This window comes from Palleronia caenipelagi, assembly GCF_007004065.1.
Taxonomy (GTDB): domain Bacteria; phylum Pseudomonadota; class Alphaproteobacteria; order Rhodobacterales; family Rhodobacteraceae; genus Palleronia; species Palleronia caenipelagi.
The window spans coordinates 110,830-166,445 of record NZ_VFSV01000003.1 but is presented as its reverse complement, the minus strand read 5'-3'; the positions used below and the strand labels follow the sequence as shown (position 1 = coordinate 166,445).

Sequence of the window (55,616 nt, the reverse complement as noted above, 5' to 3'; positions counted from 1 at the left end):
GGCGCTGGGGGACTCGCTGACTCAAGGCTACGGCTTGCCGCCGGATCAGGGCTTTGTCCCGCAACTGGAGGAGTGGCTCACCGCGCAGGGCGCCGAGGTCTCACTGACCAATGGCGGTGTGTCGGGAGACACAACCGCGGGCGGGCTAAGCCGCGTGGCCTGGAGTCTGACGCCAGGCACAGACGTGATGCTCGTGGCGCTGGGTGGTAACGACCTTTTGCGCGGGATCGATCCGGACGTCGCACGCGCCAATCTCGATGGCATCCTCGCGACGGCAGATGCCGAGGGCGTTGCGGTCCTGCTGATCGGCATGAGCGCGCCGGGGAATTACGGCGCGGATTATAAAGTCCGGTTTGACAGGATGTATCCCGATCTGGCGGAGAAGTGGGGAGTGCCTCTGGTGACCGATTTCCTCGGGGCCTTGCGGGACGCTGGCGCGACCGACGACAGCTTACGCGATTATGTGCAGCCGGACGGAATTCATCCCAGCGCGGTCGGGGTGGAGCTGATTGTTAACGCTGTGGGACCGGAGGTGTTGGCGCTGGTTGAGGCGACGGGAAACGTAAACCCGGACTGAGCCTCAGGAAAAGAGCGCCCCTGCGAGAGGAGCGCTCTTGATGTTTCTGTGCGCTTTGCCGGATCAGGCGAGACGCGCGTCCATGGTGATTTCTGCGCCTGCAAGCACTTTGGAAATCGGGCAGCCTTCCTTGGCAGCGTTGGCTGCGGTGGCAAAGGTTTCCGCATCCGCGCCGGGAATCGAAGCGGTGACGTCCAGATGGATCGTCGTGATGGCAAAGCCACCCTCAACCTGTTGCAGTTTTGCGGATGCCTTCGTGTCGATGCTGTCGGCTGTCAGACCGTGTTCTCCGAGAATCATCGAAAGAGCCATGGAAAAGCACGACGCATGAGCGGCGGCGATCAGCTCTTCGGGGGTGGTCTCGGCACCATCCTCGAACCGGGCTTTGAAATTATAGGGCTGATCCTTCAGAACGCCGGTTTCCGTCGAGACTGTGCCTTTGCCGGTCTGAAGATCGCCTTCCCAGTGAGCGGAGCCTTTATGTGCGGGCATGATGCCTCCTTTGCCTGACGACCGCGGGATGCGTGTCGTTTTGTGAACAGTTAGAGACAGATGCTCTGAGGTCAAACCCGTTGGGCCACATTGTTGCGACCACGTCAGACCAGCAGCTTCATGCCTTGCGTGAGACCTTCGAGGGTCATGGGCACCATGCGCTCGGGGCCAAAAATCTCGCGGATCATCTGGGTAGACTGGGTATAGCTCCAGTATTGCTGCGGCACCGGGTTGATCCAGAGATGCGCGGGCCACTGGTCTCGTGCGCGCTCCAGCCAGACATGGCCAGCCTCCGGGTTCCAGTGCTCATTTGCCCCACCGGGCATGGCAATTTCATAGGGACTCATGGCCGCATCGCCGACGAAAATACAGCGCCATTCCGGACCATAGGTGTGCAGCACATCCATGGTCGGGATCTGCTCGGTCCATCGTCGCGCATTGTCGCGCCAGACACCCTCGTAGAGGCAGTTGTGAAAATAGTAGAACTCCAGATGGCGGAATTCTGACCGCGCGGCAGAAAACAGTTCCGAGACGACCTTGACGTGGTCATCCATTGAACCGCCCACATCAAGGAACAGCAGTACCCGCGCAGCGTTGCGCCGCTCGGGCCGGGTTTTGACGTCGAGATAACCCTGATTGGCGGTGGAACGGATCGTTTCCGGCAGGTCCAGCTCTTCGACCGCCCCATCCCGGGCCCAGCGCCGCAGGCGTTTCAGGGCGACCTTGATGTTGCGGGTGCCGATCTCCCGGTCATCATCGAAATTGCGGAACTCGCGTTTGTCCCAGACTTTGACCGCGCGGCGGTGGCGGCTCTCGTGCTGGCCAATCCGCACGCCTTCGGGGTTATAACCATAGGCGCCAAAGGGTGACGTCCCGGCCGTGCCGATCCATTTATTCCCGCCCTGATGGCGACCTTGCTGCTCCTTCAGGCGTTCGCGCAGAGTCTCCATGAGCTTTTCAAAGCCGCCCAGCGCTTCGATCTCGGCACGCTCCTCCGGGGAGAGGTGCTTCTCCGCCATCTTGCGCAGCCAGTCCTCGGGCAGATCCATCGCCTCGACGACGGCCTCCACCGAAATCGCCTCGATCCCGTTGAAGCTGGCAGCAAAGGCCTGATCGAAGCGGTCAAAATGGCGTTCATCCTTGACCAGCGCGGCGCGGGCGAAATGGTAAAAGCCGTCCACATCGTAGCGCACCAGCCCGGCCTGAAGCCCGCCGAGGAAGTCGAGGAACTCCCTGAGCGAGGTCGGCACCCGGTGCTGGCGCAACTGTTCGAAGAACGGCAGGAACATCAGGCGACGAGCCGCTCAACCACGATCGTGAGCACCAGCCCGATCAGCGATCCGGCAATGGCGCAGGCGATGGCGTATTGCGCCTTGTCGGCGGGCTTGCCCCCGTGGCGGCTGGCGAGGCGAAAGCCAAAAATGGCGCCGAGAATGAGGCCGGCAATGACGATCATGGGGTTGGTTCCTTGGTCAGCTGGGCGGGATCGTGGCGATCTCTTCGGCGTGACGCCTTACAATGTCCGCATCGCCGAAGCCATAGCGGGCATAGCCGAGCGCTTCGCGGCGGATCGTCCGGGCCTCTGTGTCGCGCCCCAGCTCCCGGAGAGCTTCAGCCTTCAGAAGCAGGAGCGACGCCAGCAGAGATGCGTTTTCACCCATCCGTGCGGCGGGGGCATGCGCATCGACGAGGCGCACCGCATCCTCCGGCACTCCGGCGGAAAGTGCAAACGCGGTCATTTGGAGCGCCACATGGGCGGCATGTAGTCGGGTCAGGGGATCGGCTCCGTAGATCCGACCTGCGCGCAGAAAGGATTCCAAGGCGGCCTCGGGGTCTTCGTTCAGCACCACGCGGCCAAGGGCAAAGTGGGAAAAGGCCAGCCGGTTGTCGGCCCAGCCATTGCGCCGGGCAATGGTGATCGCGCGCCGGGCGGCCCGGACGCGCGGAGACTGGCGACCCGACAAGCTCAGGGCACGCTGGATCTGGTTGATCCAGTCAGGGTCGGTCGCTGCGCGCTGCTTGGACTGGATGGTATCCCCCACGGGGTTGAGCCGCGACAGGAGCGCAGGCAAGCGTGCGGCCACGTCATCGCGTCCCATCCCGGATCGCAATTCCGGGGCATAGGTTGCGCGCAGGACCAGCATGTCGAACCCTGTGAGAACGTTGACGAAATTGTCGTCGTTAAAGACCGAGTCGGTGAGCCGGAACAGGTCGTTCAGCGGTCCCAGCGCCTGCGCCATTTCCTCGTGCAGGCAATCGCGCTGATCCTGCGGGGCAACATCGCCGGGCAGGAATACCGTGACGCGGTCACGTCTCGGCAGGGTGGCCCAGTCGAGCCGGTTACCGCTCCGGGCGGCCTCGAACTCGGTCCAGCTCTGAACCCGCGGAACCACGAAACAGGCGGCCTGCGGGACCGCGTTTTGCAACGCACGGCTGGGGATCACCTGCACTGTGATGGAGGCGGCCTGCGCGGCAGGCACACGGGTGATGCTGATCCCTGCTTCGCGTCGGAGACGGGTCAACAAATCGGTGAGATCCCGTTCAAGGGTTGGACTAGTTGGCCCGACGACTCTTACGGAGATCGGTCCCTCGAACCGTGTGAAGGCGGGCAAGTTGCGTCCCGATTCGAGTTGAAAGAACAGATCGAGGAAATCCGCGGCCATATCCGCGTTGGCCCGCTGAGGCGGGGCGGCACGTCGTACCGGAAACCGTCGCATGGGGGGCAGAGGTTCTGCCGATGCACGGGTGTTTGGCGCCGGGCCCGGAGCAGCAGGAGGCGGGACCTCGGGTGCGGCACAGGCGGCCAGGAGGAACAGTCCAGTCAGAAATACGCGCGATACAAACATCCATTTGACCGTCCCTCATGTGCGCGTGATTGCCAAGCACAACTCAGCAGAGCGTTGCTTGTGCGTGGCGCGGAGGGCGCACATTCAGCCCCGCTTGCTCCGTGCCATAAAGGCCAGACGCTCGAAGAGATGCACGTCCTGTTCGGTTTTCAGGAGCGCACCATGCAGCTTGGGAAGCGCGTTCGCCCCGTCCCGGCGCAGGTCCTCGGCATTGAGATCTTCTGCCAGCAGGAGTTTGAGCCAGTCGATAACCTCGGAGGTGGAGGGCTTTTTTTTCAGGCCCGGTTGCTCGCGGATCTCGTAGAAGCTGGTGAGCGCGGCGGTCAGCAGGCTCTCCTTGATGCCCGGATGATGGACCTCGACGATCGCGCGCAGGGTCTCAATGTCCGGGAACGAGATATAATGGAAAAAACACCTGCGCAGAAAGGCATCGGGCAGCTCTTTTTCATTATTCGACGTGATAATCACGATGGGCCGCTGGCGGGCGCGAATGGTCTGGCCCGTCTCGTAGACATGGAATTCCATGCGGTCGAGTTCCTGCAACAGGTCGTTGGGGAATTCGATATCCGCCTTGTCGACCTCGTCGATCAGCAGAACCACGCGCTCGTCGGCCTCGAACGCCTCCCAGAGCTTGCCCTTACGGATGTAGTTGGCCACGTCATGCACGCGCTCATCACCAAGCTGGCTGTCGCGCAGGCGGCTCACCGCGTCGTATTCGTAAAGCCCCTGCTGAGCGCGGGTGGTGGATTTGACATGCCATTCAATGAGCCGCAGCCCCATCGATGCGCTAACCTGCCGTGCCAGCTCGGTTTTACCCGTGCCTGGCTCGCCTTTAACGAGAAGGGGCCGCTCCAGCGTGACCGCTGCATTCACGGCGAGCGCCAAGGCGTCTGTGGCGATATAACTGTCTGTGGATGCGAAATTCATGGGGGTATTTCCTTCTGGCCAGGGCGCCGGGACCGTAGAAAAAAAGGGGGATGGCGACAACACGGAAAAGAACTGACGTGACAACCCGCCGGCCTTTAGATAAAGCGCCCCCAAGACCCCTGAGGTTGCGTTGCGACACCGGGCAATAAGGGAGCGAGATGTGGTAAAAGTTGAAGTTTTTCTGCCGGAGGACTATCGGCCGGCCGAGGACGAGCCATTCATGAACGAGCGCCAGACGGAGTATTTCCGGCGTAAGTTGCAGGCCTGGCGGGAGGAGCTGCTGGACGAGGGCCGCAGCACCATCATGGGCCTTCAGGACAGCAGCCGCAACATTCCCGACATCGCCGACCGCGCCAGCGAAGAGACTGACCGTGCCCTTGAACTGCGCACCCGGGACCGCCAGCGTAAGCTTGTGGCGAAGATTGATCAGGCTCTGCGTCGCATCGACAATGGCGAGTATGGCTATTGCGAAGTGACGGGGGAGCCGATTTCGCTGAAGCGTCTGGACGCGCGACCGATTGCCACACTGAGTCTCGAAGCGCAGGAGCGCCACGAACGTAGCGAAAAGGTCCATCGGGACGACTGATGCGATGATCTGCACTAGTACAATCTACAAAAACGCCGGGGGCAATCCTCGGCGTTTTTTGTGACACAGGCTTGTAAGCGGGGGTGGACATGCGCAAGGTGACGGTGATCGGAGCGGGTATCGGCGGGCTCGCCGCGGCCACGGCACTGGCGCAGCGGGGCGCTGAGGTCACTGTGCTCGAGCGTGCGCCGGAGCTGACTGAGGTCGGTGCAGGGTTGCAGATCTCGCCCAACGGTTTGGCCGTGCTGGATGCGCTGGGGCTCGGTGAAGACATCCGCGCGGTGGGCGTGCGGAACCGCTCGATTCATCTGGTGGACGGTCTGCGCGACCGGACTATCGCGCGGCTGCCTCTTGGCGACCGATCCTACCTGCTCCTGCACCGCTTCGATCTGGTCGATGTTCTGGCGCGCGGGGCGAAGCGCGCAGGCGTGACGCTGCGTTTTGGGCAAGACGTCGATGCAGTGGCCGATGGCCCGGAGCCGCAAATTGATGGTGTCGCACAGGAGTTCGTGCTGGGCGCGGATGGCCTGCGCTCGATTGCCCGGCCCGTTTTGAACGGCGCAGCCAGCCCGGTGTTTTCCGGTCAGGTGGCGTGGCGGGCTGTGGTGACGGGCGACATGCCGTCTGAGGCGCGGGTGGATATGGGGCCTGGCAAGCATCTGGTGCGCTACCCGCTGCGAGACGGGCGGATCAACCTGGTGGGTGTGGTCGAGGACGCGCACTGGCGGGCCGAAGGGTGGCACCATGCGGGGGATCCGGACACCTTTCGCGCCACATTTGCCGATCTGCCCGGCGCCCGGGAGGATCTTGCTCGGGTGAGCGAAGTGGGCGTCTGGGGACTGTTTCTGCATCCTGTCGCACAGGTCTGGGCGGGACAAAATGTGGCGATCCTTGGGGACGCGGCCCATCCTACGCTGCCCTTCCTCGCGCAGGGGGCCAATCTGGCGCTGGAGGATGCGTGGAGCTTTGCGGCTGCCTTCGAGCGGGGCGATCTTCCGGCATGGCAGGCGGTGCGGCAGCCTCGCGTGCAGCGGGCCCTCGATGCCGCCCGGTCCAATGCGCGGAACTATCATCTGACCGGCCCGGCCCGGATGGTGGCGCATCTGGGACTGCGGGGGCTGTCGCGGCTCTCGCCCGATGCGCTGACCCGCCGGTTCGACTGGCTCTATGGATACGACGTGACGCGCGAGCGCTGACCCCTTCCGATGCAGGGGCGGCTCGGCTAGGGAAGATGCAACATCAGGAGGATCGGATGACCGACAGACGCAAACTTGCCGCTGGCAACTGGAAAATGAACGGGCTGGGTGCGGAGCTTAGCGAGATCGAGGCGCTGATCGCGTCGCACGGGGCGGCCAGCTCCGAGCTGTTGATCTGCCCGCCCGCGACCCTGATCGAGCGTATGGCACGGGTTGCCGAAGGCAGCGCTTTGCAGATCGGCGGACAGGACTGCCACGCGGCGGCGAGCGGGGCGCATACGGGCGATACCTCGGCGGCAATGCTGCGCGATGCGGGGGCGAGCCACGTCATCCTCGGCCATTCCGAGCGCCGCGCCGGTCATCGGGAAAGCGATGCAGCGGTTCGCGCCAAGACCGAGGCCGCGCTGGCCGAAGGTCTTGTGGCCGTGGTCTGTGTCGGCGAGACGCTCGAAGAGCGCGAAGCGGGCCGGACCCTAGAGGTCATCGCGAGCCAGCTCGACGGGTCTGTTCCGGATGCTGCGACCGCCGAGACCGTCGTGATCGCCTATGAGCCTGTCTGGGCTATCGGTACAGGCAAAGTCGCCACGACCACAGAAATCACCGAGGTCCATGACGATATTCGCGCCCGTCTGGTCGCTCGCTTCGGAGACGAGGTCGGCAACGGGATGCGCGTTCTTTACGGCGGCTCGGTCAAGCCCGGAAACGCCGCCGAGATCTTTGCGGTGGAAAACGTGGACGGCGCTCTGGTCGGCGGCGCGTCCCTGAAAGCCGCCGATTTTGGCGGGATCATCGCGGCTCTGGACGCCTCCTGAGCCGCGACCTGTGGGAGATCAGCCGCGTTCGCCGGCCACGATCTCCCGCATTCCTTCGAGGGGGACATAGCCGCGCACCAGCTCATCCCCTATGACAAAGGACGGCGTGCCCTGAATGCTCATCTTGCCCGCGAGTTGATGAGATGCCGCGATCCGCGCATCTACTTCAGGGGCGCTCATCTCCGCGGTGATGGCCTCGTGATCGAGCTCAAGCAGTTCCGAGAGCTCTGCGAGGCTGTCTTCGGTAACCTCTTCGGACATGGCCATCAGTGCGTCATGGACATCGCCATAGGCTTCGTCTCCGGCAATCCGGTGGGTCGCAATGGCGTAGCGGCTGGCCATGAGAGACTGCTCGCCGAGGATCGGGAATTCTTTGACGATAAAGCGGATATTCCCGTCGCTTTCGATCAGCTCGGCGACCTCCGGAAACGCGCGTTTGCAATAGCCGCAGCGATAGTCGAGGAATTCGACCACGGTCACGTCGCCCTCGGGATTGCCGCCGACCCAGGACATGCCGTCATTGATCAACGCGTCCATATTGTCAGCCACAAGGGCCGCGTCGCCTGCGGCTTTTTCTTCAGCCTGACGCTGCTCCAGCACGCCAATAGCCTCCATGAGAACTTCTGGGTTTTCTAGCAGATAGGTACGGATTTCCGCATGCAGCGCGGTGCGCTCGGCGTCGCTCATGGACGCGGCGTCCTGCGCAAGCGCCGGCAGGGTGGTCAGAGCGGCGAGGGAAAGGGCAGTAAAAAAGGTCTTCATGGGGATCCCTGTTGGTGGTCCATTCGGTTGCGACAACAGTCCCCCAAGGGCGACGGGCGCGCAAGGGCCATGAGCGTGCAACCGCGCCTTTCACGGGATGGTGACCGGCTTTGAGGGAGTTGACCTGCGCGCGGTGCGGGGGCAAGCCCTGCCACGGATCGAGAGGGAGTGCCCATGAAACTGTCAGAGCGCGGGGCGGTGGCGCCGTTTATCGTCATGGATGTGATGGAGCGGGCCCGTCGGGCCGAGGCGGCCGGGCGGCACATCATTCATATGGAGGTCGGCCAGCCCGGCACGCCCGCGCCACGCACCGCCCGCGAGGCGCTGGCCCGCGCCATGGAGGCGGGCCCTTTGGGTTACACGGTGGCTCTGGGTCTGCCCGAGCTACGCGCGCGCATCGCCCGGCACTACCGTGACCGCTACGGCGTCGATCTGAACCCGGAGCGCGTCGTCATCACCTCGGGCGCCTCCGCAGGCTTCATCCTCGCCTTTACCGCCTTGTTTGACGCGGGCGACCGGGTCGGGATGGGGATTCCGGGCTATCCCTCCTACAGACATATCCTCCGAGCCCTGAGCCTCGACGCTGTAGGGATCGAAACGGCGATGGCAGACGGATTTCAGCCGCTCCCCGACCAGATCGGCGGGGATCTCGACGGGCTGATCGTCGCAAGCCCGGGCAACCCCGCAGGCACCATGCTGGACCGCGCCGCGCTGGCGGCGTTGGTGTCTCGTTGCAGTGAGGCGGACGTCGCGCTGGTCTCGGACGAGATTTACCACGGGATAGAATACGAGCAGCGCGCCGTCTCAGCGCTGGAGTTGAGCGACGATGTCTTCATTATAAACTCGTTCTCCAAATATTTTTCCATGACCGGCTGGCGTGTGGGCTGGATGGTGGTCCCGGAGAGCCATATCCGGCAGGTCGAGCGGTTGGCGCAGAACCTCTTTATCTGCCCGTCCCACGCAAGCCAGGTGGCCGCTCTGGCCGCGTTTGAGGGCATGGCGGAGCTCGACGCAAATCTCGCGGTCTACGCGGCAAATCGGCAAATGATGCTCGACCGGCTGCCCGGCGCGGGCTTTCCGCGCTTTGCCGCGCCGGACGGGGCGTTCTACGTCTACGCGGATGTAACGCAGTTCGGTCATGATGCTCTGATCCTGTCGCAACGCATCCTCGACGAAGCCGGCGTGGCGGTGACTCCGGGTCTCGATTTCGACCCGGAGCGGGGTGGCGGAATGCTGCGCTTTTCCTATGCGCGGTCAACGGAGGATGTCGCGGAGGGCTTGTCGCGGCTGCGGGCGTGGAGTGAAAAAGCAGGTGTTTCGGCTTCACGCTAGGCCGCGTGCCTGCTACGCTTCGCCACAAGTGACGGCACAAGACCGTCCGCAAAGAGTGCAGAGGCAGACCCTATGATTTTTCGGACCGCGGCGCTGGGCTTGGTCCTCGCTGGCTTGACGGTGGCACCCGTGCGGGCTGCGACTGAACCGGTGATGTCGACCTTCATGGCCGAGACCAGTCTGATCGAGGATTTTGGGTCGGATCTTCATTTGCGGCTGCATGTGTCGCGCCCTGTCCCGTGGCGCGTGTTTACTCTGACCGACCCCTTGCGGCTTGTTCTGGATTTTGCCGAAGTGGATTTCAGCACGTTCGACCCGGCAACGCAGATCCGATCTGACGCCGTGACAGCGGTGCGCGTCGGACGGTTCCAGCCCGGATGGTCGCGGATGGTTCTGACCCTGGCGGAGCCGATGAAGGTTGAAACCGCTGGGCTCAGCACGACCACAGTCGACGGCGCGATGCTGAAGATCCAGTTGGCAAAGACGACAGAGGCGCGCTTTGAGGAAACTGCCGGTGCACCGCCCAATGATGTATTCCGGCTCAAAAGCCCTGAGCCGCCGGCGATCCTGCCCGAGCGCGACCGGTTGCTGGTGGCGATCGATCCTGGACATGGGGGATTCGATCCGGGGGCGCAGGCGGGCGGGATGACCGAAGCCAACCTCATGCTCATGGCGGCGCGCGACTTAAAAACGTCGCTGGAAGCAGTCGGCATCGATGTTCTCCTGACGCGGGATGAGGATACTTTCCTGCCGCTGACCACTCGGGTGGGGATAGCGCGGGCGGCGGGGGCTCACCTGTTCGTTTCGCTGCATGCTGACGCGCTGCCGACCGGCTCAGCCTCGGGCGCGGCCGTGTATACTCTGTCCGAGACCGCTTCGGATGCAGCGTCGCGCAAGCTGGCCGAGCGTTTGTCACAGGATGATCTGATCGCCGGAGTCGATCTCGGTGGCGCGGACGACGACCTGTCGGTCGCCCTCATGGATATGGTGCGCCGGGACACGCGCCCCCGCTCCGACGCGCTGGCTGCCCATATCGTCCGCAGTCTGGACCGTCGCGATGCAAACCTGCATAAGCGTCCGAGATTGCAGGCGGATTTCGCTGTCCTCAGGGCGGCGGATATCCCTTCGGTGCTGGTGGAACTGGGCTTCCTGTCGGACCCCCAGGACCGCATTCGCCTGATGGATGCCGAAGCGCGGGCGCGCACGGTCGCCGGGATCCGCGATGGTATTCTGGCCTGGGCGCGCACCGATGATGCAGCGTCACGGCTGATGAGCCCCTGAGCCCCTTTCGCAACCTTCACATTAAGTTGTCGGAAAAGCCGTCAAAATGCACGGATGGCTTTTGAATTGTAGCCGCAAAGGGAGTAAAGACAGGCGATCTGAACTGTTCGAGGCGAGGCGTCCGTGATCCGCAGCATTCTGGCTTTCTTTGGGGGCATCTTTACCACCCTGACCCTTGGCGCGATTGTCGTCGGGCTCAGCATTGGCGCCGTGTTCTGGATCTATGGCCGGGATTTACCGGATACGGAGTCGCTGGCGAATTACACACCGCCGACGATCAGCCGGATTTACTCGCGTGAAGGGCGGATCATCGACGAGTTCGCCCAGGAGCGCCGACTGTTCACCCCGTCCGAGGAAATCCCGGATCTGGTCAAGCAGGCCTTCATCTCTGCTGAGGATAAGAACTTCTACAGCCATCAGGGCTATGACCTCCGGGGCATCGCGTCGGCGGCCTATGATGCGGCGACGGGCGGGGGGGTGCGTGGCGCCTCGACGATCACGCAGCAGGTGATGAAGAACTTCCTCCTCGACGGCACACGCAGCGCCGAGCGCAAGGTTAAGGAAATCATCCTTGCCGCGCGCATGGAGGATACGCTGTCGAAGGAGCAGATCCTCGAACTTTACATGAACGAGATTTTCCTCGGGCAGAACAGCTACGGCGTGACTGCGGCCGCGCAGACCTACTTCAACAAGCCGCTGGTGGATCTCACCCCCGAAGAAGCCGCCTATCTCGCGGCCTTGCCCAAGGCTCCGTCGACCTACCATCCCGTGCGGGCCAAGGAACGCGCCGTGGAACGGCGGGATTTTGTGCTGCGCGAGATGCGGGAGAACGGGTTCCTGACCCCGGAGCAATACCAGACCGCCAAGGCCACGCCGCTGCGGACCGTGCAGGGGGGCGATATCGAGGGCTTCCGCTCGGAGATCCCGCCGCGCGACTATTTCACGGATGAGATCCGCCGCCAGCTCAGCGAGGATTTTGGCGAAGAGCGTTTCTTTACAGGTGGCTACAGCGTCCGCGCAACTGTTGACCCTGAGTTGCAAAAAGTCGCTTCGCTCGCCTTGCAACAGGCCTTGGAGCAGTACGACCGGGGCATCGGGCGCTGGCGGGGCACCGGCAAAGAGATCCCGGTCGAAGAGTTAGGCGATTGGGAAACCGCACTGGCAAATGTCACCGTCGCCCGCGATATCGAACTCGGGAACACATGGTATCCGGCGGTCGTGCTGTCTATCGGCGATCAGGCCATGGAGGTCGGCGTCGAGACACAGGGCGTGCAGTCGGTCCCGCGCGATGACATCTCGTGGATCCGGGGCGGGTTTTCGGATAATTTCACCGTGGGCGATGTCGTTCACGTGCGCCGCATGACCAATGATGCCGACGGGTCTCTGATCCGCTGGACGCTTCGGCAGGTTCCGCAGGTCGAGGGCGCCTTTATGGCGATGGACGTGAACACGGGCCGGGTTCTGGCGATGCAGGGCGGCTTCTCTTACCAGCATTCGGTATTCAACCGCGCCACACAGGCCACCCGCCAGCCGGGATCGTCCTTTAAGCCCTTCGTGTATGCTGCCGCCCTCGACAGCGGGTTTACCCCCGCGACGATCGTGGTCGACGCGCCAATCGAGATCAACACACCGCAGGGCCTCTGGCGGCCCAAGAACTACTCGAATCGCTTCTACGGGCCGACGCCCTTGCGCACCGGTATCGAGCAGTCGCGGAACCTGATGACTGTCCGTCTGGCTCAGGAAGTTGGCATGGATGTGGTTGCGGATTACGCGGAGCGCTTCGGAGTTTACGATAACATGCGCCGCTTCCTCGCCAACTCGCTCGGGTCCGAAGAGACGACCCTCTATAAGATGGTCGCGGCCTACTCGATGTTTGCAAATGGTGGTGAACGCGTGGAGCCGACGCTGGTAGACCGGGTGCAGGACCGCTACGGGCGCACTGTCTACAAGCACGACCGGCGGGAATGCCGTGACTGTCAGGTGGCTTCGCTAACACCCGGAGTCGCGCCCACCATTGTCTCGAACCGTGGGCGCGTGATGGATGCGATCACCGCCTACCAGATCACCTCAATGATGAAGGGCGTGGTGGATCGCGGTACGGCCAAGGGCAAGGTGAACCTGCCCGTTCCAGCCGCGGGCAAGACCGGCACCACGAATGACGCCAAGGATGTGTGGTTCGTGGGCTTCACGTCGAACATTGCCGCAGGGTGTTATATCGGCTTTGATCAGCCCCGCTCGCTCGGGCGAAATGCCAGCGGTGGCGGGATGTGTGCGCCGGTGTTCAACCGCTTCATGCAGCAGGCTGTACAGAAATATGGGGGCGGGCCGTTTGCTGTGCCGCCTGGCGGCAGATTCATGAAGATCGACCGCCTGACCGGTGCGCGCCTGCCCGACAACGCGAGCGGTCCGAACGTCATATCCGAGTACTTCCGTCTGGGTCAGGAACCCGTCTTCGGAGTGGCCATCGATGGTGGCTTCAAGATGGGTGCCAACCTCCCGTTGGTCGATGAGATGGCGCGTCGTCGGGGCGGTCGGCAGAAGGTGAAGAACGCCGCAGGCAAGACTGTTGTCATTCCGAAAAAGAAGGCCAGCTTCGGCACGCTCAGCTCGGGCGGTCTCTACTGAGCACAGAGGCTCTTGCCCGTGCACACGGCTGTTGATAGGTCCTCCGACTGAACCCGGAGGACCTTTTCCATGCGTGCTGAGACCCAATCCACTATCGAAGCGATCGAGAAGTCGCTGGAGCTTTTGCGCCAACGCATGGATTACGAGACAGCAGCCTATCGGATGGAAGAGTTCAATGCGCGTGTCGAGGATCCGACCCTCTGGGACGACCCGGAGAACGCGCAGAAGCTGATGCGCGAACGTCAGGCTTTGTTGGATGCGGTGGGGCGTCATGACGGGATGCAGCAGGACCTCAGCGACAATCGTGAGCTGATCGAGCTGGGCGAGATGGAAGGCGATGACGAGGTCGTGAAGGACGCCGAAGCTGCGCTGTCGGCTCTCAGGGCCAAGGCCGGGGCGGCCGAGATCGAGGCACTTCTAAACGGGGAAGCGGACGCCAATGACACCTTCCTCGAGGTGAACTCTGGCGCGGGTGGCACCGAGAGCTGCGACTGGGCGTCGATGTTGGCGCGCATGTATGTACGCTGGGCCGAGAAGAAGGGCTATAAGGTCGAGCTGCAATCCGAGAGCGCAGGTGAAGAGGCCGGAATCAAGTCGGCTTCATATAAGATCACCGGCCATAACGCCTATGGCTGGCTGAAATCGGAATCTGGCGTGCACCGTCTGGTCCGTATTTCGCCCTATGACAGCGCAGCCCGCCGCCATACGTCCTTTTCCTCAGTCTGGGTGTATCCCGTGGTCGATGACAATATCGAGATCGAGGTGAGCCCGTCCGACATCCGCATCGACACCTATCGGTCCTCAGGTGCTGGAGGACAGCACGTCAACACCACGGATTCTGCTGTACGGATCACCCATATTCCAACGGGTATTGTGGTGACGTCGTCCGAGAAATCCCAGCACCAGAACCGCGACATCGCCATGAAGGCGCTGAAATCCCGCCTGTATCAGCAGGAGTTGGACCGTCGGAACGCGGCGATCAACGAAGCTCATGAGGCCAAGGGTGAAGCGGGCTGGGGCAACCAGATCCGCTCTTACGTGCTGCAGCCCTACCAGATGGTGAAGGATCTGCGCACGGGCCACGAAACCAGTGACACCCAAGGTGTTCTGAATGGCGATCTTGATGCCTTTATGGCAGCCACGCTGGCTATGGACGTGGCGGGCAAGTCCCGCGCCGACGCCAACGCCGAGGAGTGAAGTCGAGCGGCGACTATCATTGTCGGCCCGCGTCAAATTCTTATCGGATCCGGGACTTGTTGCCTGATATGAAACGAAAAAAGGCGCCGCGTGTTATCGTGGCGCCTTTTGAACTGCTGGGGGGGATGAAGATCAGCCCTTCGTCTCTTCGGCGGGCTGAGAGACGTTCGGGCGGGCCTGTGCACCGGTCGTGTTCAGCGGATCATCCCGGCGAGATACTGAGCCCTCAAAATGCGCGCCGGATTCGATCGCGATCGTCTTGTGAATGATGTCACCCTCGACTCGGGCGGTGGAGGTCAAACGCACCTTCAGACCACGGACCCGGCCGATCACACGACCGTTCACAACCACATCATCGGCGAGAACTTCACCCTTGACCACAGCACCTTCGCCGATGGTCAGCAGATGTGCCCGGATGTCGCCTTCGACATTCCCCTCGATCTGGATGTCGCCCGTTGTTTTCAGGTTTCCCTTGATCACCAGATCCGATGACAAAACGGACGCCGGGGGCTTTGCCTTTGGTGCAGGTGCTGGCTCCGCAGCGGGGCGCTGAACGTTCACGCTTTTTTCTCCTGCGGGCTTTTTCGTGTCTTCGGCGCCCTGCTTGGGCGCCGGTTCGTTGATCTTGGACTTAGAAAACATTTCGCGCTGCCTTGATGAACGTCATCGGATTGACCGCCCGACCATTCACGCGCACTTCGTAGTGGAGGTGCGTGCCGGTGGAGCGACCCGTGTTGCCCATATCACCAATGCGATCCCCGCGCGAGACCCTTTGACCGACCTTTACGCGAATGCGTGACAAGTGGGCGTAGCGCGTCTCGATGCCGAACTCATGCTGGATTTTCACGATGTTGCCGTAGCCGGACTGGCGGCCGGCGAAGGTAATCACTCCATCCGCGGTAGAGTAGATCGGCGTGCCATGGGCCCCGGCGAAGTCAGTGCCGTTATGCATGCGACCCCAGCGCGGACCGAAGCCCGACGTAAACCGGAAGCTGTCCTTGACCGGAAGGGCGAAGGGAGCACGCTCGGCTGCGATCCGATACAGGTTCATGCGGTCGAGCTTTTCGAGGATCCCGTTTGCGCGTACACCCTCATCGGTCGGACCAACACCCTTGGTGCTGAAGTTAATCGGCGTTAGCGGGCCGCCCTGGCCAGAATAGCCCCGACGGACGGCGCTGAGCAGATTTTCGGTGTTCAGGCCAGCGTTACGAAACATCTTGTCGAGCGGGCTGACGGAGATCGACAGCGCTTCTTCAAGCTGACTGAAGATCCTGTCGTTGCGGTCCTCTGCCAGACGCGCCTCCAGGATCATCTCTTCGGCAAATTGTTCAGCCTCAATGGCGTCGCTTTCGCGCAGATCGCGTTCTTCGGCAGTTGCGCCGAGAGCGGACGAAAGCATCGCGATTGTGGTCCGGTAGTCAGAGAGGCGCGCAGCATCCAGATCCACCGCTTCGCCGCCATCAAGCTTCGCGACCATCTTATCGATTTCAGAGCGCACCTCATCGCGCTCGACGATGGCCTGCTTCAGCTTGGACTGGGCGATTTCCATGCCGAGCTCAAGTTCTTCACGACTGCTCTCAGACGTCAGGAGCTCAGACTGCATATCACTGACTTGCGCGAGTGCTGCCTCGAACCGATCGCGCGCGGCACGCGCTTCGGCAAGTGCAGCGTCACGCTGGCCGCTCATCTCGTTGAGGCGTTCCTCATACAGTCGCTGCTCTCGGGCCGCCTGATCGCGGACGTTGCCAGAGCCAATGGAGTCCATCAAGACGACGGCCGATGCGACGATCGTCCATCCTACGAATAGCGCAGTCCCTGAAACGGCCAGCAACTGCGAGACCGGTGAGAGGCGAACGAACCGTGTCTCTGAGTCAGAGCGAAGGAACATCCTGCGTTCGGGGAAAGCGCGCTCGATAGCGGCGCTCAACACATTGCGTCGTGCGTTATTCACTGCGTTTGCTCCATCTGTGCGACCGGTTTTCAGGGCTTTTTTCAGCCCTCGTGGCCTGCTGCTTTATCGTGCTTATCGGCCAGATTTGTTGCAGGCAAGCTGCACCACGGCCTTAAGCATATTGCCCGATGGAACTGCCTCGTTTTGGGCGGGATCTTGCCCATTTGGGGGCGCATATCGGTGAAATACCGCCTAATTCTTTTGGGTATGTTCAGAAAGCGGCCAATAAAAGTCAGGCGGCAGCCCCGCTTCGGCGCGCTTTTCTTCGTTGAACGGAGGTTTTGTGCCACCGGGAAAATATTTCCGGACCAGTTTATGAAAAGTTGGTTTCGGATCAATGTTTTGCCGACCGCAAAGAAAATGAAACCATTTTGAGCCATAGGCCACGTGAGACACTTCTTCGGCGTAGATGGTCTCCAGCGCGGCAACGGCACTATCCGCGCCTGCTTTCTCAAACAGAGCGATCATTCCGGGGGTTACGTCCAGCCCGCGTGCCTCCAGAACCATCGGGACGACCGCGAGCCGTCCCATGAGATCATCCGCGGTGTCCTCAGCCGCCCGCCACATGCCCGCGTGGGCCGGTAGCGCACCGTAGTGCGCGCCCAGCTTCTCGAGCTCGTCAGACACCAGATTGAAATGCTTCGATTCATCGTCAGCGGCCCGCACCCAATCATCATAGAAACCGGCGGGCATGTCATGTTGAGCGAATCTTGCGATCACGTCCCAGTGGAGATCGACCGCGTTCAGCTCGATATGGGCGACCGCGTGGAGGATTGCGATTCGGCCTGCCTCGGTGCCCGGCTTACGCTTTGGAACATCGCGAGGATCAACCAGCTGGGGCTCCGCCGGGCGGGCTGGCCGGTCCGGGGGCGAGGCATGCCCGACCGCGGGCAGGGACCCGTCGGCGCGCGCAGCGAACCATGAGGCCGCGTGTTGCCGGGAGAGCGTGGTCTTGTCGCGCGCATCGGCGGTCGTCAGGACCTCGGTTGCCATTTCTGCCAGTGGTTTCAGAGTCATGTGTCGCCTTCTGTCTCGATGTAGACGATGCTGCCGCAATGCTTGCAGTGGCTCGCATCATTGTCATGCAGCCGCAAGCCGCATTCTTCGCAGGGGGCTTCGATCTTGTTGGGGCGATAGAGGGCCTGTACGAGGTTCAGGAAGAACCCCACACCGAACACCATGATGACGATGTTGATCACCCGCCCGAATTGATCTGACAACGTGATGTCGCCGTAGCCGGTGGTGGTGAGGGTGGCGATGGTGAAATAGAGCGCGTCGAGGTAGCTCATTCCGATCGAGCCGTGGTCACGCTCCCACACCCAGACCACTGATGTTACAACGAAGATAAAGATGATCAGGTTTGCAGCGGCGACGGAGACCTGCGAATTCAACCGGAACTCGCCCGCCAGCCGGTCCAGCTCCCACACCATCTGGAAACTGCGCACGATCCGCAAGACCCTGAGGATGCGGAGAAATCCGAGGTTGGTCCCGGTGATCAGCGGAGCAAACATCGAGGCGATCACGACAATGTCGGCGAGGGCCATCCAAGAAAACAGGAACCGCTTTTTGTTCCGCGCGACCCAGAGGCGGACGACAAAATCGGCCAGGATCACCGCACCGATGGCGACGTCGATGGCAATCAGCCGTTCATCGAGGCGCTTGGTTGCGGTAAACAGGAAGTACGCCACCGTGGCCAGATCGAAGATCAGTGTGGCAAATTGAAATATCCGGGATCGTCGGCTGGACCCCAGATAGAGTTGGCGTATTTCGGACTTCATCCGGCGGCTTGTACCGCTTCGAGGACCGCCTCCACGTGTCCGGGTACGCGGACCTTGCGCCATTCGCGCTGCACGGTTCCGTCGGCACCGATCAGAAAGGTCGAGCGCTCGATCCCCATGGAGGTGCGGCCATACATCGTTTTCTCCACCCAGGTGCCGTAGCGCTCGCAGACATCGCCTTCGGCGTCGGACAGAAGCGCCACGCCCAGCCCGTGCTTGTCGCGGAATTTCTCTTGTTTGGCGACCGGATCCTTGGAGATCCCGAGCAGCGTTACACCTGCCTTGGCGAACTCCTGAGCCGCTTCGGTAAAGCCGATGGCTTCCTTAGTGCAGCCCGGGGTGTCGGCACGCGGGTAGAAGAACAGCACCACTGGCCCGTCAATCGTCGAGAGCGTCACGGTTTCGCCACCATCGCGGGGCAGGGTAAAGTCGGGGGCAGTCTGGCCGGTGAGGTCCATATGAAGGCTCCTTGGCGAAGGGTTTCGCGGGTAAATTGGGGTATTTGCGGCAGATGGCAACTCCTCCGGGGTCTTTGCGTGCCGCAGATCGGAAGCTAAGGGGGGCGTGGGAGAGGCGACGCGCAGGGGAATGGTGCTCAGATGAGCCACGCCGAAAGGACATCACCGGGACGACATGTGTGGCGGGGCACGAAATGGGTGCTGCGCCTTTTGGTGCTGTTTGTCCTGCTGGCCGCGCTCGGCGTCGGGGTGATGATGCTCACTGGCGCTCGACTGGCCCTGCCGGACGCTCTCGTGACCCGCATCGCCAGCAATATCGACAGGCGTGTCGACGATCTGGACATCGCCCTCGGACGAATCGTTCTGACCATTGACCGGAACGCCCGCCCACGCCTGTTCTTCGAAGATATCGTCGTGCGGACCCCTGATCGCGCGCCTGTGCTGGAACTGGGGGCTGCTGGTGTTGTGCTGGACCCGGTGGCGCTGCTGTCGGGGAGGGTTGCCCCCAAGGTGTTAAGGGTGGACGATCCGCAACTGACACTGCGCCGCGATCGGGATGGACGGTTTGCGCTCCGTTTCGGCGGCGGGGGCGGACCTATCGATTTTGACACGCCCGGCGCCCTGATCGACGCGATCGAAGACCGGTTCGGGCTTGCGCCGCTCGATCAGGTCGAGCGGGTGGAGATGAACCGTGCGCTGGTGGTTCTCGATGACGCCCGCAGCGCGCGGGTCTGGCAGCTGGTGGACGGGTCGGCGGTGCTCACACGGGTCGGCGGTGGTTTGTCACTCTCCCTGGACGCGGAGATTTTCGACGGCACCGATAATTTCGGGTCGTTCGAAGGCCGTCTCGATTCGGCGGGGGACAGCTCGTCTGCGTCTCTGAGCGCCCGGGCCGAGCGGGTCAGGGCCGCCGATATCGCGCTGCAATCCCCCGCTTTGTCGGCGTTGCAGATGATCGACGCGCCGGTGTCGGCCTTTCTGCGTGGACGGCTTGGGTCTGACGGGCGGGTCGATCGCCTGGATGCTGAGCTGACCGTGGCCGCCGGGGCGTTTGCGCCGGTCACTGGCGGGTTGCGACTGCCCTTTGACGCCATGCATCTGGATTTGTCCTACGACCCGTCCCGGCAGCTTGTCGAACTGACCGAACTCTCGGTAGCTGCGCCGAAGGCGGCGGGCCGGTTGCAGGGCACGGGGCAATTGCTCGATGTGAGCACGTCGGGAATTCCGGGCGCCATCGTCATGCAGATCGAGGCCAGTGATCTGCGCCTCTCGGATGAGGTGCTGTTCAGCGACACGGTCGAGATTGCCAAAGGCCGTGCGGATTTGCGGCTGCGGCTCAATCCGTTCTCGCTGGAGGTCGGCGAGTGGAGCATTCCCGACCCTGATGGCGGTGTGGTCCCGGTGGTCTCGGGCCGGGGCCTTGTCGCGGTCGAGGAGGCGGGGTGGCGCGCCGGTTTTGACCTCCACGCGGCGCGGCTGTCTAAGGACTTGCTGCTGACCTTCTGGCCGCAGGTTGTGGGAAAGGGGCCGCGACGCTGGGTGGAAAACCGGCTCTTGGGCGGCGAAGCCTATGACGCGTCACTGGCGATCCGAAAGAGCCCGGAGGATCAAAGACCATTTACGGAGGTAAGTTTCGGATTTCGCGAGGCCAGCACACAGGCAGTGGATTTCCTGCCGCCGGTGACGGACGCTTCGGGCTATGTAACGCTTCATGATAATCGGTTCGTCGTGCGGGTGGATACCGGCGTCATGGAGCAGGAGGGGCAAGCGCCGCTGAATCTCTCAGGGAGCACCTTTACCATCCTCGACACTGCCAAACGACCCTCCGATGCTGTGCTGGAGCTGGCGGGGGCGGGGGACCTGGCCTCGCTGCTAACCCTGCTCGACCGGCCACCCCTACGACTTATGGAACGGATCAAGCGGACGCCCGATCTGCTCACCGGCAGCTTCGACGGGGGGCTGACGCTGAAATTCCCGGTGCAGCGTGGCAATACATTTGAGGACATGGAATTGGCGGTCCAGGGCACCGTCCGCGACATGCGGTCGGATCGGATCGTGCCCGGGCGGGTGCTGACTGCCACGGGCATGCGCGTCGAGGTCGATAAGCAGTCCATTTCTGCGACCGGGCAGGCGGCGCTGGATGGGATCCCCTTTGACGGGCGCTGGCAGCAGCGCTTTGGTGCCGGCGGGGCAGGCCGGGTCGATGGCGTCGTGCAACTCACGCCAGCCGCGCTTGCCGAACTGGGCGTAACGCTCCCCGACGGGCTCGTTTCAGGACAGGGCCGGGCACAGGTCGGCATCGATCTGGGGCAGGGCCAGCCCCCGCGTCTGGCGTTGTCGTCCGATCTGAAAGGCGTCGGTCTGAGCATCGGCGCACTGGGCTGGTCGAAGCCCGCCGCCACGCCGGGCCGGTTCGAACTGGCCGCCGTGCTGAGCCGGGTGCCCGAGATCCAACGCATGGCCCTCGACGTGCCGGGACTGGACGCGGAGGGGCGAGTAACGCTGGGCTCAAATGGTGGCTTTGAGGCCCTGACGCTCGACCGGGTCGCTCTGGGTGGCTGGTTCAATGGAGCGGTGCGGATCGCTTCGCGGGGAAAGGGCGTACCTCCGGCAATCACGGTGACGGATGGCTCGGTCGATATGCGTCGGGCTAATCTCGGCGGGTCCGGGGAAGCAGGCGAAAGCGGCGCAGCGCGGGGGCCGATCAGTCTGTCCCTCGACCGGCTCGTGCTCACGGATACGGTGTCCCTAAGGCAGACCCGGGTCGATTTGGCTGCGGGGCGCGCGCTCAAGGGGGCTTTCTCCGGGCGGGTGAATGGAGGCGTGCAAGTACAGGGCCAGCTCGACGGCGAAGCACGCGGCACGGCGGTGCGGCTCAGCACCAACGATGCCGGTGCGCTTTTGCGAGATGCCGGGCTGGTGCGGCAGGTTCAGGGAGGACAACTGAGCCTTGTTCTGCGTCCGACAGGACAGGCGGGCACATGGGATGGGGCTCTGACAGTGAAGAACCCCGTTTTGCGTGACGCCCCCGCGATCGCGGAACTTTTGTCAGCGATCTCTGTGGTGGGGCTGCTTGAGCAGCTCAATGCCAATGGAATCCCATTTGAGGATGTGAGCGCCGAATTTCGAATCGCGCCAGACCGGGTGACGTTGTACCGGTCTTCCGCAGTCGGTGCTTCTCTGGGTTTGTCGGTGGACGGGCTCTATTATCCGCAGAGCCAGCAAATGGATCTGCAAGGCGTCGTCTCGCCCATCTATCTGTTGAACCGGATCGGATCGATCTTTACCCGGCGGGGTGAGGGGCTGTTTGGGGTGAATTTCACCCTGTCCGGTCCGGTGTCAAAGCCCCGGGTGGGTGCCAACCCGCTCTCGATCCTCACTCCCGGCATGTTCCGGGAGATTTTTCGCCGCCCGCCGCCTCAGCGGTAATAGAAGCCCGCCGCCGTTGCGGTCATGACAGGAGCCCCGCCTTGCGTCTTTCGGATTTCGATTTTGACCTGCCGGATGATCTGATTGCGACGCGCCCCGCACGGCCCCGATCCTCGGCTCGGATGCTGGTGTCGGAGGGGGGGCGCCTCACGGATGCGTCGGTCATCGATCTGCCCCGGTGGCTGCAGCCGGGGGACCGCCTGGTGCTCAACGACACGAAGGTTATTCCTGCCCGGCTGTCTGGCCTCCGCCACCGCGAAGGTGGCAGCGGTGCCCGGATCGAGGCGACGCTGCTGGAACCGCGGGCGGATGGCACTTGGCAGGCATTGATCAAGCCGCTGAAGCGGGTGCGCGACGGTGAAGAGATCGTTTTCTCTCACCAGCTTTCGGCCCGGCTGGAAGGGCGCGGTGACGGAGCGGCATTTCTGCGGTTCAATCTGGTGGGCGATGATTTCGATGCGGCGCTGGCGGAGGCCGGGGCCATGCCCTTGCCGCCCTATATCGCGGCCAAGCGACCGGCCGATACGCAAGACAAGGAAGACTATCAGACCGTCTGGGCGCGCGCGCCCGGTGCAGTGGCGGCCCCGACGGCCTCGTTGCATTTCGACGACGCGCTGTTAGCGGCGCTGGCTCAGCGGGGTGTCGCGTTCACTCATGTGACGCTGCATGTGGGGGCGGGAACGTTCCTGCCGGTGAAGGTGGACGACATCTCCGAGCACAAGATGCACGCCGAATGGGGAGAGGTCACCGAGGCCGCTGCTGCCGAGATCATGGCTACCCGCGCGGCAGGGGGACGGATTATCCCCGTAGGCACCACCGCGCTGCGCCTGATCGAGAGCGCGGCGACCAGTCCTGGCGCGATCAAGGCCTGGCGGGGAGATACAGATATCTTCATCACCCCCGGGTTTCGATTTCAGCTGGCTGATGGGCTGATGACCAATTTTCACCTCCCAAAATCCACGCTGATGATGCTCGTCTCGGCCCTGATGGGGGTCGAGGAGATCCGGGCGCTCTACGCCCATGCCATCGAAAGCCGATATCGCTTTTTCAGCTATGGCGACGCGTCGCTGCTATTGCCGGCAGGATCCCGCTGAGTGCATCCGAGCTATGCGTCTTGCGCAATGTAAAATGCTATCGGCTTGGAGGGCTTGCTGCTACTGCGCGGGCGCGACATGACGGGTGTCGCGTTTTGACCTGCGGTGGACGTGGTTGTCCGGTACGACCCGGGGATCATTGGGAGATAAGAGATGTTCGCGGTTCTGGCCAGCGCGTGGGCGCTTTTCCTCGGGATCGGCCTGCTGATGGTCGGCAACGGGATGCAAGGCACATTGCTTGGTGTCCGTGGTGAACTCGAAGGCTTCGGGACCTTTGAGCTGTCGATCATTATGTCCGCCTATTTCGTCGGTTTCCTCGGTGGCTCGCGGCTCGCGCCCGAAATGATCCGTCGGGTGGGCCATGTGCGGGTCTTTGCGGCGCTGGCGTCCTTTATCTCAGCGATCCTGATCCTGTTTCCCTCAATCACTGAGCCGTGGGCCTGGACGCTGCTCCGCCTTGGGATCGGATTCTGCTTCTCAGGCGTGTACGTGACCGCCGAAAGCTGGCTCAACAATGCCACCACCAGCGACAATCGAGGTCAGGCGCTGTCGCTCTACATGATCGTCCAAATGGGCGGTATCGTCGCAGCCCAGGCGCTTCTGGTCCTCGGCGACCCGTCAGGGTTCATCCTGTTCGTTATCCCGTCAGTGCTGGTGTCTCTGTCTTTTGGCCCGATTCTCCTGTCGATTAGTCCGACTCCGCCTTTCGAGACGACAAAGCCCATGGGGCTAAAGGATCTCTACAAAGCTTCGCCGCTGGGTTGCATGGGGATGTTCATTACCGGCGGAATGTTCGCTGCGCAGTTCGGGATGGCCTCGGTCTATGCAACGCAAGCTGGTCTGGGCGTCGCTGAGGTGGGGACGTTTATCGGTGCGATCTTCACCGGCGGGCTGCTTTTACAGTACCCGATTGGTTGGCTCTCCGATAAGTTTGATCGCCGCCTGCTGATCGTCTTTTGTGCTCTCTTTGGAGGCGTGGTGAGCGCTGCTGCGGTGATCCTACCGCCAACCCTGTCAAATCTTATGGCGATCGGATTTTTGACAGGCGGCATGATCAACCCGCTCTATTCGTTGCTTATTTCTTATGTGGCGGACTACCTCGAATATGAAGATATGGCGGCCGCGTCGGGTGGTCTGGTGTTTTTGAACGGCCTCGGTGCCATCGCCGGTCCGGTGATCATCGGTGCGATCATGTCGGCTATGGGGCCGGCGGGGTTCTGGGTCTTCGTCGGGGCTTTGCAGTTCCTGCTCGCCGCTTATGCCCTGTACCGCATGACCCGTCGGGCGGCGCCGAGTTCCGACGATTACGGGGCCTACGTGGCTGTGACACCGAACCTGTCCACCGTGGGTCTGACCGCCGGTCAGGAATGGGCGGCTGAGCAACAAGATGCCGATGAGGGGTGAAACAATGTTTCGGTTCGGAGAGCCAGCATTGAGAAATATTAAACAAGCTGCAAATATGATTGATCTGACAGGGGTAGGGAGGAGCGTTATGACGACGCCTTCTGACGTAGTGAGTTTCTGGCTGAATGAGGTCGGAGAGCAAGGCTGGTACAAAAGTGACCCGGCCATGGATGACGAGATCCGGTCCCGCTTTGGGGCAGTGGTCGAGGCGGGTGCTGCGGGTGAGCTGACGCACTGGACCACCGATCCGGAGGGCGTTCTGGCCTATCTGATCGTCACAGACCAGTTTCCGCGGAACATCTATCGGGGATCTTCGCTGAGTTTTTCCAGCGATACGCTGGCGCTGAAGGCGGCGAAATGCGCTTTGTCCAAGGAATGGGATCTGCGGATTTCCGGCCCTGAGCGGCAGTTTTTCTACCTCCCGCTGATGCATTCAGAAAATCTCTGTGATCAGGATCGGTGTGTTCGCCTGATGTTGACGCGGATGCCCGGGGCCGAGAGCAACATCCTCCATGCCCGGGCGCATCGCGAGGTGATCCGGACCTTTGGCCGCTTCCCGTACCGCAACGAGGCGTTGGATCGGGTGAGTCGTCCTGCTGAGCTCGATTACATGCAGTCGGGCGGCTACGGTCGGACGCTGGAAACGCTGCGGGTCGCAGCCTGATCTCTGCTTCGGCGCGTGTTCTGCGCGCCGCGACAATCGGACCGGGGCAAAATACAGTTTGCCCCGTCTGTTTCTCCATAGCCGGTGTTTCCGTCCCTCGCGGAATACGGTACGTGTCTGGCCGCGATGCGAGTCATACAGCGGGCTTTCGGGTGGCCAAGATCCGGTGAACCCCGTTGCATTTTCATGATTTGTTCACATATGCTGTGACGTCGCGCGCGTGTCCGTTGCGTTTCGAACCATTGCATGGGGATGGTCATGGCCGAGTTGAAAAAGATCGAGGTTCGCGGGGCGCGCGAGCACAATCTCAAGAATATCGACGTGGATATTCCCCGCGATCAGCTGGTGGTCATCACGGGTCTGTCTGGCTCTGGCAAGTCGTCGCTGGCCTTTGACACGATCTATGCAGAAGGCCAGCGGCGCTACGTCGAATCGCTGTCCGCTTACGCGCGGCAGTTCCTCGACATGATGGAAAAGCCTGACCTCGATCACATTTCAGGTCTTTCGCCTGCCATCTCCATCGAGCAGAAGACGACGTCGAAAAACCCCCGCTCGACCGTGGGCACCGTGACGGAGATCTACGACTATCTGCGCCTGCTCTTTGCACGCGCCGGAACCCCCTACAGCCCCGCCACCGGTCTGCCCATCGAAGCGCAGCAGGTGCAGGACATGGTGGACAGGGTGATGGCGCTGGAAGAGGGCACACGCGGCTATCTGCTGGCGCCCATCGTCCGGGATCGAAAGGGCGAGTATCGCAAGGAATTTCTCGAACTGCGCAAGCAGGGCTTTCAGCGGGTGAAGGTCGATGGTGAGTTCTATGAATTGGACGAACCGCCCACCCTCGACAAGAAATACCGTCACGATATCGATGTGGTCGTCGACCGGATTGTGGTCCGCGAAGGGCTGGCGACCCGGCTGGCTGACAGCTTCCGCACCGCGCTGGATCTTGCGGACGGCATCGCCATTCTCGAAACGGCGCCGCGAGAGGGCGACCCCGAGCGGATCACATTCTCCGAGAATTTTGCATGTCCTGTCAGTGGCTTTACCATTCCCGAGATCGAGCCGCGTCTGTTTTCGTTCAACGCGCCTTTCGGTGCCTGTCCGTCCTGTGACGGTCTCGGGGTTGAGCTGTTCTTTGACCCGGCCCTCGTGGTTCCGGATCAGAATCTGAAAATCAGCGACGGGGCCATTGCGGCGTGGCGCAAGGGGAAATCGCCCTATTTCACCCAGACCATTCAGGCCATGGCGCGGCATTATGGCTTCTCGACGGCGACGAAGTGGAAGGATTTGCCTGCCAATGTGCAGGACGTTTTCCTCTACGGCTCCGGTGAGGACGAGATTAAGTTCCGCTATGACGAAGGCGGGCGTGTCTACGAGATCACCCGTGCATTCGAAGGCGTGATCCCGAACATGGAGCGCCGCTACCGTGAGACCGATTCGAGCTGGGTGCGCGAGGAGTTCGAGCGGTACCAGAATAATCGCTCCTGCGGCACCTGCGGGGGCTACCGTCTGCGTCCTGAGGCATTGGCGGTCAAGATCGCCGGGCTGCATGTTGGCGAGGTGGTCGAGAAATCCATCCGCCGTGCCGCCGAGTGGTGCGATACCGTGCCGGAAAGCCTGTCGAACCAGAAAAACGAGATCGCCCGCGCCATTCTCAAAGAGATCCGCGAACGGCTGGGATTCCTCAACAATGTGGGCCTCGATTACCTGACTCTGTCGCGCAATGCCGGAACCTTGTCCGGTGGTGAGAGCCAGCGGATCCGTCTGGCAAGCCAGATCGGCTCTGGCCTGACAGGGGTGCTCTATGTGCTCGACGAACCCTCGATCGGCCTGCATCAGCGCGACAATGACCGGCTCCTGACTACGCTAAAAAACCTGAGGGATCAGGGGAATACAGTGATTGTGGTCGAGCATGATGAGGAAGCGATCCGCGAGGCCGATTACGTGCTTGATATCGGTCCCGGGGCGGGTGTCCATGGCGGGCAGGTGATTGCCGCCGGCACCCCTGCCGAGGTCATGGCGACCGAAGGCTCAGTGACTGGCGACTACCTTGCTGGACGCCGTGAGATCGCGGTTCCTCCGGAGCGGCGCAAAGGGAAGAAGAAAGCCGTCCGCGTGGTAAAAGCCCACGGGAACAACCTTCAGGATGTGACGGTCGATTTCCCTCTTGGGAAATTCGTCTGCGTGACGGGCGTGTCGGGCAGTGGCAAATCGACCCTGACCATCGAGACGCTGTTCAAGACCGCGTCCATGCGCTTGAACGGGGCTCGGCAGACGCCCGCGCCCTGCGAGACGATCAAGGGGCTGGAGCATCTCGATAAAGTCATCGACATCGACCAACGGCCTATCGGACGCACGCCGCGCTCGAACCCCGCCACTTATACCGGAGCCTTTACCCCGATCCGGGACTGGTTCGCGGGGCTGCCGGAATCGAAGGCGCGGGGCTATAAACCGGGACGCTTCAGCTTTAACGTCAAAGGCGGTCGCTGCGAGGCCTGTCAGGGCGACGGGGTCATCAAGATCGAGATGCACTTCCTCCCCGATGTCTATGTGACCTGCGAGACTTGCCACGGTGCGCGCTACAATCGCGAGACGCTGGAGATCAAGTTCAAGGGCAAGAGCATCGCCGATGTGCTCGATATGACCGTCGAGGACGCACAGGTGTTTTTCCAGGCGGTGCCCTCGATCCGTGAAAAGATGGACGCGCTGGTTCGGGTGGGTCTCGGCTACATCAAGGTCGGCCAGCAGGCGACGACCCTGTCAGGCGGCGAGGCCCAGCGGGTGAAGCTCTCGAAGGAACTGGCCAAACGCTCCACGGGCCGGACGCTCTATATCCTCGACGAGCCGACCACCGGCCTGCATTTTGAGGATGTGCGCAAGCTGTTGGAAGTGCTGCACGAATTGGTGGATCAGGGTAATTCCGTGGTCGTGATTGAGCACAATCTTGACGTCATCAAGACGGCGGACTGGCTGATCGATGTGGGCCCCGAGGGCGGCAGCGGCGGTGGACGGATCCTCGCTACCGGCACGCCTGAAGCTATCGCCGACGTAACCGAGAGCCATACCGGGCATTACCTGCGCCCCCTGTTGGGACTGGAGAAGGTCGCGGCCGAATAGCACCCGTTATTCGGTCAGAATGGCCATCATCTCATTCATCAGCACGGGCATTTTGCTCTGCATGAGCTGCATGATCTGCGGTTGCTGAAGCGCGATCAGGCGGGGCAGTTTCGTCATCACCGAGCGCCCGACATCCGTCTGATAGAAATCGCGCAAAGCGGTGATTTCCTCCAGAGTGAAAATGTCTGCCATGATCTCATCCTGCGCCCGCAAGATCTCGGTTAGGGCGGGCAGCATTTCCCGCTGATAGAGCGCGTTCACTTCGGCGCGTTGGGCGTCAGAGAATTCAATATCTGACTGGGACTCGATCTGGTCCAGCACGGGCTCGTACATCTGCGCGACGAAAGCGTCCATGTCCATGTCGGCCATGGTGGCTGCGACGTAGTCGCGCGCGATCTCCAGGCGTTCCTCGCGGGTGTCGGCGAAGCTTGTTGTGGCCCAGAGGCAGGCGGCGACCAGAATGAGTTTTCTCAAGACAATGCTCCTCAGGCGTCGAGTTCGATCCAGACCGGCACGTGATCCGACGGCTTTTCCCGGCCTCGCTGATCCTTTTCGATCCAGCAGTCTCGCAGGAGATCCGCCGCTTGGGGTGTGAGCAGGTGGTGATCGATCCGTATACCGTTATTTCGGTTCCATGCCCCCGCCTGATAGTCCCAGAATGAGTAATGTCCGCCGCCGTGCTGTCGTGCGCGGAAGGCTTCGGTCAGACCGAGAGCCAGCATCCGGCGAAACGCGGCGCGGCTTTCGGGCAGGGCGAGGGCATCGCCGGTCCAGTCCGACGGCGTGGCGGCGTCTTCGTCCTGAGGGATGATGTTGTAATCGCCGCAGAAAATCACCGGTTCTTCGGTGGCGAGATGGACGCGCATTTGTGCTTCAAGCCGTGCCATCCATGCCAGTTTATAGTCATATTTCGGCCCAGGCGCCGGGTTGCCATTGGGCAGATACAGCCCGCAGACCCGAACAGGGCGGCTGCCGATCACGGTCGCTTCGATATAGCGCGCCTGCTCGTCGCTCTCATCGCCGGGGAGACCCCGGCTGATGTCTTCGAGCGGCAGCTTTGACAGGATCGCGACCCCGTTAAAGCCCTTTTGTCCGTGGGTTTCGACCTGATACCCGAGATCTTCGATCTCGGTGCGGGGGAAGCCGTCGTCGACGGACTTGATTTCTTGCAGGCAGGCTACATCCGGCGCGCTCTCCGTCAGCCAGTCCAGCAAGACCGGCAGTCGAGCTTTGACGCCGTTGATGTTGAAGCTCGCGATCCGCATGGTTCGTCCCCGCCCGGTTGTCGTTGTGGTCGGGTATACAGGCCCGGCGGCGGCTGTCCATCACCCTTCCTCTCGCTGTGCTCGGTAGCTGCGAAGGTCGGTAATGGCGGCGCTGGGGCGCCGGGTCGCGCAGGGCATATCCATGGCGCAGTCGATCCAGGTCCGTTCCACATAGAGGAACGGGAGCGTGTAGATCGTTGCACTGTCTTGCGGTTTCTGGGCCTTGTCCATGCCGTCTCTCCTTGGATCACCTGTCCTCACAGTACCACGCAGGGTTGTGGTAAACGTGATGGCTTTCGGGTGGGTGGCGGGAGAATCCGGCTAGGGCCTATCCTTAGAGGATAGGGATCAGAACCGTGGCGCCATCCCGATGGGCAGGGGGCCGAGGAACACGCGCCCCTCGCGCAGGTCGAGCGGGACGGTCAGGGCCCGCTTGCCGCCGCCCATGAGGGCCATCAGCGACAAGGCCTGCCTTACGGCGTCGGCACGCTCGGCAGGGATCAAACCGGCATCGATGATCAGATCAATGGCCGAGGGCCAGTTGGCGAGGCTTACTTCGACGGGACCGGTTGGAATACCGCGCGCGTCCACACTCAGGTTTCCGGTGGCAGACATCCCGATTCCGGCCCAGTCCACTTTCAGCTCCGTCAGGTCGATGCTGCGGATTGCCACCGGGGCGACCTCGATGGCGTTGCGGTCAAGCGGACCCGTCAGTCCGACGGTTGCATCGAGGCGAAGACCGTCCACAATCCTTGCCGCGTCGGGCAGGTCGGGGGCGATCTCGGCCGAGATCGCCAGATCGTCCACTGAGATGCCGATATTCTGAACCTCCGGCCCGGCACCCTCCGGCACGCGCGTCGCAGCCAGCAGACGCGCCATGGAGAGGGATTTGCCCTCGCGGGTCAACGTCACGTTCTCGGCGACAAGTTGCGCGTGATCGAGGGGCAGGGTCTTTTTCAGGCGAAACTGCGCAGAGGCCTTCGCCCCCGGCGCGGTCACCTCATAGAGACCCGAAGGCGTTGTGACCGTATGGGTGTCGGGCAGCGCCACGATCACCTCGTTCGGGCGATAGCTCAACGCGAAGATTTGCAGGAACGGCCCGGCCCATCCAAAGCGGCCATCCGCCGTCGCGATTTGCGGGTCGTCGATCATCGTGTCGAACCGGTTTGGAAACCCAGTGACACGGAGCTGCTCGGTTTCGATCTGCATGCCTTGGGCGCGGGCGGCCTCGATGCCGCTGCGCAGGCCCTTATCGAGGGCGCGGGCGCCAATGAACCAGTAACCCGACCATGCCAGGGCGGCGATGACGACGATGGCGATCAGAACGCGCATTGGGTTCTTCCTTATCCGTTTTGTCGCAGATATATCGCGGAGCATGAAACAACCAGAGAAGACGCAGGCGATGTGGGTTTTTGGCTACGGCTCGCTGGTCTGGAACCCCGAATTCGAGGTGGCCGAGCGGATTGTGGCCCGGCTCGATGGGTACGCGCGCAGTTTCTGCATGGCCTCCATCCATCACCGTGGCACGCCCGAGGCACCGGGTCTGGTGTTGGCGCTGGACCGCAAGGACGGTGCTTCCTGCACCGGCCTCGCCCTGCGTGTGGCCGAAGGGCAGGAGGCCGAGACGCTGGCCAAGCTGCGCGAGCGCGAGCTTGTCTCCTCGGCCTATCTGGAATGCCACGTGCCGCTGAATCTCGCTGACGGGCGCAATATCGAGGCGGTAGCCTACGTGATCGATCAGGATCACGTGCAGTATCTGGGCGAGCTGGATCTCGAAGATCAGGCTCACATCATTGCCACGGCACAGGGGCAGCGCGGGCCGAACCACGAATACCTTTACAACACCAGCGCACATCTGGGTGAGCTGGGAATCGCGGACCCGGACCTCGACTGGCTTGCATCACGTGTGCGCGAACTTGGGCACAAGGGTCCGAGCGGCTTGGCGGATCGCAAATGGCCCGATAGGCTCCAAAAAAGAGTTTTCACAGGATCCGGCTGATGCAACCTTCCGCGACACGCCAACCGCGTTCCACCTTTACCCAGCCCATCCGGCAGCTTGTCACCATGGTGCTGGTGCTGGGACTGGTGATCGCCGGGGCCGTCGCGCTGTTGCCGCAGGTGATGCCGATTTTCGACGCCAACCCGGCGCTGAACGGATTCATTGCGCTGGTCTTTGTCATCGGCGTGGTGGGGTGCTTCTGGCAGGTGTTCCAGCTCATGCGCTCGGTTGCCTGGGTTGAGCGGTTCGTCCAGCGCGAAGACGGCGACGAACCAGGGGCCGCGCCGCTTCTGCTGGCGCCATTGGCGACGCTGATGCGCTCACGCGGGCGCGAGACGCAGATCAATGCCACGTCGTCGCGCTCGATCCTCGATTCTGTGGCGACGCGGATGGATGAAGCGCGGGATATCACCCGCTACATCGTTAACCTGTTGGTGTTCCTCGGGCTTCTCGGGACGTTCTACGGGCTGGCAACCACTGTTCCGGCCATCGTGGATACGATCCGCGCCCTTGATCCCGGTGAGGGTGAGGACGGCATTGCGATCTTCGGCCGCCTGATGGGCGGGTTGGAGCGGCAACTCGGTGGTATGGGCGTTGCCTTTGGCTCCTCCCTGCTAGGTCTCGCCGGGTCGCTGGTCGTCGGATTGCTGGAGCTCTTTGCCGCCCATGGACAGAACCGGTTTTACCGCGAGCTGGAGGAATGGCTGTCAGGCATCACCCGTCTGGGACTGGCGGGGCTGGACGGCGATGGACCCGGGGGCGACGGGGCGGCTCAGATCGCGGCACTGGAGCATATGGTGCAGCAGGTGGATCGTCTTCAGACCATGTTCTCCCGGGGTGAAGAGGCCCGGCAGCGGCTGGAGCTGCGCATCGAGGCGCTTGCCACAGCGTTGGAGCAAGGCGGCAGTGGCGGCGTGGATCTGAGCCCCGGTCTGGCACAGATCGCCGACGGGCAGGAGCGGATGATCGCGCTCATGCAGGGCGGTGACAGCGGCGGGACGGACAGCCACATGCGGTTGCGCTCGATCGATATCCAGCTCTTGCGCCTCTCCGAAGAGATCGCGGCGGGGCGTGAGGAGAGCCTTCAGGAGCTGCGTCACGAGATCCGCCAGCTGGCCCGTACCATCGCCTCTGGCTCCACAGGCAGCCGCTGATGCCGCTCTCGCGCCGCCCGTCTTCGCGCCCTTCGGCCAATATCTGGCCGGGCTTCGTGGATGCGGTGACGTCACTTCTGATGGTCATGACCTTCGTGCTGACTATCTTTATCGTGGTGCAGTTTGTTCTCCGCGAAGAGATCACTGGTCAGAAATCCCGTCTCGACGAGCTCGCCTCCGAGGTCTCGGATCTGTCGGCGGCCCTTGGCCTGTCCAGCCAGCGCGCCGAAGGGCTGGAGTCCGAACGCGATGCGCTCAGCGCCGAACGCGACCGGCAAGATGCTTTGATCGCTGCGTTGCAGGAGGCCGAGGCTGAGGCAACGTCCCGCATTGCGAGCTTTGAGGAACAGGTCGCCAGTCTCCTGACCGCGCGGGATCGTGATAGTGCCCGGATTGCGGATCTTGAGGCGGAGACGGCTGAGTTGAGCGACGCGGGCGAGGCTGCGCGGCTCGCCTTGGCGCAGGCGAGACAGGAGATCGATGCGCAGGACGAGGCCGCTCGCCTCGCCGCCGCCCGCCGGGAGGCTCTGGAGGCGCTGGTCGCTGATCTGCGCAGCGAGACCGCTGAGACCGAGGCGCGCGCCACGGAACTGGAGGCCCGGCTCACCGAGGAAGAGGCCGCGCGGCTGGCGGATGCCGCCGCTGCGGATGCGCTGCGCAAGCGGCTCGAAGGATCGGGCGCAGAACTGACCGCCTTGTCCCTGACCCTTGAGGAGGAGCGGCGCAAGGCCGAAGAGACACTGACCCTGCTTGCCGCCGCCGAGGCGGCAGAGGCAGACTTGCGGGCGCGTCTTGACCGGTTGGCGCGGGATCTGCGGACCACCGAGGCGGAGCGGGATGCGCAGGGCGCGACCGAGGCCGAGCTGCGCGCCCGTCTCGCCAAGGCGCTGGCCGCTCAGGCCGACGCGGAGACGTCCCTGACCGAGGCTGAACAGCGCGCGATTTTGCTGGCACAAGCGCAGACCCAATTATCCGAAGTGTCCGAAGTCTCTGCTAGTCAGCAGCGCGAGATTGCCGCGCTGAATGTGCAGGTCGCGCGATTGCGCCAGCAAATCGGGACGCTGCAATCGCTGCTGGATCTGGCCGAAGACAAGGATGTCGAGGCTCAGACCCAGATCGAGAGCCTGTCGCAAAAGCTCAATACCGCGCTCGCCCGGCAGGCCATCGAGCAAAAGCGCCGTGCCGAGCTGGAGGCCGCCGAGCGGGAGCGCCTGGAGAATTATCGTTCCGAGTTTTTTGGCCGACTACGGGAGGTTCTGGCAGACCGAGAGGGCGTGCGCATTGTGGGTGATCGCTTTGTCTTTGACAGCAACGTGCTTTTTCCGTCGGGCTCTGCGGTTCTGTCTGGCGACGGAAGAGAGAGTGTGGCGCAAGTCGCGCAGCTCCTGAAGGACATTGCTGATGAAATTCCTGAGGCCATTGACTGGGTGATCCGGGTCGATGGTCATACGGATAACGTCCCGCTGAGCGGGGATGGGCGGTTCGCGGATAACTGGGAGCTGAGCCAGGAGCGCGCCTTGTCGGTGGTGCGCTACATGGCCGAGGATCTTGGGTTTGACGCGACCCGGCTGGTGCCCGCAGGATTTGGCGAATTCCGCCCGGTGGATCCGGCGGATACGGACGAGGCGCGCGCCCGCAACCGCCGAATCGAGATGAAGCTGACCGAGCGTTAGTGCAGCTTGAGGCGCGGCTTGGCGACCTTGCCGAAGAACTGTCCGACGATAGTCAGCCCACCGCGCCACCAGCCCAGCACCGACAGAAGGTGCATCCGGTAGAGCGACATATAGGCCATCCGGGCAAAGCGGCCGCGGATGGCCATCTTGCCGCCCACGAGGTTGCCCATCAGGGATCCCAGCGTCTCGAAACGGCTCAGCGAGATCAGCGAGCCCTTGTCATCATAGACGAAGGGTTCGAGCCTTTGCCCTTTCTCCAACCGGTCGAACTGGTGGACCATGTGCTCGGCCATTTGATGCGCGGTCTGGGCGCGCGGCGGCACGGGGCGTTCCGCGCCGGGCAGCATGCAGAAACAGCAATCGCCCATCGCAAAGATCCTGGGGTCGTTCTTGGTCTGGAGGGTCGGCTCAACCACGATGGTCCCGGAGCGTGACAGCTCCAGATCGGTCATCTCGGACAGGCCGTGATGCCCCCGGACGCCCGCGGCCCAGAGCACCATGGCTGCAGGCAGCTCGGTGCCGTCCTTCAGTTTCACGCTGTTTTCCGTGACTTCGCTGACCATGGCCTCGAGCCGGACATCGACCCCGAGATCGACCAGTTCGTCGCGCACATTCTCCGAGATTTCCTCGGAGAGGGCGGGGACGAGGCGGGGACCCGCTTCGAGCAGGGTCAGGGTCATCGCGTCCTGATCAAACCGTTCCAGTCCGTAGGACCGCAGGGCACGTACCGAATTCACCAGTTCCGCCGACAGTTCCACCCCGGTGGCGCCGCCGCCGATGATGCAGATCGGCAGGTTGGCGTCTTTGCCTTCCAAATCATGCAGGGCGTCAACGCGCAGGCACTGGCCCAGGAGCTTGTTCCGGAAGCGGTCGGCCTCGGCGCGGCTGTCCAGAAACATGGCATGTTCGCGGACGCCGGGCGTGCCGAAATCGTTGGAGACACCGCCCATGGCGAGAACCAGATAGTCGTAGCGAATCTCGTGATTGTCGAGGATCAGCTCGCCATCATCGTCGAACACCTGCGCTGTGCGGACCATCTGACGCTCGCGGTCGATCTTCTCCAAGGCTGCCGGGAAAAACCGGTAATTCCAACGCGCCGCATGGCCACCATAGCCGATCTCATCCGCGTTGGCGTCAAGCGCACCGGCAGCAACCTCATGCAGGAGCGGCTTCCAGACATGGGTGCGGTTGGGTTCGATCAGGATGATGTCGTGCTTTTCGCGGCCATATTTAGCGCCGAGCTTACGCACCAGCGCAAGCCCCGCCGCACCACCGCCGACCACGACAATCTGGGTTTTCAGGGGTTTGTTCGTCATCTTCTCTTACCTCTCGGCGAGCCGTGGGAGAGCGACTCGCGTTCGGGGCAGGAGCTAGGCCTGATGCGCGCCCTCGGCAAGCCCGCGGACGAATTCCAGCACCTCTGTCACCGGTTTGCCCGTCGCATTTTCCGCAACGATGGCCGAGCCGACCACGCAGCCATCGGCGACTGAGGCGATGTCACGGGCGGTCTCCGGGGTGCGGATACCAAAGCCCACGACTACCGGCAGTCCGCCCGCGTCGCGGATCCGGGCCACTTCGGGCGCGACATTCGACGCTTCGGCAGCGGCGGCGCCGGTGATGCCGGTGATGGAGACGTAATAGACGAACCCTGACGAGTTCTTCAGTACCTGCGGCAGGCGCTTTTCATCGGTGGTGGGCGTGGCCAGCCGGATGAAATCGATGCCCGCGTCGCGGGCTGGCAGGCAGAGCTCGGGGTCTTCCTCCGGCGGCAGATCGACGATGATCAGCCCGTCCACGCCCGCTTCGGAGGCCTCGGCCAGAAACCGATCCACGCCGCGGGAATAGATCGGGTTATAGTAGCCCATCAGCACGATTGGCGTCTCATTGTCGTCCTTGCGGAAGGCGCGCACCATATCGAGGGTCTTGGCCAGTGTCTGGCCGCCTTCGAGCGCCCGCTGACCGGCGAGCTGGATTGTTTCGCCATCCGCCATGGGATCGGTGAAAGGCACGCCCAGCTCGACAATATCCACGCCAGCCCCCGGCAGGCCCTTCATCAGTTCCAGCGACCGCGCGTAATCCGGATCGCCGCCCATGATATAGGCGACGAACGCCTTGCGGTTCTCAGCCTTCAGCTTGGCAAAGCGCTCCGTGATCCGTCCCATGTCGGGCCCCCCTGTCGTCGTGTCAGCGGTCACCTTCTGGCTGAGCCGGGGGGATTGTGCAACGGCCAGACGCACCTATATCGGCGTTATGAACTACGTACTCGCACTCTTTTTGCCGCCGCTGTCGATCCTGCTCCTGGGCCGGGTCTTTCTATCCATCATCGTGTTCCTGATCTGGGTGCCCGCGATTATCTTCTCGGGCGGCCTGACCCATCCGATGTTCATAGTGCTGGCCTGGATCCTGATCTATCAGAACCACGCCGATAAGCGCGAACGCTCCTGACCCCGCTCTCTCTTGTAACCTTTCCGGCGCGCGCTTAGACCGCGCCGGAGAAAACTTTGCGCGAAAGGTCGGGTCATGGGCTTTAAGATGGGTATCGTGGGTCTTCCCAATGTGGGGAAATCGACCCTCTTCAATGCGCTGACGCGGACCGCCGCCGCGCAGGCCGCGAATTTCCCGTTCTGCACCATCGAGCCCAATGTGGGTGAGGTGGCCGTTCCCGACCCGCGTCTCGACAAACTCGCCGCGATCGCCAAGTCCAAGCAGATCATCCCTACTCGCATGACGTTCGTGGACATCGCCGGTCTGGTCAAAGGCGCATCGAAGGGCGAGGGCCTCGGTAACCAGTTTCTTGCCAATATTCGCGAATGCGATGCCATTGCCCATGTGCTGCGGTGCTTTGAGGATGATGACGTCACCCATGTGGACGGGCGCGTGGATCCCATCGAGGATGCCCAGACCATCGAGACCGAGCTGATGCTCGCCGATCTCGAATCCATCGAGCGCCGACTGCAAAATCTCGTCCGCAAGGTGCGCGGCGGTGACAAGGAAGCGCTGGAGCAGGAGCGGCTCCTGAAGGCAGCGCAGGAGGTGCTGGAGGACGGTCGCCCCGCCCGCACGGTCGAGGTGGCCGACGAAGACATGAAGGCCTGGCGGATGCTGCAACTGCTGACCGCCAAGAAGATCCTTTATGTGTGCAATGTGGGCGAGGGCGATGCCGCCACCGGCAATGCCCAGTCCGAGCGTGTGCGCGAGATGGCGGCAGCCGAGGGCGCCGGGGTCGTGGTGATCTCCGCCCAGATCGAAGAAGAGATCGCGCAGCTCGATGAGGATGAGGCCAAGGAATTCCTTACCGAGCTCGGTCTCGAAGAGGCCGGGCTCGACCGCTTGATCCGCGCGGGCCACGAGCTGCTTGGGCTGCAGACCTATTTCACGGTTGGCCCGAAAGAAACCCGCGCGTGGACGATCAAGCGCGGCATGCTGGCGCCTCAGGCTGCCGGTGTCATCCATGGCGATTTCGAGCGTGGGTTCATCCGTGCAGAGACCACCGCCTATGAGGACTACGTGGCGCTTGGTGGCGAGGCCGGGGCCAAGGAAGCGGGCAAGATGCGCGTTGAGGGCAAGACCTACGAGGTTAAGGATGGCGACGTGATGCACTTCCTGTTTAACGCCTGATCCCTAGCTGATTTCCTGTTGGTACTGCGCCGCGATTGTCAGGTCGCGGCGCATTTCGTTTGTGGCCTCCATCCTCCCGGACGCATCCGCCAGACGCAGCAGGTAGGACGGGTGCCAGGTGATCAGCACGGGCGTTCCCTCCGGCGTCTGTTCGATCTGCCCCTGGCGAGCTTTCAGGCCGGCTCCGCAGCCGGTGAGGGACTGCGCCGCCGTCGAGCCCATGGCGACGATCAACCCGGGACGGACCTGCGCGATCTCCGCGTCGAGCCACCATTTGCAGGCCTGCACCTCCGATATGTTGGGGCGCTGGTGAATCCGTCGCTTGCCGCGTGGCGTGAATTTGAAGTGCTTCACCGCGTTGGTGACATAGGCGCTGCTGCGCTCCAGCCCGGCTTCGCCTGCGATCTGGTCGAAGAGCTGACCCGCAGGCCCGACAAACGGGCGCCCCGCGAGATCCTCCTGATCACCCGGCTGCTCGCCGACGATCATCACGCGCGCGTCACTCGGCCCTTCACCCGGCACGGCTTGTGTCGCGTTGCAGAACAGAGGACAGCGGGTGCAGGCATTCAGCGCGTCGGGGTCGGCGCGCTCCGGCAGGCGCTCAGCGATCCGCGCGGCGCGTGCGGGTGCGAGGCTCGGCGCGGCGGCCTGCATCTCGCGGGCGCGGGCCTCGGCGGTGGCGATCAGTTCGGGGATGGCGGCGGCCTCGGGCAGGTTCTTCCAGTATTTTTTTGGCATCTCCGATTGCATCGCCTTGGTCTTGAGACGGGCGGGATTAAAGATGTTGCGGAAATAGGTGGACCAGAGGGCTTCAGTCGCGTCCTCGGGCAGGGGCGGCTTTGACTGGCCGGCGTCGAACCGGACCGCGCCATCGCAGAAAATCGCTGTTCGGTCGGGCGTCATGATGACCCAGTCCATGTCCCCGAACCGACGCATGAAGAACCCTGAGAGCGGCTCGACAATGTGGTGGTCGGGCTCGAACCATGCGGCAAAGCGGCGGCGGGTGCCAATCGGGTCGATCTCGCGGAATCGGACGAAAGCCTTCATCTTGTGACTGTCGCGTCTGACGGCCTTTTCCATATTGCGCAGCCGGGCCAGATCCTGATCAGCGCGGTCGGCCATCAGACCCCGCTCGGTGCGCAGCCGCCACAGCAGGGCATAAAGCCGCGCGAAACGCTCCGGGTCTCGGTGCCAGCACACAGAATCCGCCAGTGCGACGAAGCTTTGCGGCACGGCGATCTCGCCGCGTGCAGCAGGGGGAGGGGTGTGCGCGAAAAGGTCGGTGCCGGTCCCGGCATAATCCCAGAAGACCTCCGCCGGGGGGATGCCCGCGACGAGCAACCCGCGCGCCGCATCGCGCCACGCCTGTCTGGTACCGATCTCCGGGATCTCGACGCGGTGCATCAGAACAGGCTGAGCTGCTCGGGCGGTGGCGCGAACCGCGCGCGCAGATCCGCGCTGTCGGTGAGCGCGCCGGGGGTCCAGCCGCCGCAGGTGATGAAGGCGCGGGCCTTCTTCAGCGACGCGCCCATCCGCGTGAGATCGTCATAGCGCAGGGTACGGTGCCGCCGCGTGGTCAGGATCCGCTGCACGGTCTTGGTGCCAAATCCCGGCACGCGGAGGAGCATTTCCCGCTCTGCCACATTCACGTCGAGGGGGAAATGATGGCGGTTTTGCAGGGCCCATGCGAGCTTGGGGTCGATCTGCAGGTCCAGATTGCCTCCGGGTGCGGCGGAGGTAATCTCGTCGAGGCCAAATCCGTAGAACCGCAAGAGCCAATCGGCCTGATAAAGCCTGTGCTCGCGTTCCAGCGGTGGGCGGATCAGGGGCAGTTTGGCCGTCGCGTCGGGGATCGGTGAAAAGGCGGAATAATAGACGCGCTTTAACTTATAGGACGAATAGAGCCGTGTGGACTGGCCCAGGATTGTTGCATCATTGGCCCCGTCTGCACCAACGATCATCTGGGTGGATTGCCCGGCAGGCGCGAATTTCGGCGGGCGCTTGCCGGTGTGGCTTCGATCCTTCCCCGCCTCCTTGCGGAGGCGCACATCAGCCATCGCCTTGCGGATCGTGCCCGGATTTTTCTCCGGCGCGTAGGATTTCACGCTGGCATCGGTGGGCAGTTCCACATTGATCGACAGGCGGTCGGCGTAGAGCCCGGCCTGTTCGATCAGCAAGGGATCGGCATCGGGGATCGTCTTCAGATGGATGTAGCCGCGAAACCGATGGTCCTGCCGCAGCCGCCGCGCGATCTCGACCATCTCGCTCATGGTGTCGTCGGGCGAGCGGATGATGCCGGAGGACAAAAACAACCCCTCTATATAGTTGCGCCGGTAGAATTCCAGCGTAAGAGTCACGACTTCGTCTATGGAAAATCGGGCGCGCTTGACGTTTGACGACACGCGATTCACGCAATAGGCACAGTCATAGATACAGAAATTGGTCAGCAGGATCTTCAGCAAGCTGATGCAACGCCCGTCCGGCGTGTAGGCGTGGCAGATCCCCGAGCCTTCGGTCGAGCCCAGCCCGTCGCCTTTTCGCGAGTGGCGCCGAGAGGTGCCGGACGATGCGCAGGAGGTATCGTATTTCGCAGCGTCGGAGAGGATCGCAAGCTTGTCTGTGAGGGTGAGTCGGGCCATGGAGTTCATCATATGTTCTTTGCGACCCTATGCAAGAGACTGCTGCGCGGCAGAACACCGCAACACGGCTGAATGTGGTCGGTCTGCTCCGCCGCGTGGCATTCGGGCCGCGCGTCCGGCGATTTCAGGTGCGGGACGGTTTACCAGACGCCTAGACCCGGATAGTCGAGAAGGGAGAGAACAATCGTCAGGATCCCCGACCATGCGCAGATCGGCCAGACCAGTCTTTACCGCCTTGATGGGATTGACCGCCCTCGTGGCAGTGCCGGCGAGTGCGGAGACGTTGCGCTTTCCGAACCTGAACTTCTACGGGATGACGGGCGCAATCGATACCCCGACCGCGCTCTCGCAGCCAGATGCCGAGGTCGGCGTCACATTTTCGCGCTTTGCGGATCTTGCTCGGACCACTCTGAGTTTTCAGGTTCTGCCCCGCGTGCAAGCGGCGTTTCGCTACAGTGGCTTCCTGCCCATGGACCCCGAAGGCGGAAATAACGAGTTCGATTTCTGGGATCGCAGCTTCGATATCACCGTGCAGCTGCTTGATGAGCAGAAATACCTCCCGGCGGTCAAGATCGGCGTGCAGGACTTCATCGGGACCGGTATCCAGAGCTCTGAATACGTGGTCGCAACCAAGCGGTTCTGGGGTGATACGGTCACGGTGTCTGCGGGTCTCGGCTGGGGTCGGCTGGGGCGCTATGACGATATCGGCACGCCTTTCGGTGATCGTCCGGACCGGGATTACGGGCTGGGCGGCAAGCTGGAGCTGGATGGATTGTTCCGGGGGCCGGTGGCTCCGTTTGGCTCGATCATCTGGCGCCCCAATGACAAGCTGAGTGTTTTCGCCGAATACTCGTCCGATACTTACGGGCTGGAGACCGGTTTCGAGAGCGACAGCAGAAACCGCATGTTCGATCGCGACACCCCGATGAATTACGGGATTTCGTACCGCTTCAACAATGCTGTTGAGCTGGGAGCTTACTCTCTCTTTGGTTCCGAAGTTGGCGTGCGGCTGAGCTTTAACGGTAATCCGTCGCGGCCGCCCGTCGTTGGGCAGACCGGCCCCGGCCCCGGTGTTGTGGCGCAGCGCCCTTCGCGCGCGTCGGCGCCGCAACAGTGGTCAACCGGCTGGCGGGCCATTCCCGAAGTGGAACAGGGCCTGATGAACCAGCTGAACAGACAGCTGGAAGATGACGGGGTCGAAGTCGTCGCAATGCGGGTGGTGTCGGGATCCGACATCGAAGTCACTGTGCGCAACTCACGTTATCCTGCTCCTGCTCAGGCGATCGGACGCGTTTCGCGGGCCATGACGCGGGTGTTGCCGAGCTCCATCGAGACCTTCCGCGTCGTGATGGAGCGCGAAGGTCTGCGCTCCTCCCAGACAATCCTGCGTCGCAGCGATCTGGAGCGGCTGGTCAATTCACCCGATGCGGCAGAGCAACTGCTGGCCCGGACACAGATCACCGAGGCCGGACCGGCCCCTGTCGGAACTGTGGTAAACGCGTTCAGTTTCCCGAAATTCAGCTGGTCTCTGAGCCCTTACTTGCGGCGTGTGTTCTTTGACCCGACCGAACCCGTGCGCCTCGAATTCGGGGTCGAGCTGGGGGCGGAATATGAACCTGTTGATGGCCTGGTCTTTAGCGGAACGGTTGCCCAGCGGCTCCTTGGAGACACCTCGACCAACGTAGACTATCGCTCAAACCTGCCGGCGGTACGGACTGACGCCAGTCGCTATGCAGACGAGTCGAACTTTGGCATCGAGAACCTTCAGGGTGCATACTACTTCAACATCACCGAAAATGTGTACGGTCGGGTGACTGCCGGCTACCTCGAACGGATGTTCGGTGGTGTGTCCGCCGAAGCCCTGTGGAAGCCCGTCGGCAGCAAGCTCGGTCTCGGCGTCGAGCTGAGCTACGCCAAAAAGCGGGATTACGACCGTGGGTTTGGCTTCCGGGACTATGATGTCGTGACCGGTCATCTGGCGGCCTACTACGAGTTGCCCATGGGCTTTGACCTTCAGGTTCTGGCCGGGCGCTATCTGGCAGAGGACTGGGGGGCTACGGTGGCCTTGCAACGGACCTTTGCCAATGGCTGGGAAATCGGTGCCTACGCGACCAAAACGGATGTGAGCGACGAGGATTTCGGCGAAGGCTCCTTTGATAAAGGCATTTCGGTGAAAATCCCGGTGACCTGGTTCTCGGGTAAGCCGAGCCGGTCGAGCTTTAATGGGGACCTGCGGTCGCTGGAGCGTGACGGGGGCGCGATACTTCGTGTGAGCGGCCGCCTCTACAACCGCGTCCGCGGGCGTCAGGAAACGGAAATCGTCGAGCAGTGGGGGTCGGTATGGCGCTAAAACAGTCTTTCGCAGCGCTCGCGCTTCTTGCGGTCACCGCCTGCGGCAACAACCCAGACCAGCAGACAGGTATTTATTACTACGCGAAGGATGCTGTCCAACTCGCGGCCAGTGCGCTGTCGGAGCCTGAGAAGTCCCGAGTGACGGCATCGCCCGCTGCGATCCGCAACGCGCCGGTGAACATCCTGATCGTTGAAAACCTTGAGACTGGGAACGAGGCGGGCTTTACCATCGCGGCGGTCAACAGGGACACAATCACGTGGCAGTCAGATGACGGCGTACAGGTTGTGACGCGGCGCGGATATCTCATCGGCACGGCGGGCTATGGGTTCGATCTGGACGGATCCACCATCAGTTCACTCGATGTGGGCGGTAAGGTCGTGCGGACCCACTATCGGTTGCGCGGTAATGCACAGGTCGAGCCAGAGCGGTTCGAGTGCCTGCAGCGCAGTGTCGGCTCCGAAGTCATCACTATCGCAGGGCGCCAGTTCGACACGCGCCGGGTGAGGGAGATCTGCAGGTCTCCCGAGCGTACAGATATCGAGAATATCTACTGGATCGACCGGCAAGGGATCATCCGTCAGTCCCGGCAATGGGCAGGCCCGGTCCTCGGATCGCTGCTGATAAAGGATGTGCATTCGGGCCTGCGCTGAGAAGTCTGTTCACCATGCGGAGGGTCAGAGCGCGTCTGTCCCTCCGGCAAATCCAGCCATCTGATCCTCGGCCCAATGGGCAATGTCATACTTGCGGATCGTCGCGCGCATGGACTGCATCCGCGCTTCCTGTTCAGCTTTCGGCATTTCCAGTGCCTGAAGGATAGCGCGATCCATGCTCTTGTGGCTGAACGGATTGGCGAGCACCGCGGAACCCATCTCAACCGCCGCCCCGGCGAATTCCGATAAGACCAGGGCGCCACGATTGTCTGCGCGACAGGCCACGAACTCCTTGGCTACCAGATTCATCCCGTCGGCCAGAGGTGTGATCCAGGCGACATCTGCGGCGCGGTAATAGGCCACCAGTTCATCAAATGGGATCGCTCTGCTCATCAACGTGACCGGCGTCCAGTCAAAGCTGCCGAACCGTCCGTTGATCCGTCCGGTCGTTGCTTCGATCTCGTTTTGAATGCCCTCATAGACGGTCATGTTGCGATTTGCGCTGACCGAGACGTGAAGGAGCCGCACTTTGCTATGCAGATCAGGGCGCTCCTCCAGCACCCGTTCAAACGACAGGAGCTGGTCGGTGCCTCCCTTGGTGTAATCCGTGCGTCCCACTGACAGAATCATCGAGCCTTCGCCCAGTTCCGCACGGATGGCTGCGGCCTGCGTCAGCGTTTCTTCGGTCGTAGCCCGGCTTTCGATATAATCCACATCCACGCCGACGGGGGAGGATTGCACGCGCACCAGCTGATCGCCGTGTCTGAGGTGTTGTGCGACCTTGCGCTCTGTCAGCCCCACATTGTCACGGATGAAGTCGGGGTTCACCGGCACGCGAGGACCGGTCTCCACATCGAACAAGCTCTCGGCGGTGGCGACGAAATTAGCTGCGTAGCGCGGAATGTGAAAGCCCACCACGTCGCAGGACAGGAGGCTCTCGATGATTTCCTTGCGCCACGGAAGGACGTTGAACATATCCGCCGACGGAAAAGGCGTGTGGTGGAAGAAGCTGATCCGCAGGTCGGGGCGCAGTTTGAGCAGATAGCCGGGCACAAGCCACAGGTTGTAGTCGTGGACCCAAACCACTGCGCCCTCCGCCGCCTCGGCGGCGGCGGCTTCTGCAAAGGCCCAGTTCACCTCACGGAAGGTCGGCCAGTCCACCGGATCGTAGTCGTATTTCTCCTTGAAGGAGTGAAGGATTGGCCAGAATGCCTCCTTAGAGGTCACGTGGTAAAATGACTTCACCTGATGCTCGGTCAGCGGCAGGCGCGAAACGGAATATTGGCCGTAGGCGTCTTCGATCTCGACCACGGATTCAAAGCCGGGATTGGAGGGATCCTTGGCGAGTTTCCATGCGACCCAAGCGCCTTTGTCGACGCGTCCAAAAAAGCTCTTCAGGGTCGGGACGATGCCGTTGGGGCTTTTGTTTTCCCGAAAGACGATCCGGCCGTCCTCCTCGACTTCCTCATAGGGTTGCCGATGGTAAACGATCACGAGATCGGAATTCATGCTGGTCTCCTTACTGGTTAAATGCTGTGTTCAGCCCGTGTCGGTCTCTGCCGCAAAGCGCTCCGCCAGATCGTCGGGCAACGGGTGCAGCCCAAGCCGGGCAATCGCCTCAAAGATACCGCCCGCGCCTCTCGCCTCCGCTACGTGCACATGGGGCAGATCGGCGACGTGATCCACCAGCCGTTGCTCGGAGCCACCCACCGCTACCGCGGGCAGACCGCAGCTCAGCAGGCTCAGGTCGTTCATCGTATCCCCGGCGCAGAGCACATGCGCCGGCGGTATGCCCAGATGGTTGACCAGCCGCTTTACCGACGGCCCCTTGGACACTCCTTTTGGCAAAACATCGAAGTACTTGCCGTCCGAAGCGATCCAGTCGAGGCCCATCTCTTCGACCCGCTCAATGGCGATCCGGTCGAAAGACGTGACATCCATATCATAGCTGACCCGGTAACGAAACGCAGTCTCCTGCTCCTTCAGGCCAGGCAGTTCGGCCAGCGCGGCGCGGACCCTGTCGCCCGCAGTGTTCCAGGCTTCAGCGATTTCAGCTTCGAGGGCTTCAATCGGGTTCTGGGTCTGGCCGGTGATCTGTGCAATGGTGGTGCCGACATCGCCGACTACATATTCAGGCCACGGGATGCCTCCCTCGCACAGCTCGGCAATGAACTCGGGGTCGCGTCCGGTTGCAAAGATCAGCCCCACGCTGTCCCGGTTTTCCTCCACCCAGTCATAGAGCCGCTGGCGGTCGTCCTCGGTGCCCCCCAGAAAAGTTCCGTCGAGATCCGTGGCTAGTACCAGTCGAGTGCCGGTGATCCCCCGCGTCATCGGACCGGGTGTGAAGCGTTCGCTCATGTCTTGCCTCCGGTGGGGTGGTTGAATTTCAGGGACATGGCTTTGGGCTCGGCTTCGAGCGGTTGTGACCAGAGGTCCTGGAAGGTCTGCGTGATGTCCGCGCCCTTGTGCAGCACATCATGAACCGCTTCGCAGATCGGGAGCCGGACGCGCAATTTGCGGGCCAGATCATGGACCGAAATCGCGTTCACCTCGCCTTCTACCACGACATCCTCGCCACCGAAACACTCCGGACGGGGGATGCCCTGTCCAAGCTGGGTGCCGAGGCTCATATTGCGCGACGTGGTAGAAGAGCAGGTCAGCGTCAGATCCCCCGCGCCCGAGAGGCCTGTCACGGTCTCGCGCCGCCCTCCAAGCGTCTCGGCCAGCGTCTTCATCTCATCCATGCCCCGGGTGATGAGGGCGGCGCGGGTGTTTTCTGCGAAGCCCGCCCCGGTCATGATGCCGCAGGCGATGGCGATGACGTTTTTCACGGCGCCACCGATTTCCACACCCACGAGATCGTCGGAAATATACGGCCGGAAACTGGCCGATCCCATGGAGACGGACAGCCGGGCGGCGGGGCTTTTCTCCGGCTCCAGCCGGTCGCGATAGCTGAAGTCAAAGGCGATCGTGGCCGCGGTTGGATGGCCCAGCACTGTTTCCCGTGCGAAGGTCGGCCCCGACAAAGCTCCGATCGGGTGCCCCGGCAGCTCTTCGCCCGCGACCTCGGCCAGCAGGAGCCCGGTTCCGGTCTCGATCCCTTTGGCGCAGAGCGCAACGGGAATGCCTTGGGGGAGATGTGGACGCATATCCGCCGCGATGTCGCGCAGGGTTACAGAGGGGGTGACGATCAACACCGCTTCGGCGCCGCTCAACGCTTCTGCCATGTCGGTGGTGGCCTTCATCCCCTCGGGCAGAGGGGTGTCGGGCAAGTATCGCTCGTTGCGGGACGAGCCGTTGATCTCGTCCACCACCTCCGCATCGCGGCCCCAGATCGTCACCTCCCGGCCTGCGCGGCGGGCCACCGCAGCAAGCGCCGTTCCCCAGGCGCCTGCTCCTATCACTGTGATATGCCCGTAGGGCAGGGCGCTGTCGTCCAGTGTGGTCTGTGTCATTCGGGTTTTCCGCTTTGGGAGGTCAGAGAATCGTCCGCTCAAGGAACCAATACGCGCCCACCAGCGCGATCAGGATCGAGGCGGGATTGGCGATGCGGGACTTGTACCACGGCTTGTTGCGGAACCAGACCCCCACCAAAAGGAAGGCAGCGGCAATCACGCTGAGCTGTCCCAGCTCGACGCCCACATTGAAGCCGATGAGTTTCGGTACGAAATTCGCCGTCCCGAGGCCATATTCCGCCAGCACCCCCGCAAAGCCCAGACCGTGCAGCAGGCCAAAGGCCAGCACCACCATAGGGCGCCAGCGGGACATCTGAGAGCTGAGCACATTCTCGACGCCCACATAGACGATGGATGCGGCAATAAGAGGCTCGACGATACTGGCCGGAATGCTGACCACGCCGAGCGCGGCCAGTGCGAGCGTCAGCGTGTGGGCAAGCGTGAACGCCGTTACTTGCCACAGAAGCGGGCGCATCTGCGTGGAGAGGAAGAACAGGCCCAGCACGAACAGGATATGATCGAGGCCGAGCGGGACGATGTGCTCATAGCCTACCGGGATATAGTCAAAAAACGCAGCCCACGGGCTTTGCGCAACGACGCCAGCGCGCGGGATCGGATCGGTCTCGCCACCGGACGGCAAGTAGACCGAGTAGCCTTCATCGCCCACACCCGCCTGCCGGATGGCGGCGGCCCCGAGACGCGGTGCCCAGACCACTGTGACGGGCGCATCTCCCTCGGGCAAAGCAACGCTGGCACGGAACGTCGAGACGCGCGGCAACTCCGGGTCGCCCACCTCTGGCACCTCCACGGTCTCCAGAGCCAGAGGCAGGGCGGCCCCGGCGACCATGACCTTCAGGCTCTCGCCCATCTGAGGCCAGTGATCCCGGAACGACTGCGCGAGTGCCTCAGGGTCTTCACGCCGCAGCGCATCATTGGCTTCGGAGCGGTCGGCTTCGTTGGTGTCAAACAGCCCTTCGAGGTCGATCCCAGCAATGAACGGCTCAAGGGTCGCCTCGACGTCGATCAGCGCAGTGTCGCCCGTCAGCTCAAGCGTCAGCACCGAAGGCTGCACCTCATGGGCAGCGACTGGTGCAGCGAGCAGCGCCAGCCAGACCAGGGCACATGTCAGCACGCTTGACAGATGGGTCCATAGCCCCACTCTCTGAGACACGACTTTCCTGCCCTCAGCCCACCGGTCTCCCATCCATGAAGCTCCTTTTCTCCGCATTTCTCGTCTCATGTAGCGCATTTGCCGGCGCTGCCACAGCCCATGAGTTCTGGATTGAACCTCAGGATTTCACCCTCGCTCCCGGCGAAGACCTCGTCGCCGCCATCAAGGTAGGCCAAGAATTTCGGGGTACGTCCTACGCCTACATTCCTGCCAATTTCCGCCGGTTCGACCTCGTGACGAACGGTGGCGATACCCCAAACCCCGTTGAGATGCAGCTTGGCGATCGTCCGGCCCTCGAGGTCCCCATAGCCAAGCCCGGCCTTGCCACTATTCTGCACGTGACTAAGGACTACAAGCTCACCTGGGACAGTTGGGACAAGTTCGACAGCTTTCTGCGCCATAAAGCCGCTGACTGGGTGATCGAGGCTCATGCAGAGCGGGGGTTCGCACAGGTGGAGGGCGTGACCGAGGGGTATACGCGCTATGGTAAATCGCTTGTCTCTGTTGGCGACGGTGCGGGCGAGGACCGGGTGTGGGGGCTGGAGGTCGAGATCGTGGCGCTGGAAAACCCCTATACTGGCGACATGTCGGACGGGCTCGATGTTCAGGTGTTCTACGACGGGGAGCCGCGCGACGGGGAGCAGGTCGAGATTTTCGAGCGTGATCAACTGGGTGACGTCAGCATTCAGACGGTGACGACTGATCAGGAGGGGAGGGCGACCGTTCCGGTGACGCCGGGCCACGCCTATCTGCTCGACTCGGTGGTCCTGCGCGAACCCGACGCGGAGATGCGAGCCGCGATGGATGTCCAGTGGGAGAGTCTTTGGGCGAGCCTGACCTTTGCGATTCCCGAGTGACCTGCCGGCGGTCGCGCAACCTTCGGTCAATGTCGCATCTGTCCGGTGATACGCCGCGCTCCGGGGGTTTGCGTGGGTGGCACCCGCTACCCTATGCCCGACACCTGATCTGACCGTGGAGAGACTGATGACTGACGCGCCCGCCGATGAGACCCAGAACTGGTATTCCGACGAGTCTGCGACCTTCGGGGACAGGTTGACGGATGCGCGCCGCGCGGTCGGGATGAGTCAGGAAGAGCTGTGCCGCCGCCTCGGGATCAAGCTGACCACGCTGGAGAAGTGGGAAAACGATATCTCAGAACCGCGCGCCAACCGCTTGTCGATGCTCTCTGGTGTGCTTAATGTCTCTCTGCCTTGGCTGATCACCGGCGACGGAGAGGGGATTTCCCCGCCCGTGGACACGGCCGATATGGATCGCGCCGCCGTCCTCGCCGATCTGCGCCAAATGCGGGCCCAGCTGATCCGTGCCGCCGACCGGATGGGCCGTCTCGAAAAGCGGCTGCGGGAGATGGAACGCCAGTGACGACCGAAGACCGGGAGCAGATGCTCCGCAAGCTGGGGCTGCGCTCCATTCGTAGAGGAATCAAAGAGATGGACATCATCCTTGGCGGCTATGCCGAAGCCCGGCTGGCCGAAATGGATGATGAGGGGCTGGCTCTCTACGAGCGGTTCATGTTTGAGAACGATCAGGATCTGTACCGCTGGGTCAGCGGTCAAGACGCCGCCCCCACAGAGTACAGCGCGCTGGTCGCAGATATCAGTGCGTTTGCTGTCGCTCATGCCGCCCAGGCGCGTGAGGCGCGCGGGTAGCGGTCCGAGTAGCGTTTCCTTAAGCTTTTAGTGGCACCGTCAGGTCATTCGAATATCGGGTGGACTTGACATGACCTTTCAGAAGCACATCGCCACGGCCGAAGTGACGGCCTTTGCGCAGGAATACCTGTCAGCCCTGTCCTTGATCGAGCATTTGCACCGTCTGTTGCTCGATCTGCTCAAGGATGAATTTGAGCGCTCAGGGATCGATGATATCAACGCCGTTCAAGCCCTGTTGCTGTTCAACGTTGGCAATCAGGAGGTGACCGCTGGCGAACTGCGCAGCCGTGGTTTCTATCAGGGCTCTAACGTCTCCTACAACCTGAAGAAGCTGGTCGAACAGGGCTACATGCACCACAAGCGATGTGACATGGACGGCCGGGCGGTCCGCGTGAGCGTCACCGACAAGGGACGGGATATTGCCCGCCGGGTCGGGAACCTGTTCGAGCGCCATGGCAGGGGTTTGCAGGATGGCAGCTATCTTGATTTTGACACGATTTCGATGGTCAACCTCGGGCTCCGCCGGGTCGAAAAATATTGGGCGGACCAGATCCGCTACATCTACTGATCCGTTCTGCCGGCGTCGCCAATCACCAGAACCTGCAATTCGCGGAGAAGTTTGCGTTTGATCGCGTTGCTGTAGTTTTCAAAGCCGATGGCGGTCTCGACGAACGAATGTGGGCCGCGAATGACCTCGGCCTCGAAGTATCTTCTGAGTTCATGAGCTGCGACAGGCGACCGGTCAGCTTGGGACGCGCCTTCGGCAGCAACCACCAGTCCGTTTATGGTTAGCTCGGAATCTGACAAGCGTATGTCGCGGGGCCGTGGTCCGGTATTCGATATCCCGTCGCCGGAGAGATCGAGAACGCGCCGCCAGCAGTCGCGTTCCGCCAACAGAGTCGCGCCTGTGGTCATCGCTGCTCCGAGTGCGGTTGTCGTGTCAGCGGCAGGGCGCCGGGCCTGCGACAGGCGCGTGGCGATCCCTGCCAGCGCATCTGGCGCCGTGACTTCGGTCCATGGGACGGTGATCCGCGTCGATTGCTGCCCCGACCATTCATAAACCGCCACATCGACATGGCTGCTCCTGATGGCGAAGAATGCCGATTGAACCTCATCCGACATCAGTGCTGCCGCCAGCCCGTCGAGCTGAAGCCGATACTCCCGCGCATCCACCGAACCGGAGATGTCGAGCCCCAGCGCCAGTGCTTGCCGACACTCAGCATCTGCAGCCGTACCCAGGGCCAATATTGCGAGGCAAATCCACTTCATCGTAGGGTCCCGAGGATGCTGACGCCAAGCTCGCGGACCAATTTGCGGGTCATGGCGTGCTCAATATCTTCAAAACGTTCTGCTACTTCGGCAAACGCGCCGGGGCCGTGGAGGATCTTCTGAGTGTAATACACCTCAACGTCCTTGTTCTCTTCGAGAATGGGTAATCCATTGACGGTTATGTTGGAAAAGTCGAAGTGGCGATAGGCGAGATCGGGTTCGAAGCCTTCGTTGTTCCTTCCGTCCCCAGACAAATCGAGGGTTTGAAAAAGGCAGTCTGGCGCCGCATCAAATCTCGTGCGCGCGTAACCCAGCGCATATCCGACCGCTGTTGGAAAGTCGGCGTAACTGCGACGGGACGCTGAGACATCGTCGCCCAACAGGCCAAGGTCGGCCGGAGTGCGGATCAGGCGCCAGTCGGCAACCAGGTCCTGCTGCCAGCGCCCCGACCACTCAAAAACCGATATCGCAACCGGCTGGTTGGGCAGAGCCAGCGCGGCCTCCTGCACGTCAGGATGCCTCAGGGCGGCCGCCAGGCCCTGCCGCTGCAATCTGTCTTCGTGTGCATCAACCGAAGACGAAATATCCATGCCGATCAGCAGCGCCAACCGGCACGTCTCTGCCGCGCCGCCCGTGGCCCAAAGGCCGAGAGCGAGGCTTACCAGTGCCCGGTATTTTCCATGGAGGCCCACGGCTCCTGAGGCTCCTTTGCGTCGCCCTTTTGCAACAGTTCTACTGAGATATTATCGGGTGAACGGACAAAGGCCATGTGCCCGTCGCGGGGTGGTCGGTTGATCGTGATGCCCGCGTCCATAAGCTTTTGACACAGAACGTAAATATCATCGACCCGGTAGGCCAGGTGACCGAAATGGCGACTGTCCGAGGGCAGGCCGTCGTCACCGTCCCAATTATAGGTCAGTTCCACATCGGCGTGCCCGTCATCCTGATCCGGGGGGCACAGAAAGACGAGGGTGAAGCGGCCCTGCTCGTTTTCTGTCCGGCGCCGTTCCTTGAGCCCCAAGAGCTCGTAGAACGCGATGGATTTCTCCAGATCTTTCACGCGGACCATAGTGTGCAGGTATTCGATGGACATAAAAATCTCCCAGTGGTGTTCAGTAGAGATCGCGCGCCGGGAGAGGCGCGTCAATGATGGAGTCTCGGGCGATTGCCGCTTACAGTCGCGCCGACTCAAGACTGACGGAGCCGAGACATGTCATTGACCCCCGACCAGCAGGCCGAGATCGACGCCGCCCGCGCGCACTCCAACACCACCCGTCGCGCGACGGTGGCAGGCCTTGAGGCCCGGCTCTATGAGGCGGTGCCCTGTCTAGATCACGGCTTCGTTCGCGTGGTGGATTACATGGGCGACGACGCGGCGATCACTCAGGCCGCGCGGGTCTCCTACGGGCGCGGAACGAAGGCCGTGTCCAATGATGAGGGGCTCATCCGCTATTTGATGCGCCACTGGCATTCGACCCCGTTCGAGATGTGCGAGATCAAGCTGCATGTGAAGCTGCCGGTCTTTGTGGCGCGTCAGTGGATCCGGCATCGCACGGCCAATGTGAACGAGTATTCGGCGCGGTATTCTGTGCTCGACCGGGAGTTCTATATTCCTGCGCCGGAGCAACTCGCCGCGCAGTCGACTCAGAACAATCAGGGTCGGGGCGAGATCCTGGAGGGAGAAGAAGCGCAGCGCGTGCTGGACGTGCTGCGACAGGATGCCACGACTGCCTATGACCATTACGAGGACATGCTGAGTCAGGACGGGCAAAAGGGTCTGGCGCGGGAACTCGCGCGGATGAACTTGCCCGCCAATATCTATACCCAGTGGTACTGGAAGACTGACCTGCACAATCTGTTCCACTTCCTGCGCCTGCGCGCAGATTCGCACGCGCAGTACGAGATCCGCGTCTATGCCGAAGCCATGTGTGACATTGTGCGTGACTGGGTGCCGCTGGCATATGGAGCCTTTGAGGAGTATCGCCTGGGCGGGGTGCAGCTCTCCAGAACTGGCATGGATGTCGTCCGCCGTATGCTGGCGGGTGAGGCGGTGACGCAGGAGACCAGCGGTCTCAGTGCGCGGGAATGGCGGGAGTTACAGGAGGTGCTCGACGCAAAAAATCGCTGACATGCTTTGTGATTTGCAACTTATTCGTGTTTGCGATAACACGCGCTAATAAAATTAGCGAGGGCAGTGAGAGGCCCGGTTAAGGGGAACAGTGATGCTGTCGAGTGAAGCGGCGGAAAAGATACCTTCAGTCGAGAGAATTGCCGAACTGGACCATGTTGGTCGGTGGAGCATGAACCTCAACACGTTGATGCTGCATCTGGACAGTGTCGCGCTTCGGCTGTTTGGCGCGCCCAGCGATGAACATCGGGTGCATTTCGAGCATCACCTGAACCGGGTTCACCCTGATGATATCTCGGCCCTGCGACTGATCTTGCAAGAGACCATCGAGACGCACAGGGATTTTGACTTCGATTACCGCATTGTCCGCCCCGGAAGTGGACGCGTGGTCTGGCTCAATTCCCGAGGCTCGGTTGAAATAGGAGCGGATGGCCATCCAATTGCCTATGGCACGAGCTATGATGTGACGCGCCGCAAGGCGAATGAGGAAAATTCCGAGCTGGTCGCCGGGGAAATGTCCCACCGGGTTAAAAATCTACTTACGGTTGTTCAGTCCCTGTTTCGTATGTCCTGTGCAAGTGCTGCCGACAAAGATGCGCTCCGCGATAATTTTCTCGCGAGACTCGACGCCCTGAAGGCGCTGAATGATCTGCTTCAACGCCCCTCAAACCCGCCCTCGACAGGCGAGCTCGCGCTGCAAGTGCTGGCCCCGGTGATGGATGATGAGCGGATGCATCTGGAACTGGATGGCTTTGCGCTGAATGACGGGGCTGCGCAAACGCTGTCCTTATGTCTCAATGAGTTGATGACGAACGCGATCAAATATGGCGCTCTGTCGATGGATGGTGGCGAGGTGAGGCTTCATCTGGGGTTGGACCTCGAGCGCGACGAGAACGATCTGTTGCTGGAATGGCATGAAGTTTGTCCCCAAGCGATCGTTCAGCCTGAGAAGACGAACGGCTTTGGTTTCGTTGTGCTGCAGAACATGACTCGGACGACGTTTAGCGGGAAGCCAGAGTTCTCATGGCGCGAGGATGGGCTGACCTTTCGGTGCACATGGCCGGCTGAGCAGATGGGCTAAGCGCCCGATGCATAAATAAAAAAGCCCGGCGATCTGCCGGGCTTTTCGTTTGGATCGTCTGAGCCTCAGAGGGTCTCGATGTCCCCGGCCGATTCGCGACCATCACGGCCAGCAATCAGCTCGTAGCTCACCTTTTGATTGTCTGCGAGGCCGGTGAGGCCCGCACGCTCAACCGCAGAGATGTGCACGAACACATCTTTTCCGCCCGTGTCGGGGGCGATGAATCCATAACCTTTGGTCGTGTTGAACCACTTAACAGTTCCGGTAGGCATTACCGTAGTCTCCGTATAGAAAGCCGCGCGATGCGGCGTAGGTGCAGCCAAGTTCTTCTAGATGGGGCTGCTCCGAGGAGCGGTCGCCGTGTATAGAAAGATTGACACTTTTACACTGTGTGAAGCCGGGGTTAAAATCAAGTGATCGTTTTGTGACACAAGGACCGCGCCACATGAGGCTCTACGGAATCAAGACCTGTGATACCTGCCGCAAGGCGCTGAAAGATTTGCAAAATGCTGGTGTCAACATCAGCCTTCATGACGTGAGAGCAGAGCCGCTACCCGCCGGGAAAATAGACCTTTTTTCGCAGGAGTTCGGTGACGCGCTGGTGAATCGGCGGTCGACGACATGGCGTCAGCTTACAGAAAATGAACGGCTCATGCCGGTCAGGGAGCTTATCTCCGCTCACCCGACCGTGATGAAACGGCCGGTTATCGAGGCAGATGACGGTGCGTTACATCTGGGGTGGAGCGCCGCCACGAAGGCCGCGCTCCTGCCCTGAGTTCAGCGCAGATCCGGCGGGGTGCTTTCTGTCACGAGCATCGCGACCACCTCGTCAAGGCTCTGCACCTTCTGGTGCTTGTCGCCGAGACGACGCACAGACACGGTCCGTTCCTCGACTTCGCGGGCACCGACCGCGAGGATCAGGGGGACTTTTGCCAGAGAGTGTTCGCGCACTTTATAGTTGATCTT

The 55,616-nt window shown here is 62.1% G+C and carries 55 protein-coding genes (2 of these 55 only partly in view); 27 read left to right on the top strand and 28 right to left on the bottom strand.

What is annotated here, in order from left to right:
- Positions 1 to 577, top strand: partial view of an arylesterase gene (locus FEV53_RS02765; protein ID WP_246100710.1) — the 3' portion only. 107 nt of this gene lie to the left of the window's left edge; the window shows 577 of its 684 coding nt (coding positions 108-684); its start codon lies off the left edge, out of view; it ends in the stop codon at positions 575 to 577.
- A gap of 63 nt (positions 578 to 640) precedes the next feature.
- Here the strand turns inward: FEV53_RS02765 and FEV53_RS02760 are convergent, their stop codons facing one another.
- The 5 genes from FEV53_RS02760 to FEV53_RS02745 form a co-directional block, all read right to left on the bottom strand.
- Positions 641 to 1,069, bottom strand: coding sequence for an OsmC family protein (locus FEV53_RS02760; RefSeq protein ID WP_142833293.1), 429 nt, complete (start codon positions 1,067 to 1,069; stop codon positions 641 to 643).
- A gap of 104 nt (positions 1,070 to 1,173) precedes the next feature.
- Positions 1,174 to 2,358 (bottom strand): vWA domain-containing protein, encoded by a 1,185-nt coding sequence (locus tag FEV53_RS02755; RefSeq protein WP_142833292.1) that lies wholly within the window; start codon positions 2,356 to 2,358, stop codon positions 1,174 to 1,176.
- Positions 2,358 to 2,525, bottom strand: a complete 168-nt coding sequence (locus FEV53_RS20750; RefSeq protein WP_185962072.1) for a hypothetical protein — start codon at positions 2,523 to 2,525, stop codon at positions 2,358 to 2,360. Before FEV53_RS20750 ends, FEV53_RS02755 begins: the two co-directional genes overlap by 1 nt.
- Positions 2,526 to 2,541: 16 nt before the next feature.
- Complete coding sequence (locus FEV53_RS02750) at positions 2,542 to 3,786, bottom strand: DUF2927 domain-containing protein (protein WP_425465466.1); 1,245 nt, start codon at positions 3,784 to 3,786, stop codon at positions 2,542 to 2,544.
- 213 nt (positions 3,787 to 3,999) lie between these two features.
- Positions 4,000 to 4,842 carry an AAA family ATPase gene (locus FEV53_RS02745; protein WP_142833290.1) on the bottom strand — a complete coding sequence of 281 codons (843 nt, stop codon included), beginning with the start codon at positions 4,840 to 4,842 and terminating at the stop codon, positions 4,000 to 4,002.
- 220 nt (positions 4,843 to 5,062) lie between these two features.
- Between FEV53_RS02745 and dksA the strand changes: the two genes are divergently transcribed.
- The 3 genes from dksA (at position 5,063) to tpiA (ending at position 7,436) form a co-directional block, all read left to right on the top strand.
- On the top strand, positions 5,063 to 5,428 hold the full coding sequence (dksA, locus tag FEV53_RS02740; protein ID WP_142833289.1) for an RNA polymerase-binding protein DksA: 366 nt from the start codon (positions 5,063 to 5,065) through the stop codon (positions 5,426 to 5,428).
- A gap of 89 nt (positions 5,429 to 5,517) precedes the next feature.
- Positions 5,518 to 6,624: an FAD-dependent oxidoreductase gene (locus tag FEV53_RS02735; protein WP_142833288.1), complete on the top strand. Its 1,107-nt coding sequence runs from the start codon at positions 5,518 to 5,520 to the stop codon at positions 6,622 to 6,624.
- 56 nt (positions 6,625 to 6,680) lie between these two features.
- Positions 6,681 to 7,436 (top strand): triose-phosphate isomerase, encoded by a 756-nt coding sequence (tpiA, locus tag FEV53_RS02730; RefSeq protein WP_142833287.1) that lies wholly within the window; start codon positions 6,681 to 6,683, stop codon positions 7,434 to 7,436.
- Between the two features lie 18 nt (positions 7,437 to 7,454).
- Here tpiA and FEV53_RS02725 read toward each other — a convergent pair whose 3' ends face one another.
- On the bottom strand, positions 7,455 to 8,198 hold the full coding sequence (locus tag FEV53_RS02725; RefSeq protein WP_142833286.1) for a DsbA family protein: 744 nt from the start codon (positions 8,196 to 8,198) through the stop codon (positions 7,455 to 7,457).
- Positions 8,199 to 8,372: 174 nt separating this feature from the next.
- Here FEV53_RS02725 and FEV53_RS02720 point away from each other — a divergent pair, with 174 nt between their 5' ends.
- The 4 genes from FEV53_RS02720 (at position 8,373) to prfB (ending at position 14,633) form a co-directional block, all read left to right on the top strand.
- On the top strand, positions 8,373 to 9,530 hold the full coding sequence (locus FEV53_RS02720) for a pyridoxal phosphate-dependent aminotransferase (protein WP_142833285.1): 1,158 nt from the start codon (positions 8,373 to 8,375) through the stop codon (positions 9,528 to 9,530).
- Between the two features lie 72 nt (positions 9,531 to 9,602).
- Positions 9,603 to 10,811 carry an N-acetylmuramoyl-L-alanine amidase gene (locus tag FEV53_RS02715; RefSeq protein WP_142833284.1) on the top strand — a complete coding sequence of 403 codons (1,209 nt, stop codon included), beginning with the start codon at positions 9,603 to 9,605 and terminating at the stop codon, positions 10,809 to 10,811.
- A gap of 123 nt (positions 10,812 to 10,934) precedes the next feature.
- A complete protein-coding gene (locus FEV53_RS02710) occupies positions 10,935 to 13,436 on the top strand; it encodes a penicillin-binding protein 1A (protein ID WP_142833283.1) in 2,502 nt (833 codons plus the stop codon).
- Between the two features lie 69 nt (positions 13,437 to 13,505).
- Positions 13,506 to 14,633, top strand: a complete 1,128-nt coding sequence (gene prfB / locus FEV53_RS02705; protein WP_142833282.1) for a peptide chain release factor 2 — start codon at positions 13,506 to 13,508, stop codon at positions 14,631 to 14,633.
- A gap of 132 nt (positions 14,634 to 14,765) precedes the next feature.
- Here the strand turns inward: prfB and FEV53_RS02700 are convergent, their stop codons facing one another.
- From FEV53_RS02700 to FEV53_RS02680, 5 genes are all read right to left on the bottom strand, one after another.
- Entirely contained in the window at positions 14,766 to 15,275 is a 510-nt protein-coding gene (locus FEV53_RS02700; protein ID WP_142833281.1) for a bactofilin family protein, read from the bottom strand.
- A complete protein-coding gene (locus tag FEV53_RS02695) occupies positions 15,265 to 16,584 on the bottom strand; it encodes a M23 family metallopeptidase (RefSeq protein WP_281283430.1) in 1,320 nt (439 codons plus the stop codon). Before FEV53_RS02695 ends, FEV53_RS02700 begins: the two co-directional genes overlap by 11 nt.
- A gap of 192 nt (positions 16,585 to 16,776) precedes the next feature.
- The gene (locus FEV53_RS02690; RefSeq protein WP_142833280.1) at positions 16,777 to 17,601 is read right to left on the bottom strand and encodes a ferritin-like domain-containing protein; all 825 of its coding nucleotides are present in this window, start codon (positions 17,599 to 17,601) and stop codon (positions 16,777 to 16,779) included.
- Positions 17,598 to 18,362: a potassium channel family protein gene (locus FEV53_RS02685; protein ID WP_142833279.1), complete on the bottom strand. Its 765-nt coding sequence runs from the start codon at positions 18,360 to 18,362 to the stop codon at positions 17,598 to 17,600. The genes FEV53_RS02690 and FEV53_RS02685 overlap by 4 nt, the downstream gene beginning before the upstream one ends.
- Positions 18,359 to 18,820 carry a peroxiredoxin gene (locus FEV53_RS02680; RefSeq protein WP_142833278.1) on the bottom strand — a complete coding sequence of 154 codons (462 nt, stop codon included), beginning with the start codon at positions 18,818 to 18,820 and terminating at the stop codon, positions 18,359 to 18,361. The genes FEV53_RS02685 and FEV53_RS02680 overlap by 4 nt, the downstream gene beginning before the upstream one ends.
- 141 nt (positions 18,821 to 18,961) lie before the next feature.
- On the opposite strand from FEV53_RS02680, the gene FEV53_RS02675 reads away from it, so the two are divergent.
- The 5 genes from FEV53_RS02675 to uvrA all read left to right on the top strand — a co-directional run bounded on the left by FEV53_RS02675 (position 18,962) and on the right by uvrA (position 28,528).
- Positions 18,962 to 22,249 carry a YhdP family protein gene (locus tag FEV53_RS02675; protein ID WP_142833277.1) on the top strand — a complete coding sequence of 1,096 codons (3,288 nt, stop codon included), beginning with the start codon at positions 18,962 to 18,964 and terminating at the stop codon, positions 22,247 to 22,249.
- A 41-nt stretch (positions 22,250 to 22,290) separates the two neighbouring features.
- The gene (queA, locus tag FEV53_RS02670) at positions 22,291 to 23,343 is read left to right on the top strand and encodes a tRNA preQ1(34) S-adenosylmethionine ribosyltransferase-isomerase QueA (RefSeq protein WP_142833276.1); all 1,053 of its coding nucleotides are present in this window, start codon (positions 22,291 to 22,293) and stop codon (positions 23,341 to 23,343) included.
- A 153-nt stretch (positions 23,344 to 23,496) separates the two neighbouring features.
- A complete protein-coding gene (locus tag FEV53_RS02665) occupies positions 23,497 to 24,747 on the top strand; it encodes an MFS transporter (RefSeq protein WP_142833275.1) in 1,251 nt (416 codons plus the stop codon).
- 88 nt (positions 24,748 to 24,835) lie between these two features.
- The gene (locus tag FEV53_RS02660) at positions 24,836 to 25,411 is read left to right on the top strand and encodes a DUF924 family protein (protein WP_142833274.1); all 576 of its coding nucleotides are present in this window, start codon (positions 24,836 to 24,838) and stop codon (positions 25,409 to 25,411) included.
- Positions 25,412 to 25,669: 258 nt separating this feature from the next.
- Positions 25,670 to 28,528, top strand: a complete 2,859-nt coding sequence (uvrA, locus tag FEV53_RS02655) for an excinuclease ABC subunit UvrA (RefSeq protein WP_142833273.1) — start codon at positions 25,670 to 25,672, stop codon at positions 28,526 to 28,528.
- A 6-nt stretch (positions 28,529 to 28,534) separates the two neighbouring features.
- On the opposite strand, the gene FEV53_RS02650 is transcribed toward uvrA, so the two are convergent.
- The 4 genes from FEV53_RS02650 to FEV53_RS02640 form a co-directional block, all read right to left on the bottom strand.
- Positions 28,535 to 29,002, bottom strand: coding sequence for a DUF2059 domain-containing protein (locus FEV53_RS02650; protein ID WP_142833272.1), 468 nt, complete (start codon positions 29,000 to 29,002; stop codon positions 28,535 to 28,537).
- 11 nt (positions 29,003 to 29,013) lie between these two features.
- Positions 29,014 to 29,793, bottom strand: a complete 780-nt coding sequence (gene xth, locus FEV53_RS02645; protein ID WP_142833271.1) for an exodeoxyribonuclease III — start codon at positions 29,791 to 29,793, stop codon at positions 29,014 to 29,016.
- 60 nt (positions 29,794 to 29,853) lie between these two features.
- Positions 29,854 to 30,024, bottom strand: a complete 171-nt coding sequence (locus tag FEV53_RS20745; RefSeq protein ID WP_185962071.1) for a hypothetical protein — start codon at positions 30,022 to 30,024, stop codon at positions 29,854 to 29,856.
- A gap of 117 nt (positions 30,025 to 30,141) precedes the next feature.
- A complete protein-coding gene (locus FEV53_RS02640) occupies positions 30,142 to 31,125 on the bottom strand; it encodes a DUF2125 domain-containing protein (RefSeq protein ID WP_185962070.1) in 984 nt (327 codons plus the stop codon).
- A gap of 70 nt (positions 31,126 to 31,195) precedes the next feature.
- Between FEV53_RS02640 and FEV53_RS02635 the strand changes: the two genes are divergently transcribed.
- From FEV53_RS02635 to FEV53_RS02625, 3 genes are read left to right on the top strand one after another with little or no spacing between them, the layout of a single operon-like run.
- The gene (locus tag FEV53_RS02635) at positions 31,196 to 31,792 is read left to right on the top strand and encodes a gamma-glutamylcyclotransferase (RefSeq protein WP_142833320.1); all 597 of its coding nucleotides are present in this window, start codon (positions 31,196 to 31,198) and stop codon (positions 31,790 to 31,792) included.
- Positions 31,792 to 32,946 (top strand): biopolymer transporter ExbB, encoded by a 1,155-nt coding sequence (locus tag FEV53_RS02630; protein ID WP_142833269.1) that lies wholly within the window; start codon positions 31,792 to 31,794, stop codon positions 32,944 to 32,946. Before FEV53_RS02635 ends, FEV53_RS02630 begins: the two co-directional genes overlap by 1 nt.
- Positions 32,946 to 34,619: a peptidoglycan -binding protein gene (locus FEV53_RS02625; protein ID WP_142833268.1), complete on the top strand. Its 1,674-nt coding sequence runs from the start codon at positions 32,946 to 32,948 to the stop codon at positions 34,617 to 34,619. Before FEV53_RS02630 ends, FEV53_RS02625 begins: the two co-directional genes overlap by 1 nt.
- On the opposite strand, the gene FEV53_RS02620 is transcribed toward FEV53_RS02625, so the two are convergent.
- A complete protein-coding gene (locus FEV53_RS02620) occupies positions 34,616 to 35,935 on the bottom strand; it encodes an NAD(P)/FAD-dependent oxidoreductase (protein ID WP_142833267.1) in 1,320 nt (439 codons plus the stop codon). The two genes, FEV53_RS02625 and FEV53_RS02620, sit on opposite strands and share 4 nt — an antisense overlap.
- Positions 35,936 to 35,989: 54 nt before the next feature.
- Entirely contained in the window at positions 35,990 to 36,781 is a 792-nt protein-coding gene (gene trpA, locus FEV53_RS02615; protein WP_142833266.1) for a tryptophan synthase subunit alpha, read from the bottom strand.
- An 88-nt stretch (positions 36,782 to 36,869) separates the two neighbouring features.
- On the opposite strand from trpA, the gene FEV53_RS02610 reads away from it, so the two are divergent.
- A complete protein-coding gene (locus FEV53_RS02610; RefSeq protein WP_142833319.1) occupies positions 36,870 to 37,064 on the top strand; it encodes a hypothetical protein in 195 nt (64 codons plus the stop codon).
- A gap of 75 nt (positions 37,065 to 37,139) precedes the next feature.
- Positions 37,140 to 38,237 (top strand): redox-regulated ATPase YchF, encoded by a 1,098-nt coding sequence (gene ychF / locus FEV53_RS02605; RefSeq protein WP_142833265.1) that lies wholly within the window; start codon positions 37,140 to 37,142, stop codon positions 38,235 to 38,237.
- A gap of 3 nt (positions 38,238 to 38,240) precedes the next feature.
- Here ychF and FEV53_RS02600 read toward each other — a convergent pair whose 3' ends face one another.
- Positions 38,241 to 39,641, bottom strand: coding sequence for a UdgX family uracil-DNA binding protein (locus FEV53_RS02600; protein WP_142833264.1), 1,401 nt, complete (start codon positions 39,639 to 39,641; stop codon positions 38,241 to 38,243).
- Positions 39,641 to 40,876 (bottom strand): putative DNA modification/repair radical SAM protein, encoded by a 1,236-nt coding sequence (locus FEV53_RS02595; RefSeq protein ID WP_142833263.1) that lies wholly within the window; start codon positions 40,874 to 40,876, stop codon positions 39,641 to 39,643. Before FEV53_RS02595 ends, FEV53_RS02600 begins: the two co-directional genes overlap by 1 nt.
- Before the next feature lie 202 nt (positions 40,877 to 41,078).
- Between FEV53_RS02595 and FEV53_RS02590 the strand changes: the two genes are divergently transcribed.
- Together FEV53_RS02590 and FEV53_RS02585 are read left to right on the top strand one after the other, a co-directional pair.
- Positions 41,079 to 43,226, top strand: a complete 2,148-nt coding sequence (locus FEV53_RS02590) for a YjbH domain-containing protein (RefSeq protein ID WP_221931571.1) — start codon at positions 41,079 to 41,081, stop codon at positions 43,224 to 43,226.
- A complete protein-coding gene (locus FEV53_RS02585; protein ID WP_142833261.1) occupies positions 43,217 to 43,879 on the top strand; it encodes a YjbF family lipoprotein in 663 nt (220 codons plus the stop codon). Before FEV53_RS02590 ends, FEV53_RS02585 begins: the two co-directional genes overlap by 10 nt.
- 24 nt (positions 43,880 to 43,903) lie before the next feature.
- On the opposite strand, the gene ggpS is transcribed toward FEV53_RS02585, so the two are convergent.
- The 4 genes from ggpS to FEV53_RS02565 are packed head-to-tail and all read right to left on the bottom strand — an operon-like array spanning position 43,904 to position 48,538.
- Positions 43,904 to 45,388, bottom strand: coding sequence for a glucosylglycerol-phosphate synthase (gene ggpS, locus FEV53_RS02580; protein ID WP_142833260.1), 1,485 nt, complete (start codon positions 45,386 to 45,388; stop codon positions 43,904 to 43,906).
- 30 nt (positions 45,389 to 45,418) lie between these two features.
- Positions 45,419 to 46,237: an HAD-IIB family hydrolase gene (locus FEV53_RS02575; RefSeq protein ID WP_246100709.1), complete on the bottom strand. Its 819-nt coding sequence runs from the start codon at positions 46,235 to 46,237 to the stop codon at positions 45,419 to 45,421.
- Positions 46,234 to 47,334: an NAD(P)H-dependent glycerol-3-phosphate dehydrogenase gene (locus tag FEV53_RS02570; protein ID WP_142833259.1), complete on the bottom strand. Its 1,101-nt coding sequence runs from the start codon at positions 47,332 to 47,334 to the stop codon at positions 46,234 to 46,236. Before FEV53_RS02570 ends, FEV53_RS02575 begins: the two co-directional genes overlap by 4 nt.
- 22 nt (positions 47,335 to 47,356) lie before the next feature.
- Positions 47,357 to 48,538, bottom strand: a complete 1,182-nt coding sequence (locus FEV53_RS02565; RefSeq protein WP_142833258.1) for a HupE/UreJ family protein — start codon at positions 48,536 to 48,538, stop codon at positions 47,357 to 47,359.
- Between the two features lie 2 nt (positions 48,539 to 48,540).
- Between FEV53_RS02565 and FEV53_RS02560 the strand changes: the two genes are divergently transcribed.
- The 4 genes from FEV53_RS02560 to FEV53_RS02545 all read left to right on the top strand — a co-directional run bounded on the left by FEV53_RS02560 (position 48,541) and on the right by FEV53_RS02545 (position 50,740).
- Positions 48,541 to 49,362: a DUF4198 domain-containing protein gene (locus FEV53_RS02560; RefSeq protein WP_142833257.1), complete on the top strand. Its 822-nt coding sequence runs from the start codon at positions 48,541 to 48,543 to the stop codon at positions 49,360 to 49,362.
- Positions 49,363 to 49,489: 127 nt separating this feature from the next.
- Entirely contained in the window at positions 49,490 to 49,885 is a 396-nt protein-coding gene (locus tag FEV53_RS02555) for a helix-turn-helix domain-containing protein (RefSeq protein WP_142833256.1), read from the top strand.
- On the top strand, positions 49,882 to 50,172 hold the full coding sequence (locus tag FEV53_RS02550; protein WP_425465465.1) for a succinate dehydrogenase assembly factor 2: 291 nt from the start codon (positions 49,882 to 49,884) through the stop codon (positions 50,170 to 50,172). The genes FEV53_RS02555 and FEV53_RS02550 overlap by 4 nt, the downstream gene beginning before the upstream one ends.
- Before the next feature lie 70 nt (positions 50,173 to 50,242).
- Positions 50,243 to 50,740: a helix-turn-helix domain-containing protein gene (locus tag FEV53_RS02545; protein ID WP_142833255.1), complete on the top strand. Its 498-nt coding sequence runs from the start codon at positions 50,243 to 50,245 to the stop codon at positions 50,738 to 50,740.
- Here FEV53_RS02545 and FEV53_RS02540 read toward each other — a convergent pair.
- From FEV53_RS02540 to FEV53_RS02530, 3 genes are read right to left on the bottom strand one after another with little or no spacing between them, the layout of a single operon-like run.
- Positions 50,734 to 51,441 carry a DUF1194 domain-containing protein gene (locus tag FEV53_RS02540; protein WP_142833254.1) on the bottom strand — a complete coding sequence of 236 codons (708 nt, stop codon included), beginning with the start codon at positions 51,439 to 51,441 and terminating at the stop codon, positions 50,734 to 50,736. The genes FEV53_RS02545 and FEV53_RS02540 overlap by 7 nt on opposite strands.
- A complete protein-coding gene (locus FEV53_RS02535) occupies positions 51,438 to 52,049 on the bottom strand; it encodes a DUF1194 domain-containing protein (RefSeq protein ID WP_246100708.1) in 612 nt (203 codons plus the stop codon). The genes FEV53_RS02540 and FEV53_RS02535 overlap by 4 nt, the downstream gene beginning before the upstream one ends.
- 50 nt (positions 52,050 to 52,099) lie before the next feature.
- Entirely contained in the window at positions 52,100 to 52,534 is a 435-nt protein-coding gene (locus FEV53_RS02530) for a VOC family protein (protein ID WP_142833252.1), read from the bottom strand.
- Positions 52,535 to 52,651: 117 nt separating this feature from the next.
- On the opposite strand from FEV53_RS02530, the gene thyX reads away from it, so the two are divergent.
- On the top strand, positions 52,652 to 53,569 hold the full coding sequence (gene thyX / locus FEV53_RS02525; RefSeq protein WP_142833251.1) for an FAD-dependent thymidylate synthase: 918 nt from the start codon (positions 52,652 to 52,654) through the stop codon (positions 53,567 to 53,569).
- A gap of 172 nt (positions 53,570 to 53,741) precedes the next feature.
- Complete coding sequence (locus FEV53_RS02520; RefSeq protein ID WP_185962068.1) at positions 53,742 to 54,650, top strand: sensor histidine kinase; 909 nt, start codon at positions 53,742 to 53,744, stop codon at positions 54,648 to 54,650.
- A 65-nt stretch (positions 54,651 to 54,715) separates the two neighbouring features.
- Here FEV53_RS02520 and FEV53_RS02515 read toward each other — a convergent pair whose 3' ends face one another.
- Complete coding sequence (locus FEV53_RS02515; protein WP_142833249.1) at positions 54,716 to 54,922, bottom strand: cold-shock protein; 207 nt, start codon at positions 54,920 to 54,922, stop codon at positions 54,716 to 54,718.
- Positions 54,923 to 55,095: 173 nt separating this feature from the next.
- On the opposite strand from FEV53_RS02515, the gene FEV53_RS02510 reads away from it, so the two are divergent.
- On the top strand, positions 55,096 to 55,425 hold the full coding sequence (locus tag FEV53_RS02510; protein WP_142833248.1) for an arsenate reductase family protein: 330 nt from the start codon (positions 55,096 to 55,098) through the stop codon (positions 55,423 to 55,425).
- 2 nt (positions 55,426 to 55,427) lie between these two features.
- On the opposite strand, the gene thrS is transcribed toward FEV53_RS02510, so the two are convergent.
- A protein-coding gene (thrS, locus tag FEV53_RS02505) for a threonine--tRNA ligase (RefSeq protein WP_142833247.1) crosses the window boundary here: on the bottom strand, positions 55,428 to 55,616 show its end. Its footprint extends 1,758 nt past the window's final position; the window shows 189 of its 1,947 coding nt (coding positions 1,759-1,947); the start codon falls outside the window, past its right edge; it ends in the stop codon at positions 55,428 to 55,430.

Bases quoted from the DNA above. Each gene is read 5' to 3' on its own strand.
- FEV53_RS02760 (WP_142833293.1), bottom strand. From the start codon at position 1,069: ATGCCCGCACATAAAGGCTCCGCTCACTGGGAAGGCGATCTTCAGACC.
- FEV53_RS02755 (WP_142833292.1), bottom strand. From the start codon at position 2,358: ATGTTCCTGCCGTTCTTCGAACAGTTGCGCCAGCACCGGGTGCCGACC.
- FEV53_RS20750 (WP_185962072.1), bottom strand. From the start codon at position 2,525: ATGATCGTCATTGCCGGCCTCATTCTCGGCGCCATTTTTGGCTTTCGC.
- FEV53_RS02750 (WP_425465466.1), bottom strand. From the start codon at position 3,786: ATGCGACGGTTTCCGGTACGACGTGCCGCCCCGCCTCAGCGGGCCAAC.
- FEV53_RS02745 (WP_142833290.1), bottom strand. From the start codon at position 4,842: ATGAATTTCGCATCCACAGACAGTTATATCGCCACAGACGCCTTGGCG.
- dksA (WP_142833289.1), top strand. From the start codon at position 5,063: ATGAACGAGCGCCAGACGGAGTATTTCCGGCGTAAGTTGCAGGCCTGG.
- FEV53_RS02735 (WP_142833288.1), top strand. From the start codon at position 5,518: ATGCGCAAGGTGACGGTGATCGGAGCGGGTATCGGCGGGCTCGCCGCG.
- tpiA (WP_142833287.1), top strand. From the start codon at position 6,681: ATGACCGACAGACGCAAACTTGCCGCTGGCAACTGGAAAATGAACGGG.
- FEV53_RS02725 (WP_142833286.1), bottom strand. From the start codon at position 8,198: ATGAAGACCTTTTTTACTGCCCTTTCCCTCGCCGCTCTGACCACCCTG.
- FEV53_RS02720 (WP_142833285.1), top strand. From the start codon at position 8,373: ATGAAACTGTCAGAGCGCGGGGCGGTGGCGCCGTTTATCGTCATGGAT.
- FEV53_RS02715 (WP_142833284.1), top strand. From the start codon at position 9,603: ATGATTTTTCGGACCGCGGCGCTGGGCTTGGTCCTCGCTGGCTTGACG.
- prfB (WP_142833282.1), top strand. From the start codon at position 13,506: ATGCGTGCTGAGACCCAATCCACTATCGAAGCGATCGAGAAGTCGCTG.
- FEV53_RS02700 (WP_142833281.1), bottom strand. From the start codon at position 15,275: ATGTTTTCTAAGTCCAAGATCAACGAACCGGCGCCCAAGCAGGGCGCC.
- FEV53_RS02690 (WP_142833280.1), bottom strand. From the start codon at position 17,601: ATGACTCTGAAACCACTGGCAGAAATGGCAACCGAGGTCCTGACGACC.
- FEV53_RS02685 (WP_142833279.1), bottom strand. From the start codon at position 18,362: ATGAAGTCCGAAATACGCCAACTCTATCTGGGGTCCAGCCGACGATCC.
- FEV53_RS02680 (WP_142833278.1), bottom strand. From the start codon at position 18,820: ATGGACCTCACCGGCCAGACTGCCCCCGACTTTACCCTGCCCCGCGAT.
- FEV53_RS02675 (WP_142833277.1), top strand. From the start codon at position 18,962: ATGAGCCACGCCGAAAGGACATCACCGGGACGACATGTGTGGCGGGGC.
- FEV53_RS02665 (WP_142833275.1), top strand. From the start codon at position 23,497: ATGTTCGCGGTTCTGGCCAGCGCGTGGGCGCTTTTCCTCGGGATCGGC.
- FEV53_RS02660 (WP_142833274.1), top strand. From the start codon at position 24,836: ATGACGACGCCTTCTGACGTAGTGAGTTTCTGGCTGAATGAGGTCGGA.
- uvrA (WP_142833273.1), top strand. From the start codon at position 25,670: ATGGCCGAGTTGAAAAAGATCGAGGTTCGCGGGGCGCGCGAGCACAAT.
- xth (WP_142833271.1), bottom strand. From the start codon at position 29,793: ATGCGGATCGCGAGCTTCAACATCAACGGCGTCAAAGCTCGACTGCCG.
- FEV53_RS20745 (WP_185962071.1), bottom strand. From the start codon at position 30,024: ATGGACAAGGCCCAGAAACCGCAAGACAGTGCAACGATCTACACGCTC.
- FEV53_RS02640 (WP_185962070.1), bottom strand. From the start codon at position 31,125: ATGCGCGTTCTGATCGCCATCGTCGTCATCGCCGCCCTGGCATGGTCG.
- FEV53_RS02635 (WP_142833320.1), top strand. From the start codon at position 31,196: ATGTGGGTTTTTGGCTACGGCTCGCTGGTCTGGAACCCCGAATTCGAG.
- FEV53_RS02630 (WP_142833269.1), top strand. From the start codon at position 31,792: ATGCAACCTTCCGCGACACGCCAACCGCGTTCCACCTTTACCCAGCCC.
- FEV53_RS02625 (WP_142833268.1), top strand. From the start codon at position 32,946: ATGCCGCTCTCGCGCCGCCCGTCTTCGCGCCCTTCGGCCAATATCTGG.
- FEV53_RS02620 (WP_142833267.1), bottom strand. From the start codon at position 35,935: ATGACGAACAAACCCCTGAAAACCCAGATTGTCGTGGTCGGCGGTGGT.
- trpA (WP_142833266.1), bottom strand. From the start codon at position 36,781: ATGGGACGGATCACGGAGCGCTTTGCCAAGCTGAAGGCTGAGAACCGC.
- FEV53_RS02610 (WP_142833319.1), top strand. From the start codon at position 36,870: ATGAACTACGTACTCGCACTCTTTTTGCCGCCGCTGTCGATCCTGCTC.
- ychF (WP_142833265.1), top strand. From the start codon at position 37,140: ATGGGCTTTAAGATGGGTATCGTGGGTCTTCCCAATGTGGGGAAATCG.
- FEV53_RS02600 (WP_142833264.1), bottom strand. From the start codon at position 39,641: ATGCACCGCGTCGAGATCCCGGAGATCGGTACCAGACAGGCGTGGCGC.
- FEV53_RS02595 (WP_142833263.1), bottom strand. From the start codon at position 40,876: ATGGCCCGACTCACCCTCACAGACAAGCTTGCGATCCTCTCCGACGCT.
- FEV53_RS02590 (WP_221931571.1), top strand. From the start codon at position 41,079: ATGCGCAGATCGGCCAGACCAGTCTTTACCGCCTTGATGGGATTGACC.
- FEV53_RS02585 (WP_142833261.1), top strand. From the start codon at position 43,217: ATGGCGCTAAAACAGTCTTTCGCAGCGCTCGCGCTTCTTGCGGTCACC.
- ggpS (WP_142833260.1), bottom strand. From the start codon at position 45,388: ATGAATTCCGATCTCGTGATCGTTTACCATCGGCAACCCTATGAGGAA.
- FEV53_RS02575 (WP_246100709.1), bottom strand. From the start codon at position 46,237: ATGAGCGAACGCTTCACACCCGGTCCGATGACGCGGGGGATCACCGGC.
- FEV53_RS02570 (WP_142833259.1), bottom strand. From the start codon at position 47,334: ATGACACAGACCACACTGGACGACAGCGCCCTGCCCTACGGGCATATC.
- FEV53_RS02565 (WP_142833258.1), bottom strand. From the start codon at position 48,538: ATGGGAGACCGGTGGGCTGAGGGCAGGAAAGTCGTGTCTCAGAGAGTG.
- FEV53_RS02560 (WP_142833257.1), top strand. From the start codon at position 48,541: ATGAAGCTCCTTTTCTCCGCATTTCTCGTCTCATGTAGCGCATTTGCC.
- FEV53_RS02555 (WP_142833256.1), top strand. From the start codon at position 49,490: ATGACTGACGCGCCCGCCGATGAGACCCAGAACTGGTATTCCGACGAG.
- FEV53_RS02545 (WP_142833255.1), top strand. From the start codon at position 50,243: ATGACCTTTCAGAAGCACATCGCCACGGCCGAAGTGACGGCCTTTGCG.
- FEV53_RS02540 (WP_142833254.1), bottom strand. From the start codon at position 51,441: ATGAAGTGGATTTGCCTCGCAATATTGGCCCTGGGTACGGCTGCAGAT.
- FEV53_RS02530 (WP_142833252.1), bottom strand. From the start codon at position 52,534: ATGTCCATCGAATACCTGCACACTATGGTCCGCGTGAAAGATCTGGAG.
- thyX (WP_142833251.1), top strand. From the start codon at position 52,652: ATGTCATTGACCCCCGACCAGCAGGCCGAGATCGACGCCGCCCGCGCG.
- FEV53_RS02520 (WP_185962068.1), top strand. From the start codon at position 53,742: ATGAACCTCAACACGTTGATGCTGCATCTGGACAGTGTCGCGCTTCGG.
- FEV53_RS02515 (WP_142833249.1), bottom strand. From the start codon at position 54,922: ATGCCTACCGGAACTGTTAAGTGGTTCAACACGACCAAAGGTTATGGA.
- FEV53_RS02510 (WP_142833248.1), top strand. From the start codon at position 55,096: ATGAGGCTCTACGGAATCAAGACCTGTGATACCTGCCGCAAGGCGCTG.